The following is a 57,152-nucleotide window of genomic DNA, read 5'->3' on the forward strand; positions in this document are numbered from 1 at the left end:
GGACTTCATGCTCGTGGCGATCGACCAGTAGGCAGCGTTGTCGGAAGCCTTGGAGATGCGCAGGCCGGAAGAAACGGCGTTCTGCGTGTCCTGCAGGTTGCTGCTGATGTTCTGCAGCGTCTGGAGGGCGGCCATTGCGGAATTGTTGGTGATAATGCTGGTCATAGGAGTGTCCCCTGGAAACTGGATACAAAAGGAGGACATACCGGACTGGAAATACCGGCGATGACGGAGCAGCTTCATGCCCCTCGATCCATTTTCCTAGAGGACCAAACCCGTCATGTCGCGAGAAAGTTCGCATCCATTGCTTGCCAATTTCTTAAATCTGGGACCGATGGGCACCGCCTCTCTGGAACGTGGCTAAGAATCCGTAAAGGCAATTTCGACCGGTGCTTCGGTTTCAGGCAAGCTCCGTGAGGGATCATGAAGCGAATCCATGATGCCGGCCCTCGCCCTTCGGCGGAAGCCAGTCAACATATCGCTCGGAGTTCTCGCTCGTGAATACGAAAAATGCCTTTGTGACAGCGTCCGGCTTCTACCAGAAGGGCCAATATACACGCGCACTCGAAACGCTGAACGAGCTGCTGAACGTCGACAGATCGCCCAAGACCTATGCGCTGCTCGCAAAGACGCTGCTGAAACTCGGCTTCCGATCGGATGCGGCGAGCGCCTACGAGCTGGCGGGCCGGCAAAAGCCGCAGCGCGACGACTATCTTCGGGAAGCTCTGCTGCTGCACGGCGATTGCGGCAACGACGATCAGGCTCTCGCGATCGGAAGCCTGATCCTGCCGCTGGCATTCAAGGATCCGGACCTTGCCTTCGTCCTCAGCCGCATCTTTCTCGCCCGTCAGCAAAAGGATTTGCTGACGGGTTTCAAGACGGTGCTCGTCGAAGGACCGGAACTCAAGCATCGCCAGATGGCCGCAAGGCTGCTAACCGACGATCTCTATGACGAAAGCAACCGGCACATCGTCACCACCCTGTTCAAGAAGCATCCCGACCATGTCATTTTCCGCGCGCTCTACCTGATCTTCGCGCGCGAGGTGTCCGATCTGGCCGCCGTCGAAAAACATATGGCCCCGGTCCTGGCATCGCTTGCACAGGGCAAGCTCGAGCATGTCATTCCGGACAATCCCTTCTTTCATCTCCATTGGTGCGGCGACGAGGCGCTTAACAAGCTTGCGGTCCACGACACCGATCCATTGCCGGCGGGCCATGCGGAAGCCCGCCGCAAGCTGCCGCACATATGGGGCGGCAAGATCCGCATCGGCTACCTCTCCTCCGATTTTTGGCCGGGACACGCGACGATGAAGCTGATGCAGCGCGTCCTCGAGCTGCACGACAAGGATCGGTTCGAAATCACCCTTTTCGACCACTCGGAGGCGGCTCACCAGAAAGAGGAGGCTTTCGACTATTCGGCACTGGGGACGACGGTCGACATTCGCGGCCTTTCCAACCAGGCTGCGGCAGAAGCGATCCGCGCCCGCGGAATCGACATTCTCGTCGATCTCAAGGGGCATACAAAGGGAAGCCGCGCTTTCATCCTCAACTACATGCCCGCTCCGATCCATGTCGCCTGGCTGGGCTTTCCCGGCACAACCGTCAACATCGACCTCGACTACATCATCGGCGACCATTACGTCCTGCCGGATCAGTCGAAGGCGCATTTTTACGAAAAGTATTGCCGCCTGCCCGAATGCTACCAGCCGAACGATCCGCTCAACCGCCCGAAGCCGCGGCCGACGACACGTGCGGAGCACGGGCTGCCCGAGGACGCTTTCGTCTACGCTTCCTTCAACGGCAACCGCAAGATCACGCCGCAGATGGTCGACGTATGGTGCAATATTCTCAAGCGCAGCAAGAACAGCGTGCTTTGGCTGCTGTGCAACGGCCCTCGGGCGGAGGCCAATATCTGGTCGCGCCTGGAAGCCCGCGGCGTCAACCGCAAGCGGGTCGTCTTTACCAGCCGCATTCGCTACGAGGACCATATCGACCGCCAGCAGCTTGCTGACCTCGGCCTCGATACCTTCCCCGTCAACGGCCATACGACGACCTCGGAACAGCTCTGGGGCGGCCTGCCGGTTCTCACCATCAAGGGCACCAATTTCGCTTCGCGCGTCAGCGAAAGCCTGCTGAATGCCATCGGCCTGTCGGAACTGGTGGCCGACGACGTCAAGGCCTATGAAGACATGGCGGTGCAGCTCGCCTGCCAGCCGGAGCAGATTGCCCAGTTCAAGGAAACGCTGACGGCCAATCGTTACATCAAGCCGCTCTTCGATGCTGAACGCTTCACGCGTCATCTGGAGACGGCCTTCGAGATGATGGCGGCGCGGGCCAAGCAGGGGCTTGCACCCGATCACATGGACATACCGGCACTGCCGGCGCGCATCGAACCCTTCATGGAAGACGACCGGAATTCGGCGGCAATCGCGGCCGAGTAAGTTTCAGTGATCATCGGGGCAAGAGCCCGGTGATCACCTTCCGCTCACAATATCAGTGGAAAGAGCGGACCAGGCTGCCGACCAGAAGGTTCCAGCCGTCGATCAGCACGAAAAAGAGAATCTTGAACGGCAGAGAGATCGAGGTCGGCGGCAGCATCATCATGCCCATCGCCATAACGATGGTCGAAACGATCAGGTCGATGACCAGAAACGGCAGGACCACAAGGAAACCGATTTCGAAGCCGCGGCGAATTTCGGAGATCATGAAGGCCGGGATCAGCACGCGATAATCGATCTTGTTGTCGACCACTGTCGTCTGGCCGCGTTCCTGTGCGAGGTCAACGAAAAGCTTCAGGTCCTTGTCGCGCGTGTTGTTGGACATGAAGGTGCGGAAGGGCTCGGCGATGCGCTGCACTGCGTCCGCTTCCGAAATCTGATTGGCCAGCAGCGGCTGCACGCCATCCTTCCAGGCCTGATCGAAGGTCGGCGACATGACGTAGAAGGTCATGAAAAGGGCGAGGCTCAGCAGGATCATGTTCGACGGCGTCGTCGCAAGGCCCATACCGGTGCGCAGGATCGAAAACGCGATGATGAAGCGCGGAAAGCTCGTCACCATGATCAGGATACCCGGCGCGATCGACAGGATCGTCAGAAGCCCGAAGGTACGGATGATCCAGGCGGCAACCGAGCCGTTGACCGGCGCGTTCAGCAGATCGGTGGGAAGCTGCTGCGACAATTGCTGCGCCGCCGCCAGCTCAGGCGACAATGCAGCAATGACGAATATGAACAGGGCAAGTGCTAATCGACTCATTCGATCACGAAAGTTCTGAAGATAACTTTCGATACCCGTCCTTCGGAGCGCAGGTCAACACGCTCCTGAATGTCATCCCGAAGATATTGCAGGCCACGGGCGCCTTCGATCTGCTGCAGGGAAACCGTGCGGATATAAGCCAAGATATCCTGATGGATCGCCTGGGCGAGCTGTGCGTCCGGTGGCCCCTTGAAAACCAGCGCAAGTTCCAGCCTGATCCAGCTCTGCGAGGGATAAGCGAGATTAGTGGTGATCGGATCGAGCGCAACGATGCCGCTTGCCTGGGCGGCTGCCGCAGCCTGCTTGCTGTCGCCGCCGGCCTTTGCAATCGCCTGCACGGCCGCGGTGGCCTCCTTGATCCGCGGCGCAACCATGGTTCCCAGCACCCAGCCGCCGCCGCCGCCGAGCACGGTCAGCACCAGTAGCCCGACGATCATCATGATCATCGGCGATCCCTTGCCCTTTGCCGTTTCGTCTGCGGCTGCTGCCATATTCCCTATCCGTCCACTGTCAAATCAGAGCGGCGAGAGCAGGTCGACGGCCTGCTGCCCCCTCGGCGGCTGCTGTATTTCCGTCAGGCGGCCACGGCCGCCATAGGAGATGCGCGCCTCGGCGATCTTGTCGTAGGAAATGGTATTCTCGGAGGTGACGTCCTGCGGCCGGACGATGCCGGCGACGTTGAGAATACGGATTTCCTGGTTCATGCGCACTTCCTGCGAACCGCTGATCATCAGGTTGCCGTTTTCGAGAATACCCGTTACGACAGCTGCGACCAGAAGGTTGATCTGCTCGGAGCGCTGCATCTTGCCCTTGCTGTCGGTGCTGGTGTCGGAGCCCGAGGTCGCGTCGGCATTGGTGCTTGGCTGCCAGCCGAAGATCTTGGCGGTGATATTCCAGTTCATATCGCTCTTGTTCGTGCGATTGCGATTGGTCTCGTTATCCCAATTCGCCTTGTCATTGATCTGGATCGTAACAGTCAGGATGTCGCCGACATTGAGTGCACGCGCATCCTTGAAGAGGGCGGCCTGCGAATCATTCCAGAGCGAATAGCCCTGCGCGACCTGATGGGGCCGCTTCGGATACTGCGACATCTGCGGCGTCTGCGCATATTGCAGGCCGCTGCCGATCGGACTCATGGCAGGCGCCCTGCCGATTTCCTTGAGGGCCTGCGACTGGCAACCGGCGAGGAAGACGACGATTGCACAGGCGGCCGTAAGACGCGTGTTCATGAGGGGTCCTTCGACTTCGATGTATTCGGGTCGGATGCGCTAGCGATGATATTGGTGATCATGGCCGCCTTCTTCGCATCCATTTCCGCCAGGATCAGGCTCGACTGGCGCGCAGAAAGCTTCATGATGATGGCTGCGGCGGTTACGGTCCTGACATCGTTGAGGCTTGCCGCTGCGGCATCCGGCTTCATGTTCTTGTAGATATCGACCAGGCCGAGATCGGCCGTCTTGAGGAAATCGTCGCGCTTTTTCAGCCAATCCTCATATTCGGCCTTGCGCTTGTCCATGGTGGCAATGCGCTGATCGACATCCGCCTGCAGCTTTTCCAGTTCCTGCTTTTGCAGCAGATAGCGCTGGTCTCGGGCGGGATCGGCGATATTGGTGCAGAACTGGCGGATCTCGTCCTGGCTCGAAGCTGGATCGGCGACCGGCTTCGGGGCCTCTTGCGCCGCGGCCGTCGTCAACGACAACAGCGCGGCGAGGCTGCCGGTGATCAGCATTTTTCTGGTAATGGCGGTCAATATCATTGCAATACGAGCTCCGCTTGCAGGGCGCCGGCCGACTTGATGCCTTGCAGGATGGCGATGATGCCGTCCGGCTTGACGCCGATATTGTTGAGGCCGGAGACCAGCGTCTTCAGGTCAGGCCCTTCCAGAACGGCCACGCGGCCGCCGCTCTTGGTGGCAGTGATATCGGTCTGATCCTGGATCGCCGTCTGGCCGTCCGAGAAAGGTTCCGGCTGAATCACCTGCGGGTTCTCGCTGACCTGCACGGTCAGCGTTCCATAGCTGACGGCGACCGGCGAGACGCGAACATCGGCACCGATGACGATCGTTCCGGTGCGCTCGTTGATGACGACCTTGGCCGGCGTATCCGTCTGGACGTTGAGATTTTCGATGTCGGCCATCAGCCGCGTCAGATCCGCCATCTTCGGCTTGGCGATCGTCACCTCCTGCGAATCCTTGGCTTCCGCGATCGGCGCACCGAAACGCGAGGTCGCCCAGGTATTGACCGTATCGGCGATGCGGATCGAGGTGGAGAAGTCCGGATTGCGCAGTTGCAGGACCAGGTTAACGGAATCCTTGAAGCGCGACGGCAGTTCGCGCTCAATGATGGCGCCGCCGGGCACGCGGCCAGCCGTCGTGACACCTTCGGTCACTGTGGCGGCGGCGCCCTGCGCCTGGAAACCGGATACGATGACCGAACCCTGTGCCACGGCATAGATCTGCCCGTCGGCGCCGCTCAGAGAAGTCATGATCAGCGTGCCGCCGCGCAGCGACGTCGCATCGCCGAGCGAGCTGACGGTCACGTCGATGCGACTGCCCGGGCTTGCAAAGGGCGGCAGGTTCGCCGTCACCATGACGGCGGCGGTATTCTTGGCGGCGGACTGCCCACCTTGCGTCGAGATGCCGAGGTTCTGCAGCATCGCGCGCATGGACTGTTCAGTGAACGGCGACGAACGCAGACCGTCGCCGGTCCCCTGGAGACCGACGATCAGGCCGTAGCCGATCAGCTGGTTGTCGCGGCCGGATTGCAGCGACGCAATATCCTTGATGCGCGATTGCATCGCGAGAGCCGGATCGGCCGCGATCAGGCTCGGCAATGCGAACAGGATTGCGAGTAGTTGACGAAGCCGTTTCATTTCGCGACCACGCGGATCGTACCGTTTTGAAGGACCGTGCCGTTGACGATGATGCCGGAGTCCATGTTGCGGGCGCGGACGTTATCGCCGACGGCGCCATCATCCAGCGGCGTGCCGGCCGCCGTGATCGTCATGGTGCCCATGCTCATCACCAAACGGACATTGGAGCCGCGCGTTACCGCATAGGGCTGGCGCAGCGCGGAGATGGAGATCGTGCGGCCGGGAAGAAGCGTGCGCTTCGACACCAGACCGGTGACCTCGCGGAGCCGCTTGGCATAGTCGCCGCTGAGGTTTGGATTGGTGACCTCGACCTCTTCGAGCTGGCCGCTGCTGATGATATCGCCCGGATAGATCGTCTCGGTCGGCACCACGGCGGTTCCGAGGCTGGAGCCGTCGGCACTCATTGCGCCGGCCGGCGCAGCCGACGCGAATACGACGGAGAGGCTCGCTGCGGCGAACCATGCCATTGCCAAGCTTTTCATCCGGCGAAACCTCATGTTCGGCCCGTCCCTCTTGCTACTTCAGGTTCTTGCTGACGATCTGCGCCATTTCGTCGGCCGTCGTGATGACCTTCGAATTCATCTCGTAGGCACGTTGCGCAGTGATCAGATCGGTGATTTCCTTGACCGGATCGACATTCGACGATTCCAGATAGTTTTGTTTCAGATAGGCAAAGCCGTTCTGGTTCGGATCGGAGACGACGGGATCGCCGGAGGCAGGCGTCTGCGTGAAGAGATTGCTGCCCATCGGCTGCAGGCCGGCTTCATTGACGAAATTGGCGATCTGCAGCTGGCCGAGTACAGTCGGCGTGGTCGCCGTGCCGATGATCGCCGACACCTGGCCGGATTGGCTGATGGTGAGGCTGCTGGCATTGTTCGGGATCGTGATGCCCGGCTCCAATACGTTGCCATCGGGGGTGACGATCTGGCCGGTGTCGCTCTTGTTGAAAGAGCCCGCGCGAGTATATGCGGTCGTGCCGTCGGGCATCTGGATCTGGAACCAGCCACGACCGACGAGGGCTACGTCGAGCTCGTTCTGGGTTTGCGACAGCTCGCCCTGGACCTGGATGTTGCGCACGGCTACGGTCTGAACGCCGAGGCCGATGTTGGCGCCTTCCGGCACAACTGCCTGGTTCGGCCTGTTGGCGATACCCTTGGCGCGCTCGGTCTGGTAGAGAAGGTCGGAAAACTCGGCGCGCGAGCGCTTGTAACCCGTCGTATTGATGTTCGCGATGTTGTTCGCGATCACTTCGAGATTGGTCTGCTGGGCGTCCATGCCCGTCGCGGCAATTGCGAGCGCTCTCATGCTTTCGTCCTTCGAGCCAGGGCGGGACCTTCGAAACCGCGAAGCGGCCTGCGAACAACTCACGCCAAATCAATTAATTAGAGCGGGAAATCCCGCGCTAGATCTGCATCTTCGTAATATCGAGGAACGCCGAGACCACCTTGTCGCGCAGTGCGATCGCGGTCTGCAGGGTCTGATCGGCCTGCATGACCTTATCGACGACTTCGCGGGTACTCATCGTGCCCTTGATGCCGGCGAAGGAGGCGTTTTCGGCGTCCTTCAGCGAGTTGATGGAATCCTTCGCGACATTCGACATGACCGACGCGAAGCTCATTCCGGCATCCACGCCTGCTGCAACGGCCGGCGAGGCATTCAGGGCGCTGGAAGCGGTGGAGGTCAGATCCGTGGCGATGCTGCCGAGGCCGCGGGTCGCCGAAAGAGAGGCTACATTCTTAACCGAGTCGATCATTGGTTCTTCAGCAGATCAATAGTGGAGGAAATGAGATCACGGGCCTGTCTGACCGTCTGCAGATTGGCCTCGTAGGAACGATTGGCCTCCCGCATATCGGCCATCTCGACGAGAATGTTGACGTTGGGCATCTTGACGTAGCCCTTCTGGTCGGCCGCCGGATTACTGGGATCGTATTCTTCGACGAATTTGCCGGTGTCCTCGCCGAGCTTCTTGACGCCGACCGTGGTGACGCCGTTGGCGCGATCCATCTCGGCGCCGAACGTCACGGTCTTGCGCCGATAGGGATCGGCACCCGGCGTGTCGCCCGTCGAACGGGCGTTGGCGATATTTTCGGAGACAATGCGCAGACGAGTCGATTGAGCCTCCAGGCCGGAGCCCGCAATCTTCAATGCGGCTGATAAAGGGTCCATGACATCTTCACTTCATCTATTGTTTTACGGTCATCAACATCATGCGATGAAAGGAGCCGACGAGAGCGGTGTTCAAGCTATACTGGCGCTTGATTTCACCGGCCTTGGCGAGCTCGTCTTCCAGGCCAACGGTGTTACCCGACTCCTGGACACCAATTTCCTGATTGAGCGGCGCCTCCTCCACGTTGACGTTGCCGCTCGTGCTGAATTCGCTGCCCGAAAGATGCGCGGGATTGGTCCGGACCATACCGACGTTCTGGTTGTCCAGAACGGCCTGGAATGGCGTGACATCCTTGGCATGAAACTTCGGCGTATTGGCATTGGCGATATTGCCGGCAACAACCTGCTGACGTACCTGGAGCCACTCGGCTTGCCGCGAGGCCAGGTCAAAGAGCTGAATGGGTTGCATGGGCTTCTCTCCGTTCTTACACTGTGAATCTAGCGGGATAATCTTGCGTGGGACTTGCGAGAAATGCGTTCCTGTAAAGTCTTCGAAGTGCCTGAAATCCAGGCGATTCCGGTTTTCCTCAATTGTTGCGGTAGACATCGCCCGCCGAGGTGACGATGACCCATTTTCCCTCTCGCTGTTCGATCGAGGCCAACCGGCTGTTGTCGGGCAAAACCGATCCGACGCGCACGACATACATGCCGGTGTCGTCCTCAATCAGCGCGCGGCCATTGGCGACGTGCAGCAGCTGGAAGGCGGACTTGCCGGGGAACGGCTGCTGATCGGCCGGCGGCCCCTTGTCGTCCTCACGGCCGGCATTGCTGACCGTCGCCGTCGTCAGCGGATCGGGAATCAAATCCTTCGGCTCGGAGGGGTTCTTGTTGACCATGGCGAGCGGCGACACGCTGACGATGGTGCGGCCAGGCCAGTTCGGAAGATCGCGGGTGCGATCGCCTTCGGCCACCTGAATGCCGAACTTGTCCGGGTTCAGGAAGACGTACCAGGGGAAGAAGGCAGAGGCACCGGCAAGCGCCAGTCCCGTAAAGGCCAGAGCCTTGTCCGTAACGGTTCGCCGTCTCGCCGATTTCGGCGGGGCGACCGGTTCGTCAGCGTCGGATTCTTTCACTTCTGGTCCCTTTTTAGGCATGACATTCGGCGATATCCGGCAGACTGCGGACAAGGAAAAATCGAGGTAGTGCTGTGCCCAACCATCACTTGGCTCTGGCGGGGACACCGCTCGAAGCGTTTCTGAGAGCCGTCGCAAGATCGGTGAAGGCATCAGCCGACGGCTCTTCACCGGGCGTCTGCTTCAGTATGTCGTAGATAATCGGCACCTGACGCACGGCGATGTCGAGATCGGCGTCGCTGCCCTGGCGATAGCCGCCGATCAGGCGCAGATCGCGCGTTTCCTCGTAGCGGTGCACCAGCGCCTTCAGGCGCGACACCAGCTTTTCCTGGTCGGAAGTCCAGGCCTTGCGGGCAAGACGCGATACGGATGCCAATGGATCGATCGGCGGATAGCGCCCTTCTTCGGCAAGGCTGCGCTGCAGGACGATGTGACCGTCCAGAATGCCACGGGTGGAATCTGCGATCGGATCGTTGTGGTTGTCGCCATCGACGAGGATGGAGATGATCGCGGTGATGGTGCCGGTACCTTCCGGTCCGGGGCCTGCCCGCTCGAGAAGGCGCGGCAATTCGGTGAAGACGGAAGCCGGATATCCGCGTGCGATCGGCGGCTCGCCGGAAGCAGTCGCCACTTCGCGGATGGCATGGGCGAAACGGGTGACGCTATCGACGATCAGGAGAACGTTGTCGCCCTTGTCGCGGAAATGTTCGGCGATTGTGATGGCCGAAAGCGGCGCCATCTTGCGCAGCATCGGGCTCTCGTCGCTGGTCGCAACGACAGCGACAGACTTCTGCATGTGGGAACCGAGCGTGTCCTCGATGAATTCACGCACTTCGCGTCCGCGTTCGCCGACGAGCGCAATCACCACCTTGTCAAAGGCTTCGGCCCTCGCCAACATCGACAGCAGCGTCGACTTGCCGACGCCGGAGCCGGCAAAGATGCCGAGGCGCTGTCCCAGGCAGAGCGGCGAGAAGATATCGATGGCACGCACGCCGGTCTTGAAGCCGGTTTCGACGCGCTTTCGCGTCATCGACGGCGGGGCCGTGTTGGAGATGGAGCGTGCTTCGAGACCCGCGGTCAGCGGCCCCAGCCCATCGATCGGCTCGCCGAGCGAGTTGATCGTGCGGCCGCACCAGCTGTCATCGGGCGCGATACGAAATGCGCCCTTGCGAATGATGGTATCCTGGATGCCGATCGGCTCGCCGGGCTCGATCGGACAGACATAGGTGAGATCCGGTTCGACACGAACGACCTCGCCGAGGTGGATGCCCGTCTGCGACCGATGCGCAACGAAATCACCGAGACGCACCTGCCTGGAAAGGCCGGCAACCGTATAGTGTCCGGCAGCGATGGTGCGCACATGGCCTCCATGGGCCACGGCATTCTCCGCCATCGCATATTGACCCGTCAGAAGGGCCATATGCGAAAGCTTCGGCGACATTGCGCCCTCCGGCAACCGATCCTCGACCATGACAAGCCCTCTTTACTGGCTGCCGCCGAGGGTCTTGATGGCGTCGGTGAGCGTGCCTTCACTGCTGCTGGTGAGCGTGCTGATATTGTCGAAGGCGCGGCTGACCTCGATCAGATTGGTCATTTCCCGCATGCCGTTGACGTTGGAATTTTCGAGATAGCCCTGGGCGATGCCGATGTTCGAGCGGTCGATGACAGCCTGTGGCGTATCGGTCGGCAGGATACCGCTGTTTTCATAGCGCAGGAAGCCCTTGCTGACATCGGCGCTATAGAGACCGATCTGGCCCATGCTGCGGCCATTCTGCATGATGGTCCCGTTCGACGCGACGCTCGGCGGACCGCCGGCGGGGTCGAGCTGGATCGGCGCACCGCCAGGATCGAGGACCGGGAAGCCGCGCGTGGAAACCAGCGCGCCGCTTTCGGTCATGGTGAAGCGGCCGTCGCGCGTCAGCACCAGGCCGGCCGGCGTGTTCATGCCGAAATAGGCATCGCCCTTGACGGCGAAATCAAAGAGATTGCCGGTGTTCTGAAGTTCGCCATTGTCGGTGGAGAGATAGTCGTTGCCTTGCGAAACGAAGGCGACCTTGGCGTTGAGCTTGTTTTGCGTATTGCTGAGGACCTGATCGAACTTGACCTCGGTACCACGGAAGCCCGTCGTATTCACGTTGGCCAAATTGTCGGCGATCGTCGTCAGACGCCGCTCGAGCGCCATCTGGGACGACAGCGCGACATAAATACCAGACTGCATTTTCAACGCCCTCCGGACATTGGAGAATAACGGGAAAGGAAACGCCGCCGGCGCTCCTACATTTCGTTAGCGGGGCATGGATGCCCTTACCCGCCATCCTGAAGGGCTTGGCTTGTGCGAAGCTGACAAGGCAAAAAGGACGTTCAGAGGCCCATCGAACAGCCTCACGCAAGGCAGGTCCCCTAGTTCATCGTATGAAGCAACGTTCAGGTGTGGACCGACGATGAATATTATTATCGGATTTGTAGTGACCTGCGGCTGCATCATAGGCAGCTTCATGGCTATGGGCGGAGACGTAGGCGCGCTGTTCCAGCCCTTCGAATTTGTCATTATCGCAGGCGCCGGTCTCGGCGGCTTCATCATGGCCAATCCGATGAAGGTGGTGAAGGATTCGGGCAAGGCGCTCGGAGAAGCCTTCAGCCACAAGGTGCCGAAGGAGCGCGACTATCTCGACACGCTCGGTGTACTTTATGCCCTGATGCGCGACCTGCGCACCAAGTCGCGCAACGAGATCGAAGCCCATATCGACAACCCGGATGAATCGACGATCTTCAAGGCCGCTCCGACGGTTCTGAAGAACAAGGATCTGACGGCCTTCATCTGCGACTATGTCCGCCTCATCATCATCGGCAACGCCCGCTCGCACGAGATCGAGGCGCTGATGGACGAAGAGCTCGAGACGATGCAGCACGATAAGATGAAGCCTTATCACGCGATCACGATCATGGGCGATTCCTTCCCTGCGATCGGTATCGTCGCCGCCGTTCTCGGCGTCATCAAGGCCATGAGCCACATCAACGAATCACCCGAAGTGCTCGGTCATCTCATCGGTTCGGCGCTGGTCGGCACCTTCCTCGGCATCATCCTGTCCTATTCGGTCTGCGCGCCGCTGGTCTCCCAGATCAAGGTGGTACGCAACAAGCAGCATCGCCTCTACGTCATCGTGAAGCAGACGCTGCTCGCCTACATGAACGGATCGGTGCCGCAGGTGGCACTCGAATACGGCCGCAAGACCATCTCCTCCTACGAGCGTCCTTCAATCGACGCCGTCGAGCAGGAAATGATGAACCCCGGCGGTGAAAGCAAGGCAGCCTAACGATCATGAGCCAGCAATCCGCGCACAGGGCACAGACGATGGACCGCACCCTTTTTGCCAAGCTCACAGGCAATCTCGGCGATCAGGCGACGCTTGCGAAACTCGGCACCGCCTTCGCCCAGGTTTATGCCGAATTCCTGCCCGACATCATCAAGAGCGAGACGGGCCTGGATATCAACATCGCCTATGCCGGCTGTCAGTCCGGCTCGATGAACGAGCTGATCGCCGGGCTTGGAGGCAGCCACGCCCTGGTCAACGGTTCGCTGCGCAACTGGGCGCCGAATTTCATCCTCGGCTGCGGCGCCGGCTTCATCATGACGCTGATGGAGCATATGCTGGGCGCGCGCGCCGAAGATATGGAAGCGCCGGTCGCACGACCGCTTTCAGTGATCGAACTCGATCTTTCCGTCATGGTCTTCGAAAAGATCGCCAAAGTGCTTCGCTCGGCAGTGAATGCAGCCGGCGGCTTCGAGCCCTACCTCGACCCGCCCTACAATATCGAGGACCGGCCGGCGGCCATCGGCGATGGAGGCAATGACTTCGCCGCCGCAATCGCGATGACGATCTCGCTCGGCAAATCGCTGTCCCAGATCATCATCATCGTGCCGCAGCGCGATCTGCTGCGCACTGTCGTCAGTGCCCCGCGCGCCAAGAATCCGACCGCCGCTTCCCAGGCATGGTCGGAGCAGCTCAGCGAGCAGGTCCGCCGCTCGCAGGTGACGCTTGAGGCGCGAATTCGGCTCGAATCGCTGACGCTCGACACCATTTCCAAGCTTGCGGTCGGCGATATCATTCCCTTCATGGATACGGGCGATGTCCGCGTCGAAGTCAGCGCCAACAGCAAAGACCTTTACATCTGCGAATTCGGCCGCTCTGGCGAAAATTATACGGTGCGCGTCAAGGACAACGTCAATTCCGACGACGAGCTTCTCAGACACTTGATGAATTGATCGGCTGGCGCGTGATCCCGCACACGGCAGCTTGAGGCAAGTTTCAACTGGAATAGTGATTTCATGGCTACGAAGACGACACAGCAAAGCAGCGAGGAATCGCTGGACATTTCAAACAGCGACGCCGCCCTGGACGAGGCCATCGATGGCCTGCGCGGCGTCCTGAAAAAAGATAATGAAGGTGGTCTGCCTGATTTCGAGGCCGACGCATTCGGCGCGCAAACAGGCACGGATCTCTCCACCTTCGGCGATTTCGGCGACGACAATTCCGCTCCAGCCTTCGATGACGGCGAGTTCGGCGGCGTTTCCGCGGCACCGGCTGCTCCCGGCAGCGCGCTCACCGCCAATATGGACCTGATCATGGATATCCCGATCGATGTCCAGATCGTGCTCGGCAGCAGCCGCATGCCGGTGTCCGGCCTGATGAACCTGGCCGAGGGCGCAATCATCGCACTTGACAAGAAGATCGGCGAACCCGTCGAAATTACCGTGAACGGCCGCAAGATCGGCCGGGGCGAGATTACCGTTCTGGAACATGACGACACCAGATTCGGCATCAAGCTCACTGAAATTTATAACGCGAAGAAAAGCTGAACCCGGCTCAGGATGAGCCCACTCCCCCTTGCGGGACGGAGACGAAGACCATGATGGACTTTGACGATTTCAGCGGCGCAATCGCCGAGAAACCGTTGACTCAGACTGAAAAGGCAGCCGCCGTTCTTCTCGCCATGGGAAAACAGGTGGCAGGACGGCTGCTGAAATACTTCACGCAGAACGAGTTGCAGATGATTATCGCCTCGGCGCAATCATTGCGGCTCATTCCGCCGGACGAACTGGCGCAGCTCGTGGCGGAATTCGAAGACCTCTTCACCGAAGGCGCCGGCCTCATGGATAACGCCAAGGCCATCGAGAGTATTCTCGAAGAGGGCCTGACACCGGATGAGGTCGACAGCCTGCTTGGCCGCCGCACGGCCTTCCAAGCCTATGAGACGTCCATTTGGGATCGCCTGGGCGAGGCCGATCCGGTCTTCGTCGCCAAGTTCTTCCTGCGCGAGCATCCGCAGACGATCGCCTATGTGCTCTCCATGATGCCTTCGGCCTTCGGCGCGAAGATCCTGCTGCAGCTCCCCGAAGCCCAGCGCGCCGATATCATGAACCGTACGGTCAATATCAAGGACGTCAGCCCCAAAGCTGCCCAGATCATCGAGAACCGCGTTCTCGGGCTGATGGCCGAGATCGACGCCGAACGCAACGCGTCCGGCTCCACGAAGGTTGCCGATCTGATGAACGAACTCGACAAGCCCGTGGTCGATACGCTGCTGAGCTCGCTGGAATCGATCAACAAGGAATCGGTCGAGAAGGTTCGCCCGAAGATCTTCCTCTTCGACGATCTCACCCGTATGCCGCAGCCGAGCCGCGTCCTGCTGCTCAACGACATCGCCGCCGACATCCTGACGATGGCGCTGCGGGGATCGGGCAACGAGATTCGCGAGATCGTGCTGTCCTCGATCAGCCCACGTCAGCGCCGCATGATCGAATCCGACCTGCAGATGGGTAATGCCGGCATCAATCCGCGCGAAATCGCGATCGCCCGGCGTGCCATCGCCCAGGAAGCCATTCGTCTGGCCAATTCTGGCCAGATCGAACTCAAGGCCAAGGAAAATACGCCTGTGGAAGAAGCCGCATAAGCGCGGCGCGACTCAGCCAAAACATCGTAAACAGATGATCTGAGGGCCGCGCATGATGCGCGGCCTCTTTCCGTTTCGCAAAGGGCGGCTGCTTTGGCTGACGAAGACAAGGACAGTAAAACAGAAAAACCGACGGAGAAAAAACTCCGCGATACGATCGAGAAGGGCAATGTCCCTCACTCCAGGGAGGCGACGCTCTTTGCTTCCATGCTCGCGACCGTCATCTACGTCACCTTCTTTCTGCCCGAGCGCATGGGCCGCATGGGCGAGGTTCTACGCGATCTCTTCGAAAAGCCGGATCAATGGCAGCTGGAGACAGGCCCAGACGCCATCTCGCTGTTTACGCGCATAGGCTGGGAAGTCGGCAACATGGTGCTGCCGGCGGTCGTGCTCTTCTTCGTCTTCGGGATCGGCGCCTCGATCTTCCAGAACCTGCCCACCCCCATTCTCGAACGAATCAGGCCACAGTTTTCGCGCATATCGCCGGCGAAAGGTTTCACGCGCATCTTCAGCGCGACCGGCATGGTGGAATTCGGCAAATCCCTCGCAAAAATCGTGCTGGTCAGCATCGTCATGTTTTTCGTGCTGCGCAGCCAGTACTTCCATGCGATGGATTCGCTGGTGTCCGACCCGCAGACCATCTTCGTGCGTCTGTCGACGATCGTTCAGCGCATCCTGATCATCGTGCTGATGGCGACCGTCGTCGTCGGCGTTGCCGACCTGTTGTGGAGCCGGCACCACTGGTTTGACCAATTGAAGATGACGAAGCAGGAGGTCAAGGACGAGCACAAGCAGTCGCAGGGCGACCCGATCGTCAAGTCTCGCCAGCGCTCGATCGCGCGCGACCGCGCCCGCCGCCGCATGATGAAACAGGTGCCGCGCGCCACTCTCGTCATCGCCAACCCGACTCACTTCGCCGTTGCGCTGCGCTATGTGCGCGAGGAAAACGACGCCCCTGTCGTCGTCGCCAAAGGCCAGGACCTGATTGCTCTGAAAATCAGGGAGATAGCCGAGGCCAACAATATTCCCGTTTTCGAAGACCCGCCGCTCGCGCGCTCCATGTTTGCGCAAGTCTCGGTTGATAGCGTCATACCGTCAGTATTTTACAAGGCTGTCGCAGAACTCATCCATCGGATCTATGCCGCGCAGTCGAATAGAAAACGGGTACGATAAACCAAATGAAAAAATGCCCCTACTCTGCCCAGCGTGAACAAATACTAGCCGAAGCCATCAGCCCGGTCGCAAGCGAGCTGCGCCTCCTCGATGCCGCCGATCTGATCTCGCTGCTGCGCTTCGAACGATATGGCAACCTCGCTGACCTCGTCGCCTCGGCCGCCGAGCTCTATTTTCTTCCCGGCACGGTCAATTTCGGGCTCGGCGGCGACTACAAGCTCGATTGGGGCGGGCCGGCGGAAGTCACGCTCGATCTGGAGATCAAGCCGCGGGGCGTCACCATCTATGCCAAGCTTTCGCTGGCGGAGCACCATGCGGGCATCGAGATCAACCACATTGCCTTCGACAAGGCCTCCGTCGATCCCGACGAGAACACGGCGCTCCTCGCCCGCAGCCTAAGGGACGCGCGTTACGTCGTCCGCGGCGAGGCCGCACACGCATTCTGAGGAAGTCCTTTTTCAAAAATCGGCAAAGTGACTCGCGAGAGCGGCGTGCATCCGGCAAAAACCGGACCGCCGCTCTATTCATTTGTTCGGTAACGTGTCGCAGGTGATTTCGTCTTGCGGCAGTGCCCCAAGGCGCCGCTATCTCAGCTTATGTAGCCGAAGCGGATCGCCTTCGCGATGGCCTGGATGCGGTTGACGCTGTCGAGCTTGATCGTCGCCGATCCGAGATAAGCGTTGACGGTATGCACCGACAATCCCAGCTTCTCGGCAATCTCCTCGCTGATGCGCCCGTCGCCGGCGAGCTGCAGGCAGGCGATTTCGCGCTCGCTCAGCGCTTCAGCCGCCTGTGAGCGGCGCTCATCCAGCGACAGGAGCTGCATCATGATCTGACAGCTGCGGCCGTGCAGCTCGACGATCATATCGCTCGAGAGATCCATGAACTTGGCCGTGAAGACGGTGTAGCCGTTGCCGACGGCACCGAGCCGCACAGGAAAGGCGGCGCCGGCAAAAGGCAGGAGATGCGGCTTCAGGCGCTGCGTGAAGACGGCAAAATCCGGCGTCTCTGCGGTGCTGTCGCTGTCGCGCCCGTTCCACATCAGCGGCAGCAGCGATTTGTCGATATGCTCGATCAGCGCTTCGCCATAGGCCTCCACAAAGGATTTGCCGACGACGGAGTTGGCCGAGCCCCAATTATCGAGTTCGCATACCAGGCGCTGCTTATGCGGCAGGCCGGAGCCGTGCAGGCGATAAACGGCAAAATGCTGTGCGTCGATCAGCTTTTGCATCGACACCAGCTTCGGGAACAGATCGGAGCGGCCGGAGATCCGCCCGGAACGGGTAAGCCGTGATTCGCCCGGCATATCCGTGGTCCTGTCTGGCTGATAGCGCATCCGGTCGGCCCTTAAACGAGATTATTGCGCACTGCAAAGGCGATAGCCTCCGAGCGGGTCTTAGTGGCGGTCTTGCGCATGACGCTGGTGATATAGTTGTTGATGGTATTGCGCGAGATCCCGAGGATCATCGCGATCTCATCGCTCGTCTTGCCTTCGGCGATCCAGAACAGGCATTCCAGCTCGCGCTCGGTCAGATCGAAATCGCGCTCCAGCTTGCCCTCGAAGCAACGTGTGGAACTGGCGAGATAGCCGGCCAGGAGGCCGACATCCCTCAACCGCTCGGGCAGAAGCACCGCCGCTTCGCTCGCCAGCAACAGCAGGGAGAAGCGGGTGCGACCGACATTGAACGTCAAGGCATGATATTGCCGGCCCACACCGTCAGGCAGCGAGACATCATCGGGGAGCAGCGCCAGGCTTGGCTGAAACAGCGCCATGCACTTTTCCAGCTCGCCGATGCGGCCATAACCACTTGTCAGCTCCGTCGCCAGGCGCCGGACGAGATCGAAGGGCCAATCGGAGGAAATCACGAAGTCGAGGCCGCTTTCCTGGATAAGATCGGACCTGACAAGAAGATAATGGGAGGCGCCGGCGTAGCTCGCCAAGGCGTGAAGGCCGGCTTGAAGATAGGCAGGGCCTGAAACGGCATTCAGCTGCAGAATGAGCTGCTCGCGCGACATGGCTCCGGCGGACGCGATCGATCGCGCATCCCTATCGCCTTTGCTCATCTGCGATATCTGCATGTCCATACTTGCATTTCCTGCCGCTGTTGGACGATCGGCCGTCAACGAGAGCATTGTTCCGTCAGAACCCAATCCCTTCACCTCAGAGAACCGACAGCGAATCTCGACGAGGCATCGAAGCCGGATCTTTCTCTACCGCGACCAAAACACTTCCGGCGGATACGGATGGATGGGCACATGTCTCATCCCTGAATTCGACACCCGCAATCGCACCCGCGCGCATTGCCGCAAGCACGATCTACGAATCATGAGCTAATTTCCCGCTCCGGAATCTACAAACTTAAAACATGCGAAACGCGGAATACGATGGTCGATTCGCTCGGAATACACAGTTGTTACGCAATAGATACAGTATTTGTAAGTCGATTCTTTATACCCAGCAACCGTATATCCATTGAAATTCCATCTTACGAACACGTCAATTCGTCTAGCCGCGACTAATTGATCACAGGTGGTATCGACAATGATGCAAGTTCAAATGTCATCCGCTGGATAGAAAAAGGACCGGGAATTTCCCGGTCCTTTTGTCAGGCAGCCTGGTCCACGGCCCATTTCCTGAGGATCTTTGCAGCGCGTTCTTCGCTGATTTCCACCATACGGGACAGGCGGCGCTCCGGCCCTTCCTTGACGCGGCGGTTGAACGTGCCGCCATCGTCGCCCATCGTCAGCAGGTCGTCGGTGCTGTCGAAGCCGAAGTCCGAGCCGAAGCCGTCCATCAGGGCGGCGCCGGGACCGCCAACCGCCGGCGCGAAATCCGGCAGTTCCAGGCCCGCTGCTTCCGGAAGCGCCGTGCTGTTGGACGAGCCGCCGAGCGAGCGGATCAGCGGACGGAAGCCCATCCAGACGATCAGGAAGGCGACCGCGACGAAGGCCAGCGAGTTGATGATGCCGGCCATGTTGCGGCTCAACATATCGGTAATGCTGAAGCTGGAGGATGTGTCTTCAAGCAGCTGGTTGTCGAGGAAGTCCATGGCATTGACGGTGACGATGTCGCCGCGGGCCGGATCGACACCCGCTGCCGTTGCGACGATCTTCTGCATTTCCGCAATATAGGCGTCGATCTTGGCCTGATCGGCACCCTGGCCGACCATTTGCGCGATGCGGCCCTTGTTGACCACCACGGCGACGGACAGCTTTTCGATCTTGTAGCTGGTACGGGTCGTGGCCGTCGTCTTGCTGTTGATTTCGTAGTTGGTCTGCTCCTCGCGCTTGTCAGACTGATCGTTCGACGTCGGCGTGTTGCCGCCGGACTGCGGAGCCGCCTGCGGAATATTCTGCTCCACGGTCGCGGCGCTGTCGGGCTGGCTCTGCTGCGACTTCTGCGCTTCCTTCACCGTGCGGACGGAGCGTTCGACCTTCGAGTCCGGATCGTAGGTGGTTTCCTGCACCTGCTGGCTGTCGGTATTCAGCTGTGCCGTCACGCTGGAGCGGAAATTATCCATGCCGAGGAAGGGCGCCAAGGCCTTGTCGATATTGGATTCGACTTCGCTCTGCACGTTCTGCACGATGCCGAGATTGCGGCTGAGAGCGCCGTTGCCGGGATCGTCGCCCGATGCGAGCAACTGGCCTGTGGAGTCGAGGATCGTCACATCATCGACCTCCAGACCGGGAACGGCCGACGCGACGAGGTGGCGGATAGCCGAAGCCGATTTGCGGGCAGCTTCCGCACTCGCGCGGATCATGACGGATGCCGTCGGCTTCTGATCCGCCTTTCGGAAATTGCCGACATCCTGCATGACGATGTGGACGCGGGCAGCGCTTATGCCGGCGATCGAGGTGATGGTGCGGCTGATTTCGCCCTCGAGAGCACGGACGCGGGTGACTTCCTGCATGAAGGAGGTCAGACCGAGCGAACCGACATTGTCGAAGAGCTCATAGCCGGCCTTGCCGCTGGTGGGCAGGCCGCGTTCAGCAAGAAGCGCGCGGGCCTTGCCGGTCATGCCCGCCGGAACAGTCAGGCTGGAGCCATCCGTACCGACCTGGAAATTGATCTTGGCTTCCGCGAGCGCGATGCTGATCTGGTTGAGATCCGTCGCATCCAGGCCGACATACAGTGTCTCCTGTGCGGGCTTATTGACATAGAGGGCTGCAAAAAGGATCAGCAGCATGGACACCGCGCCCACGCCCCCCAGGATCATCAGCCGCGTTCTCCCGAGATTCTGAAGATTCCGAAGCAAGGGAACTAATTGATTTAACAGATTCATTCTGTTCTCGCATGATTCGTCAAAGACCTGATGGCTTTGTGCTATGCGGCGAAAATAGAAATTGAAACTTGTGCGAACGTTTCGTCCGGCCAGAAGAGCCCAGGAAAAAGCCGGGAAGAAATGCAGGAGATTACATAAGAAAAACAGTATCTATTGCTGACGACGCAGTCAGAAGAAATCGAAATCGCCGGCAGCCTTCGCCATGGGTTGGGCCACGGGTTGGGTCATGGTCTGCGAATGCGTGTGAAAACCGCCGCCGCCGAGCGCCTTTTGCATCTCCGTCAGCTTGACCAGGCTCAGCGCCGTCGCGAGATCCACCGTCCAGCCCTCGGGCATGGTGCCGGCAATGGTATCGATGAATTCGGCGATGCCGCGTGTCTTCTGCACGGCAAGATCGATACCCTGCACCACCTTCATGGCCTCCGGCGAGGCCAGTATGTTGGCGTCGCTGATATCGAGCAGCTGAGGCTCGATGCGTTCGATCAGATAGGCGACGTCGTGCAATTCGGAAACGATGCGCAAGAGGATAGCCGGAAGCGTCTCCTCGATGGCGGCCGTCTCAACGCGCTGGAAGGGGGTCATGCGCTTGCCTCGTTGATCAGAAAAATTCGATCGTGTTGTCGACCGGCTTCGGAGCAATGACCGGGCGCTGCTCCAGCGCCACGGTCTTCTGCGTCTCGGCGCCGGTCAGCGGATATTGCCTGGCCCTTCCGGAGATTGGCCAATATTCGATCTTGCGCCCGTGTTCGCCGCCCGTGCTGGAGCTGACGACCGGGATGCCTTCGTCTTTCAGAAATTGCATGGCAAAGACCGCGTTCTGCTCGCCGACATTGGAGAAGGTCGCGATCGTTTTGGCGCCGCCGAAAACTTTCGCCTCCAGCCGGTCACGCCTCGCGCCCTTCTTCAGGAGGCCGTTGATCAGGAGTTCCATCAGGTGCACGCCGTAACGCGTCGCATCGCCACCGCTCATCGGCGAGTTCGCCATTCCCGGAAGGAGGAAATGGTTCATCCCGCCAACGCCGGCGATGGGATCGCGCAGGCAAGCCGCCACGCAAGAGCCGAGAATGGTCGTCAGTACCACTTCGGGATCGCTGATGACCTTGTACTCGCCCTGAATAATATGCACGCGGCGGGCAGCACCCTCGACGATCATTTTAGAGCTCCGAAGACGGCCTCGATGGCAGCTTTCATCTTTTCGATGGTGAAGGGCTTGGCGAGCACGTTGTTGGCACCGAGCTGCGCCGCCTTCTGAACCAGCGCGCGATCGCCCTGCGCCGTCAGGATGATGAAGGCCGCCTTCTTGGTCGTCGGGTTGGTGCGCACCGCCTGCAGGAGGCCGAGCCCGTCCATCTTCGGCATGTTGAAATCGGAGATGACGAGATGATGCGGCTGCTGCTGCATGATCTTCATCCCCTGCTCGCCGTCGCCGGCAGCCGTGATCTGCTTGAATCCGAGCTGCGTCAGCGCATCGCTCAGCAGCAGGCGGCTGGTGACCTGATCGTCAACGATCAGAACTTTGATTTTCTCCGCTAGAGACATTATTCGCTCCCTTCCTTTCGGGCGGCTGTGGCTTTCAAAATTTCCTCGCCAATGGCGTTCAGCGGAAACTGCTGTTCGACTGCGCCAAGCTCGTGGGCGACCCTCGGCATCCCATAGACCACGCAGGTCTTCTCGTTCTGGCCGATGGTACGCGCGCCGGCGTGGCGCATCTTGAGGAGACCGGCGGCGCCGTCGCGCCCCATACCGGTCAGGATCACGCCGACGGCATTGCGGCCGGCCAGTTCGGCAACCGAATCAAAGAGCACGTCGACGGAAGGGCGATGGCCGTTCACCGGCCCGCCGTCCACCAGACGGCAATGGGGTGCCGCGGCATTGGCGACCCTAAGGTGCCTTTCGCCGCCCGGCGCCAGATAGATCTTGCCGATTTCCAGCCGCGCACCATCGGTCGCCTCCTGAACGACCGGGGCGCAAAGGCGGTTCAGGCGCTCGGCGAAGCTGCGCGTAAAGGTCGGCGGCATATGCTGCGTGATAACGGTCGGCGGGCAATTGGCCGGGAACTTCTGCAAGACATTGATCAGCGCCTCGACGCCGCCGGTGGAGGAACCGATCGCGACGATCTTGCGGCCCACACGGAAATCCGCGACGGCCGGCGGCGGCACGCGCTGAGCGGCTGGCTTCACATATTGCCGTTGAGAGCGGGCAGCCGCCTTTACCTTATCCGCCAGATCGCCGAAGGGATGTGGCTCGCCAGGCGAAGGCTTTCCGACACAGTCGAACGCACCGATCTCGAGGGCGGCAAGCGTCGCGTCGGCGCCGCGATGCGTCATCGTGGAAACCATGATGACGGGCATGGGCCTGAGCGTCATGATCTTTTCCAGGAATTCGAGGCCGTTCATGTTCGGCATCTCGATATCGAGGGTGACGACATCCGGATTGAGCGCCTTGATGGCGGCGCGCGCTTCCATCGCATCGCCGGCTTGGCCGATGACATCGACCTCTGGATCGGCACGCAGGACGGCGGTGATCAGGCCGCGCATCGTCGGGGAGTCATCGACCACGAGAACACGAGCAGGAGAATTCATGGCTTCCTCCCCGCGGTCTTGCCGAGATAGCGATAGGTGGTGATGCCAATATTGTCGAAGACGTGCTTGGCCTCACCGGCGACCCGCTCGGAATGGCCAATATAGAGATGGCCGGCATCCTGCAGCTGGCCGGCAAAGCGCGTCCAGATCTTCGTCTGCGTCGGCTCGTCGAAATAGATGACGACGTTGCGGCAGAAGATGACGTCGAACAGGCCCTTGAAGGGCCATTGCCCGAGCAGGTTCAGCTCGTTGAAGGTGATCAGCCGCTTGACGCGATCGTCGATCTGGAATTTGCGGCGGCCCTGGACATTGACTTCCTGGAACCACTGCTTGCGCATGGCCGGAGAAACCGTTTCGAGCGAAGATTCGTCATAGGCGCCAGCGCGGGCAAGCCCGAGGATCTTAGGGTCGATATCCGTTGCCAGGATCTTGAAATCGAAGTCAGCGACATTCGGCATCAAGGCAAGCACCGTCAGCGCGATCGAGTAAGGCTCCTGCCCGTCGGAACAGGCGGCCGACCAGATGCGGACCCGGCCGCCAGCCTTGGCACGCGCTAGGAGACCCGGCAGAACCTCGTCGCGCAGATGATCGAAGTGATGGTTTTCGCGGAAGAAGCGGGTGAAATTGGTCGTCAGATGCGACAGCATCTCGCGACGCGCCGCACTTCCCGCCGGCGAAGACACCAGCTGACAGTAATCGCGGAAGCCGGACAAGCCCAGCGCGCGGATATGCTTCGACAGCCTGGAATAGACGAGTGACGCCTTGCTCTCATTGAGAGAAATGCCGGCATCCGCATAAATCATGGCGGCGATTTCCGAGAGATCGCGGCGCGTCAGCGGATATTCGCCGCTCGCCAGCACCTCGTCCGGAGACGCCTTGAAATCCATTGCTCCCATCACGCTCATGCAGCCTCGCTTTCGCTTTCGGGGAACAGGGCTTCCAGTTCGATCAGGCAGATCATGCGGCGGTCGATCGCCACGATGCCGCGGGCAAACTGCCGCTCGTGATCAGAGGAGACTTCCGGCGTCGGCTGGATGCTGTCGTCGGTGATCGTCAGAATGTCCGATACGGCGTCAACAAGAAGACCGACCACCTTGCGCTTCACTTGCGCAACGATGATCACATGCCGCGCCGTCGGCTCCGCCTGCTTCATGCCGAGCCGCGCGGAGAGATCGATGATCGGCAGCACGGCCCCGCGCAGGTTGATGACGCCGAGCATGTAACCGGGCGCATGCGGCATGGCCGTTGCCGGGGTCCAGCCGCGGATTTCACGAACCGACATGATGTCGACGCAGAATTCCTGGTCGCCGATCCGGAAGGCGATCAGCTCGCGATTGCCCTGGCTCAGGTTCTTGACGGCATAGGACATCAACTCACCCCACCGCCGCATAAGACATTTCAGGCTTCAGCGACTGGCCGCGCGAAGCACCGACCACTGCATCGACATCGAGGATCAGCGCCACGCGGCCATCGCCGAGGATGGTTGCCGCCGCAATGCCCGGGACATGCGTGTAATTGGCCTCAAGGCTCTTGATGACGACTTGGCGCTGGCCCTGAATGGCATCGACCATGAGGGCGCGCTGACCGCCGCCTTCCGATTCCACCAGCAGCGCGACGCCTTCGACCGGATTGGCCTGCGTGGCACGGAAATTCAGGATACGGCCGACATCGACCAGCGGGCAGAAGCTATTGCGGATCGAGATCAGGCGGTGGTTGGCGCCGAAGGAATGGATGGCGGAAGCCTCCGGCTGCAGCGTTTCGACGATCGCCGTCAGCGGCACGACGAGCGTCTGGCCGGCAACCGTCACCACCATGCCGTCGAGGACGGCGAGCGTCAGCGGCAGGCTCATGGTGAAGACGGAACCCTGCCCCGGCTTGGAGCTGATGTTGATGCGGCCGCCGAGCGCCTGGATCGAGCGCTTGACCACGTCCATGCCGACACCACGGCCGGAGATGTCGGAAATCTTGTCGGCGGTCGAGAAGCCCGGCAGGAAGATCAGGTTGTCGACTTCCTCATCCGAAAGATTGGCATCGGCCGCGATCAGGTCGTTATCGATCGCCTTCTGGCGGACTTTCTCGCGGTTGATGCCGGCGCCATCATCGGCAAGCTCGATGAGGATGCGGCCGGAGCGATGCTTTGCCGTCAGGCGAACGGTGCCTTCCGGGTTCTTGCCGAGTGCCGCGCGTTTTTCCGGCGTTTCGACGCCGTGGTCGACGGCATTGCGGATCATGTGGGTGAGCGGCTCAGCAAGCTTGTCGATGACGGTCTTGTCGACTTCGGTGTTCTCGCCCTCGGTGATCAGGCGGATCGACTTGCCGGTCATGTCGGCGATTTCGCGGACGATACGCGACATACGCTGGAAGACCGGCTTCACCGGCTGGGCGCGGATCGCCATGACGCTGTCCTGGATCTCGCGGGTGAGCTGCTGCAGCTCTTCGAGACCCATGTTGATGGAGGATGCGCCGTTGTTGTCGTTCTCGATGACGCTCTGGGAGAGCATCGCCTGATTGATGACAAGCTCGCCGACAAGGTTGATCAGGCGGTCGACACGATCGAGATCGACACGGATGGTCTGGCCGGCGGCGGCAGCCGCGGCACTGTTCTGCGCCGCGGCTGCATTGGAAGCGGCAGCAGCGGCAAGGGCGGCTTCCTTCTTCTCGACGCGTGCGGCAGCCGAGGCCAGCTGCGTGACGTTGCTTGCGGTTTCCGCAGCAGCCACGGCAGCAGCGACATCGTTTTTCGGCGCGGATGTCTCCTCTACGGTTTCGGCAGCCGGTGCGGCCCCGTCGTCGAGGATCGAAAGATCGAAGGGCACTGGTATCATCGGCAATTCTTCGCCGCTCGAAGACCCACCGCTTCCCGCCAGCTGCACATCGAGATCGCAGTCCCATTCAGCGAATTCGAAGACGGTGCGAATGGCGTCTTCGCCCTTGTCCGTCTTGATCGAGATCGCCCATCTGAAATAGGCGCCTTCTGGATCGAGGTCGACGAGACCCGGTAGCGCATCCATATCGCAGAAGATATTCATCTCGCCGAGCCGCGAGAGATCGCGCAGCAGCAGCGTCGCATCATTGCCCTTGGCATAGAGATCGGAGCGTGGCTTGAAGTTGACTTCGTATTCCGGGGTGGCATCGACCGCCGGCTCGTCACTGCCGAAATCATCGTCGAAGCTGAAGGGGATCGGCTGGAAACCACTTTCATCCGTTGGCGCAGGCGCGGCCACAACGGGCTTCGGAGCAACATCGGCAAGCACCGCGGCCGACGGCGCGGGAATATCGCCATTTGCCAAGGCTTCCAGTTCCTTGACCAGGCCGCGGCTGCGGGCCTGATCGACGCTGCCGCCATCACGGGCGGCATTGGTGAGATCCGCCAGGACGTCGGCGGCCTTGAGCATGACCTTCAGGACTTCCTGGGTCGGCTCCAGCTTGTTGGATCGAACGCAATCGAGTGTGGTCTCGAAGACGTGGGCGAATGCGACCAGGTCGTCCAGACCGAAGGCACCTGCCCCACCCTTGATGGAATGAACGGCGCGGAACACGGCATTGACGGTTTCCGGGTCGCGGTCGCCGTCATTCATTTTTAGGAGACCGGATTCCAGTTCGGCGAGCTGCTCTTCGCACTCCTGGAAGAAAATCTCTTTGATTTCGTTCATATCCATAAGGGGCGGATCCTGTTTAGGCGGTTACGCGCTCGATGGCATCGATCAGCTTGGCGGGATCAAACGGCTTGACGATCCAGCCGGTCGCACCGGCCTGGCGGGCACGGTTCTTCTTTTCCGCGTCGCTTTCGGTCGTCAGAACGAGGATCGGAACGGCGCGGTATCTGTCGTTGCGGCGAACGCCCTCGATGAAGCCGAAGCCGTCAAGACGCGGCATGTTGATATCCGTGACGATGACGTCGGGATTGGCTTCTTCCAGGATTTCCAGGCCCTCGACACCGTCTTCAGCCTGAATGGTCTCGAAACCCGCATTGTTGAGAGTGACGAGAAGCATGTTTCGAATGGTCCGTGAATCATCCACGGTCAGCACTTTTTTCTTCATTGCCGGATCTCCTTGGCAAGCAGATGGGAGATATCCACCCCGATCACCTGCATCGTTTTTTGAAATGCATCCGACACCTTGGAGAAGGTGAAGGAGAGCTTGTCCTCATCCCAGGTCTTGGCGGCGGCCATGATAACCTGCACGCACAAGGTCCCGATCCTTTCGACGCCGGACGCATCGATCGCGACATTGCTGCCGCGCAACCCCATCAACGTGCCGCGAAGGGCGGAGGCCTCGTTGAGGTCCAGCACCGCGGCCAGACTGACTGTCTTTTCGCCTTTCCTGCTCGGCATCGCTTCATTCCTTGTTGTCTGAAATCGGGCCGATCGGCCCGCATGTGCATGAAACTGAAAAATCAAAAGGCATTGCGTTCGCCTCCCGTCGCGGTCCTGCGAAGCGGGAAGCCGAAATCGGCCATCTCATCTTCATCCCGCATCGTGCTGTATTCGTCGCGAGCCGGAAGCTGACGTTGCGGCGCGGCCTTGACCGAGCCCGCATGACGCCGCTCACGCTCGATGCGGAATTCGCGGATGGTCCGGCCAAGTTCGACGACGACCGTATGCAGATGATCGGCACCTTCCTCGGAGCGGCTTGCCTCATTCCCGGCGGCTGCCGCACGCTCGCTGTAGCCGCCAATATCTGAAGTCAACGCCTTGAGGCCGGCGAGCTGTTCGTCGCTTGCCGCAGCAATGCCTGATATGGCCTCGTTGATATCGGTCACCTGGCGGACGATGCTGCCGATCGCATCCTGGGTGCGGCCAACCATCTGGACGCCCGCATCCACCTGCGCCTTTGTTCCCGTCACCAGAACCTTGATCTCGCGGGCCGCATCGGCGGAACGCTGGGCAAGCGCGCGAACTTCCTGCGCGACGACGGCAAAGCCGCGGCCGCTGTCGCCCGCGCGGGCTGCCTCGATGCCGGCATTCAGTGCGAGAAGATTGGTCTGGAAGGCAATCTCATCGATGACGCCGATGATCTGGCCGATCTTTTCGGCCGAGGTCTCGATATCGGCCATGGCCGAGATAGCCTGACCGACGATCCGGCCGCTGTCTTCCGCCGCAGTGCGCGTCGATACCGCGACACGCTCAGCCGAACGGGTATTGGCAGCATTGCCGCGGACCTGTTCGGCGAGCTCCGCAAGCTGCCGGGCGGATGCCGCAAGGCCCTGCGACTGTTCGGACGATTTTTCAGCCAAGGATTTCGCGGAGCGGGAAATGGCGTCGCTCGTCGCTTCGGCCGCCTGCACACCACCGGACAGGGCTGAAAACTGCTGCTGGATGTCCTCCAGCGCCGCATTAAAGGCTTCCGCGACCTCGGCATAGGCCTCGGGACAATCCGCAGGCACGCGCGTCGTCAGATCGCGATCGGCAAGACCGTTGGCAAGCTCAGCGAGGAAGGCTGCAGCCTCGGCGCGATCAGCCGTCCGCTGTTCCGCGAGCGCACGCTGGTGGCCGACCCGCAATTCGTTGAACCGCAGCGATACAGCGATCTCGACATCGACCATGACGAGCCGCACGATCGCTGTGACGAGTTCGATCAGTTCACGGGCACGACGCCTGGCTCCCGGAAGAATGGTACGGCCGCCCATGTCTTCGAGAAGGCCGGACAGAAGATGCTCCAGCATGACGCCATGGCCCGCGACATGCCAGCGCGGATCGAGCCCCATCTTGCTTTCGCTATCGGACAGAACCTTGACGCGCTCGGCATAGAGGCTGTCGAAACGCGCGTCCGTCAGCACGTCCCAGTGCGAGGACTGCAAATCCTGGAGCCGTTCGAGCTGGCTTTCACTGGTGAAATTGCGGGCGGCATCCGGGAACGTCTGGAAGCGGTGGAAAAGATCGCGCAGGCCTGCTTTCAGATGCGTCTCGAGCATCGGCCGGTGGCGGCGCAAGGTTTCGCATTGCTCGGCATCGAGACCAGCAAAACGCAAGCGGTCGCGAAGGCTGCCAGCCTGCGCCTTGCCTGCCTGATCTGACGGCGAATCCTGCGCCAAAATCGTCCCTGCCGAACTGCCGCGCATTCAAGCGCCGGCGAAACCGCTGATGATCCGCGCCAGGCGCAATGAGGAGGCGAGGAAAGGCAGCCGTAGCCGTCGATCATTTGATCGAGGCACCGAAGCTCGCTCGTTCATCAAAGTCTATTGCGGACCTGTTTGATGACATGGATACCGGATCGGACCCGGTACGACGGGGCGGCTTCATGCCTGCTGAGAACGAGTCACAATTTTCCCATTCCGACGTTCAGGCTCAATATTTATGGTTAATTCCTTGCCCGAAGGTTAATGACGTAAGAAGGCATGTCTCCTACTGATCTATACTAAATTAGCGATTACTTTCCGATATAGTTTGTCGCCGTCGAAGAACATCGATCGCAAGTCACGAGCAAGCTTCATCCCTTACTACCCAAGGGATAGACAGTTTCGATGTCGCTACGGAGAGAGCAATGATTGTTCTTGGTTTGACCGCCTCGCTGATGGCCAGCTTGACGCTTGCGGCCTTCATGCTTCTGTCCCGCATCGAAGAGGCGCGCGGCAAAGCTACCCCTCGCATTCTCTAGGCAAGCTTTAACGGACGTCTGATATCCAAAATCGGACATATGGCACTTCGCGGCCACAATGCGAGCGCTGCTGTTCCCACGGACGGCAGGGAGCTAGCTTTGGCCTCAATAGTTCCGTATTAAGCCTCACGATCAGGCACCGAGACCCATCCTTTAATGCTCAACACGACCCATTCCCGAACAAATGCCCAGAAACTTTCGCTAGGCCTCGCCCTTGCGGTCATCTTCGGAGTAACGCTCTGGCGCGTGCTCATGTTGCTCCTCAACAGGACGGACCTCTTCGTCGATGAGGCGCAATATTGGTTCTGGGGCCAGAATCTGGATTTCGGCTATTATTCCAAGCCGCCGATGATTGCCTGGGTCATCCGCTTCTTCAATGCGATCTCCGGCTCGGATTCGACCTTCTGGATCCGCATATCGGCGCCGCTCTTCCATCTCGCCACCGCCCTCATGCTGATGTGCACGACGCGGCGGCTGATCAACGACGAGACAGGACGAGAGATCGCGCCATGGGTCGGCGTCATCTTCATCACGCTGCCGGCCGCCTCGCTTTCCGCCGTGCTGGTATCGACGGACACGATCCAGATCCTGTTCGTGACCATCGCCATCTGGGCTTTTATCGGCCTGACCAGGCGTTCCTCAGTGCTGGAAGCTGTCATCCTCGGTGCCAGCCTCGGCATCGCCTTCCTGACGAAATATTCGGTGCTCTTCCTTCTGCCCGGTGTCGGCCTTGCCATGCTGACGATGCGTTCGGCGCGGATTGCGTGGCGGGACGTTGCCATTGCCGCCATTGTCGGGGCCATCGTCGTTTCCCCCAATCTCTGGTGGAATCTCACCCATGACGCAACGACCATAAAGCACACCGAAAACATCGCCCAATGGAGCAAGAGCGGCGGCGGCAATACCCTGCTGAAGCACATACTCAACGGGCTCAGCTTCTTCGGTGCCCAGTTCGGCGTGGTCGGCCCGGTCGTATTCTACGCGCTTTTGTGGGCGACGTGGCGATGGATCCGCGGGCAGAGCGACGACCGGGAAAAGCTGCTTTTCTGGCTTTCGGTGCCTGTCGTTGCGCTGATCACGCTGCAGGCCCTTCTCGCCAAGGCCTATGCCAACTGGGCCGTCTCGGCCTATGCCGCAGGCACCATTCTTGCCGTCTGGCTGCTCTATCGGCTGACGAAAAAAGGGCTGAGGACCTCGCTGATCATCGGCGCTGTCGTCGCCTTCGTGATCCCGGTGCTGACCGTCTTTGCCTATGACATCAAGCTGCCGAACGGCGATCTCGTCATGAAGCGCTATGTCGGCCGCAGCATCATCAGTGAAGAAATCGCCGACATCGCCACGCAGGCGAAACTGCCTGAAATCGTTGCACAGGACCGCGATATCCTCGCCGATCTCTACTACACGCTGAAAGGCAAGCCGTTCCACATCTATGCCCGTCCCTTCGGCGGTTTCCCCGCGAATTATTACGAGCAGGACTTCTCCCTGCCGGCCAGCGTGACCGGTCCGGTCTTGTTCGTCGACAACGATCCGATCGAGTGCCCGGAAGGCCAGGCCGAACTCTTGAAGAGCTGGTCGCCGCCCTATGGCGAGATGAAGGGCAAGACGCTCTATGCCTATCGCGTGCCGGCATCCTGCCTAGCGCCTAAATCGTCGGTAACAGGTGCGACGGAAAATTAAGAAATCGAGCCGGGACTGTTGACCGGCTCGTGCAACTGCATCATGACAGGCCGCACTAGGAAGACGCTAGGCGTCCTGTTATCATGACCGAACCGCTGGAGTTCGCTCCGGCAAAGGAATGAAGGCATTTTGGAACGTTGAACCCGCTCGAATTCGGCGCCGCCGACAGCGAAGATAGAGACGACAGGACGCACCGCGCCGGAGCGCGCGTGATCGCCTCCCTGTTCGTCGCATTCTTCGCCTATATCGGATTGGCGCTTGGCGGGGGCATCAACCTTGCCGCCCGCGCCGATGCGGACGCGCTCTCCTCGGGCAAGGATAGCCAACCACTCTACCTTTCCCTGCGTGATCCGATCCGCGGCATCGTCGTTGCCGATCGGCTGGTGACGCCGAAGGCCACATGGCACGATATAGGGCCTGCAACTCTTGCTGCCCTCCCTACCCTCGGATATCCGGCAACCTCGTGGCAATCGTACCGCCCGTACCGCCCGAATGATGCCACACGGCTCGAATCCCTGGCGTTTCGCGCCTATCTCGCGCGTGCGCCTCCAAGCACGCTTGCCTAAGCGTTTGGCGCAGACGCGCTGCATTTCCGACACGACCTCAAGTCCGCCTGCGGCCAGACCGTCGGCATAAGCCTATTTTCAAGGATAATACCCATGCGTACCTCACCATGGCTCGTGGCACTCTATACGGTGATCATCGTCATTGGCTTTCTGATCGCACTGCCGAACGCGCTGCCGCCGTCGGTTCTCAGCAAGATCCCATCCTGGCTGCCGCATAGCCAGGTTTCGCTCGGCCTCGACCTCCGCGGCGGCTCCTATCTCGTTCTCGAAGTCGACGAGAAGGACCTGACGAACGGCCGGCTGCAATCGCTGCAGCAGGACGCGCGCCGCGTGCTGCGCGACAAGAACATCCAGACCCGCTCGGTCGTCCGCAACGGCGACCAGATCGTCGTGACGCTCAGCGATGCCTCACAGAGCAGCGATGCCGTGACACAACTGCAGACGCTGGCCAATACGATCACGTCGGGCCTCTCGGCCGGCCAGTCCGATCTCAACATCAAACCGAATGGCGCGACGATCGCGATGTCCTTCTCGCCGGCCGGCATTTCGGCCAACGTCGATTCCGCCGTTCAGCAGAGCCTTGAAGTCATCCGCAAGCGCGTCGACCAGGTGGGCGTTGCCGAGCCGACCATTCAGCGCGTCGGGCCGAACCGCGTTCTCGTCCAGCTTCCGGGCGCACAGGATCCGTCGCACCTGCGCGAGCTTCTCGGCTCGACCGCGAAGATGTCCTTCCATCTGCTGGCCGATAACGTCGATCCGAACAATCCCGGCCCTGGCGTCACCATCATGAAGGACGAGCAGGGCAACAGCTATCCGGTTCTCGACCGCATCGAACTGTCCGGCGACCGCCTGACGGATGCCCGCGTCAGCTTCGATCCGAACACGCATGAGCCGCTCGTCACCTTCCGCTTCGACAGCGCCGGTGCCAACCGCTTTGCGGAAATCACCCGCGAAAATGTCGGCAAGCCCTTTGCTATCGTCCTCGACAACAAGGTTCTGAGCGCGCCGAACATCCGCGAACCGATCACCGGCGGTTCGGGCCAGATTTCCGGCAACTTCACCGCAGACAGTGCCACCACGCTTGCAGCCTTGCTGCGCGCCGGTGCCCTGCCGGCCAAGCTCACCGTTATCGAAGAGCGTACCGTCGGCGCCGACCTTGGTAGCGACGCGATCCAGAAGGGCATCTATAGCGGCTTAGTCGGCTTCGTCCTGGTTGCCGCCTTCATCTTCGTGCTCTATGGCGCCTGGGGGATTCTGGCGAATGTCGCCCTGCTCATCCACACGGTCCTGACCTTCTCGGCCCTGACGCTTGTCGGCGCCACGCTGACGCTGCCCGGCATCGCCGGCGTCGTCCTTGGTATCGGTCTCGCGGTTGATGCCAACGTTCTCATCAACGAGCGCATCCGCGAAGAAACCCGCAAGGGCCGCGGCGCCTTCGCCGCCATCGATAACGGCTTCAAGAAGGCTTATTCGACGATCATCGACGGCAACATGACGGCGCTGATCGCCGCCGCCATCCTGTTCTACTTCGGCTCCGGCCCGGTTCGCGGCTTTGCCGTGACCATGGGTCTCGGCCTCATCATCTCAATGTTCACCTCCGTCGCCTTCGTGCGTGTCGTAATGATCGCCATCACCCGTCGCCGCAAGCTGAAGGTGATCAACATCAGGCCGCTGATCCCCTTCAGCCCCTATGACAAGCACATCCAGTTCATGAAGGCCCGCTTCTTCGGCGTCACGGTCTCGGCGATCCTGTCGCTCGCCTCGGTGGTCCTGTTCATCCATCCGGGCCTTAACTACGGCGTCGATTTCCGCGGCGGCATCCAGATGTCGGTCAAGACCAAGGACGCGGCCGATCTGGCGACGTTCCGCGAGGGCCTGAATACGCTCGGCCTTGGCGAAATCGCACTGCAGTCCTTCGGCGACAACAACAGCCTCCTTGTCCGCGCCCAGCGCCAGGACGGCGGCGAAGAGGCGCAGACGGCGGCAGTGACCAAGCTCAAGGCCGAAATCGTCAAGATCGACCCGAGTGCGACCATCGAAGGCACCGATGTCATCGGTCCGAAGGTTTCAGGCGAGCTTGCCTGGGCCGGCATCCTATCGGTCGTGATCGCCAGCCTGGCGATGCTGTTCTACATCTGGTATCGCTTCGAATGGCCGTTCGCGGTTGGCGCCATCGTGACGCTGGTGCTCGACGTCACCAAGGCGATCGGCTTCTTCGCGATCACCGGCCTCGATTTCAACCTGACGGCCATCGCCGCGATCCTGACGCTTGTGGGATATTCGGTGAACGACAAAGTCGTGGTCTATGACCGCATGCGTGAAAACATGCGGCTCTACAAATCGATGCCGCTGCGCGACATCATCGACAAGTCGATCAATGAGACCCTGGCGCGAAGCCTATACACCAATGCCACCGCCTTCCTGGCGCTGGTGCCGATGGCAATCTGGGGCGGCAGCGCCGTCTCCAGCTTCGCGATCCCGATGGTGTTCGGCATTCTCGTTGCCGGCGCCTCGTCGGTCTTCATCGCGGCGCCGATCCTGCTGTTCCTCGGCGACTGGCGCCGCCGTCATGCCAAGCCGGTTGCCAATGATACGGCATCGACAGACGGCAAGTCAGGTAAGGACAACAAGCAGATTCCTGCCGCATAATAAATGAAAAGAGGACATGCCCGGCTTCCGGGGCATGTCCTCCGCCCGCCCTACGAAATCGGCGGCATATGCAAAGGCAAGCCCGGACGCGGCGCGGTAATCTTTTCCACGACACCGTTTTCCTGCTCGCTGACGAGCAGATGTTTGCCGTCGACGGTAAAGGCGATATTGGCTGGCCGTCCGCCATCCGTACGGATATGGCCGGCCATTTTTCCCTCGGCGTCCACCATGGAAATCTCACCCAGGCCGTACATGGCGCAATACAGCATGCCACTGCGATCAAAAGCGAGGCCGACCGGCCCGCGCAGCGCGTTCACGGCGGGCGATGTCATCGACTGGACAAACATTTCCTGCCTACCGCCAACGACCTGCCGATAGATTTTTCCGGTCAGTGTTTCACTATAATAGAGCAATCCATCGGCATCGAAGGCAATGCCGCTCGCAAAGAGCAGACCGGCAGCCAGGACCCGGATGACTCGTCCCTCGGCCGGATCGATCTGATAGACGCAGCCATTGTAAGCCGCCTTGAAGAAATCAGGATGGATATGGCCGCCTTCGAGAAGATTGGCAAGACGGATGCCAGAATCAGTCATGTAAAGCAGACCGTCGGGTCCGAAAGCGAGTGCATTCGGATGCAGAAAGGGACCATCCGCGCTACCCTCGATGACTTGCAGCACGCGGCCTTGCGCCGATAATCTGACAAGGGAATTCTCCGGGCCATTGGCTACCCAGAAACATCCGTCACCATCGACCGCAATCCCCATCGGCCGGCCGCCGACCCGGCAAAGTTCCTGCGGTACGCCGCTTGCGTTGAAAAGTTTCAGACAGCGACGACTGGCATCCATTTCCACCACCGCCAGGCGGCCGTCCGGCAAAGCCACGAGGCCGCTAGGCAGACGCAGCCCGGTGGCAATCGTTTCGTTCATGTTTTGAAACCTTCATTCTACGCATTACGAAGCCCCAAAAACTCAAAATGCTGCGCCGAAATGATACATAAGCACGAAGAAGGCCCTTTTCGAGCCGGGCGAGTGCAAATCCCTATAAGATTCTTGCGCCGGAGGTCACATCCCCGTGCGGGCCTGTTCATCTTGACAGGCTTTGGCGATTCGGAACATCCATAGAACGTCCTTATATTTTGCGCTTGCGATTCGCCGCATGTCGCGCTCCGCCTGCCGTCGGAGGTACTCAGGAGAGTTGATGACCGCCGCCTATCTGGAAAAGCTGAACCCGGAGCAACGGCTGGCGGTGGAACATGGCACGAGCGGTGACGGCCATATTGCCGGCCCGTTGCTCGTCATTGCCGGGGCCGGCTCCGGCAAGACGAATACACTCGCCCATCGCGTCGCGCATCTGATCGTTAGAGGTGCGGACCCGCGCCGCATCCTGTTGATGACCTTCTCGCGCCGCGCTGCCGCCGAGATGGGCCGTCGCGTCGAGCGGATCTGCCGCGAGGTGCTGGGCGCGAATGCCGGCATTAACGCCGACGCACTCGCATGGAGCGGCACGTTCCACGGCATCGGCGCACGTCTGCTCAGGGACTATGCCGAGCAGATCGGCATCGATCCGGCCTTCACGATCCACGATCGGGAAGACAGCGCCGACCTGATGAATCTTGCGCGCCATGATCTCGGCTTCTCGAAGACGGAGAACCGCTTCCCGACCAAGGCGACATGCCTCGCCATCTATTCACGCTCGGTCAATGCGGAAGCGCCGCTCGACGGCGTGCTGCGGGATTACTTCCCGTGGTGCGCCACGTGGGAGCAGCAGCTACGCGATCTTTTCGCCTCTTACGTCGAGGCGAAACAGGCGCAGAACGTGCTCGATTACGATGACCTGCTGCTCTATTGGGCGCATATGCTGCAGGAGCCGCTGATCGCTGAGGATATCGGCAGTCGCTTCGACCATGTGCTCGTCGACGAATATCAGGACACAAACCGGCTGCAGTCCTCCATTCTGCTGGCTCTCAAGCCCGATGGTCGCGGGCTGACCGTCGTCGGTGACGATGCGCAGTCGATCTATTCCTTCCGCGCCGCGACCGTGCGCAACATTCTCGATTTCCCCAAGGCTTTCACGCCCTCGGCCGATATCGTGACGCTCGACCGCAATTACCGCTCGACGCAGCCGATCCTTGCTGCCGCCAACGCCGTGATCGATCTCGCCTCGGAGCGCTTCACCAAGAACCTGCGCACCGAGCGGCAAAGCACGGAACGGCCGCGGCTGGTGACGGTGCGCGACGAGGCCGATCAGGCGCGCTACATCGCCGACCAGATACTGGAAAATCGCGAGGGCGGCGTAAGGCTGAAGCAACAGGCAGTGCTATTCCGCACCTCCAGCCATAGCGGGCCGCTGGAAGTGGAACTCACCCGGCGCAACATTCCCTTCGTCAAGTTCGGTGGGCTGAAATTCCTCGACAGCGCCCATGTCAAAGACATGCTGGCGGCGCTGCGCTTCGCCCAGAACCCGCGCGATCGCGTGGCGGGCTTCCGCCTGATGCAGCTCCTGCCCGGCGTCGGGCCTTCCACCGCGCAGCGCATACTCGACCAGATCGGCGAAGAGGCAAGCCCGATCACGGCGCTCACCGAACTCCCGCCGCCACCGCGCACGGGGGACGACTGGACCGCCTTTGTCGAGACGATGCGGGAGATCAAAAGCGGTAAGGCCGGATGGCCGGCGGAAATCGGCCTGGTTCGCCAATGGTATGAGCCTCATCTGGAGCGCGCGCATGAAGATGCCGCAACCCGCCAGGCCGATCTCGTCCAGCTCGAACAGATCGCCGCCGGTTACGGCTCGCGCGAGCGTTTCCTTACGGAGCTGACGCTCGATCCACCGGACGCCACCAGCGACCAGGCCGGTGTGCCGCTGCTCGACGAAGACTATCTGATCCTATCAACCATCCATTCCGCCAAGGGCCAGGAATGGACGAAGGTCTTCATCCTCAACGCCGTCGACGGCTGCATTCCCGCCGATCTCGCAGTCGGATCATCGGCTGAGATCGAGGAGGAACGGCGGCTGCTCTATGTCGCGATGACGCGGGCGAAGGACAATCTCGATCTCGTCATTCCGCAGCGCTTCTTCGTGCACGGCCAACATGCGCAGGGCGACAAGCATGTCTTCGCCTCGCGCACCCGCTTCATTCCCGCCACGTTGCTGCAGTTTTTTGAGGTCTGCGGCTGGCCGCAGGCGCGTGCCGAAAGCGCCGCCGCCGTCCGGGCGCGGGAGGTACGCGTCGATGTGGGCGCGCGGATGCGGGGCATGTGGCGATGAGTTGCAGCAATTGAGGTCGGCAGGTCAGGCATGTTCTTTGATGCTGCCTCCGCAAGTTCCTTCTCCCCTCGGGGAGAAGGGGTGCGCTGCAACGACCTCATTTCATATGCGATTCCCCTGCCGCGAGCGGGGAGAGGGCCGGGGGTGAGGGGCAACCCTGCGCCCGGCCAACTATCCAGCCCTTCTCACTTCGCCTCGCGAAACATCTCGATGATTGCCGAAAAATCGCGGCCGCCATTGCCGAGCTTTTCGAAGAGCGCGTAGAGCTGCGCCGCCTCCGCACCCAGGGGCGTCGATGCACCGCTCGACAGCGCCGCTTCCTGCGACAGGCGCAGGTCCTTCAGCATCAGCGCTGCCGCGAAACCGGGCTTGTAGTCGTTGTTGGCCGGTGAGGTCGGCACAGGGCCGGGCACCGGGCAATAAGTATTGATCGACCAGCATTGGCCGGAGGAAGTCGAGGCGACATCGAAGAGAGCCTGATGCGAGAGGCCGAGCTTTTCGCCAAGCACGAAGGCCTCGCAGACGCCGATCATCGAGATACCGAGGATCATGTTGTTGCAGATCTTCGCGGCTTGGCCGGCGCCGGCATCGCCGCAATGGACGATCTTCTTGCCCATCACCTCGAGCAGCGGCTTTGCAGCCGCGAAGCTTTCCGTCGAGCCGCCGGCCATGAAAGTCAGCGTTCCCGCTGCAGCGCCGCCCGTGCCCCCCGAAACCGGGGCATCAAGCGAAAGGCAACCGGCATCGCCTGCCATGGCATGCGCCTTGCGGGCGCTATCGACATCGATGGTAGAGCTGTCGATCAGCAGCGTTCCCTTTGGCACGGACCGCAGCACGTCGGTCCAGATGGTGAGGACATGCTGGCCCTTCGGCAGCATGGTCACGATCACTTCGGCATCCGTCAGGGCCTCGGTCAGCACGCTGGCAGGCTTTACACCCGATGCTTCGGCTGCCTTCAGCACGTCATGCGAAAGATCGAACCCAGTGACGGCGTGGCCAGCCTTGACGAGGTTGGCGGCCATCGGACCTCCCATATTGCCGAGGCCGATGAATGCGATCCGTGTCATGATGTTTTCCTCCCATGATCGGTTATCTTGCGAAAAGTGGTGGCTGCGCCGGTATGAAGAAACGGTCGATGGCATCCGCCGTCACTTCGGCGAGGCTCGCCGGAGACCATTTCGGATTGCGGTCCTTGTCGATGACGGCGGCGCGCACGCCCTCGTAGAAATCGTGATTATACAATATGCCCTTGCAAGCGCCGAGTTCACGATCGAGGCATTCGGCCAAATCGGCGCTCGTTCGCCCTGCCCTGAGAAGCCGCAAGGTCAGCTTCAGGCTGGTCGGCGAACGGGTGGCGATGACGCCGGCAGCGTCAGCGGCAAACTCTCCGGGCTCAGCGGCCAAAGCCTTCAGAATTTCCTCCACCGTGTCTGCCGAAAACGCTCGATCGATCACCTCTCCGTTTGCCGCAAGCCGGCTTTCGCCTGTATCAGCCGCCATCGTTCGGATGAGAGCGTGCACGTCTGCTGCAGTGGCGGCAGCGGGCAGCGCTGTGATCGCATCTATGAGAGCCGGCAACGCGGAGGATGCGACACAATGATCGGCAAAACCGGCATGAATCGCATCGGCGGCGGCGATCGTAAGGCCGGTCAGCCCCATCCAGGTTCCAGCTTCGCCCGGCGCACGCGGCAGCAGCCAGGTGGCGCCGACATCCGGGAAATAGCCGATGCCGGTCTCGGGCATCGCGAGGCGCGTGCGTTCGGTGACGACGCGATGGCTGCCGTGAGCCGAAAGGCCTACGCCGCCGCCCATGGTGATGCCGTCCATCAGCACCACATAAGGTTTGGGATAGCGCGAGATGGCATGATTGAGCAGGAATTCTTCGCGCCAGAAGGTTTCCGCGTCATCGGTGCCGTCCTTGCCGCTCTGATGCAGCAGGCGGATATCGCCGCCGGCGCAGAAGCCGCGCTCCCCCTCGCCCAGAACGATGACGCTCGCAATCGCCGGATCGGCGGCAAAATCCTCCAGTGCCGGAGTGATGACGCGCACCATCGGCAATGTCAGGCTGTTCAGCGCCTTCGGCCGATTGAGCCTGATGATGCCGGCCGATCCGCGCCGCTCGATGATGACTTCGTCCATGCTATCCATGCAAATCTCCTGTCCCTGCTGCTATAAATCCCCAGGGATTCATCTGTTGTCGGCAAGGATCATCTCGGCTGCCTTCTCGGCGATCATGATGGTTGGTGAATTGGTGTTGCCCGACGTGATCGACGGCATGACAGAGGCGTCGGCGATGCGCAGCCTTGCCAATGCCCTGAGCCGCAGGCGCGGATCGACGACACTTTGGGCGTCACCGCCCATACGGCATGTGCCGACCGGATGGAAAATCGTCGTGCCGATATCGCCGGCGGCGCGTTCCAGATCGGCATCCGTCTCGTAGTCCGGTCCGGGCTTGAACTCCTCCGGTCTGAACCGGGCGAAGGAAGGCTGCGCCACGATCCGCCGCGTCAGGCGAATCGAACGAACGGCGATCTCCCGGTCGCGTGCCGCCGATAGATAATTCGGGCTAATGGCCGGCTGCATGGCGAAATCGGGGCTGCGCACATGCACCGAGCCGCGGCTTTCGGGTCGCAGATTGCAGACGCTGGCGGTGATGGCCGGAAAGGGATGGACGGGATCGCCGAACTTGTCTAGCGAAACCGGCTGCACGTGGTATTGCAGATCCGGCGTTTCCTTGTCCGGTCCGGAGCGAGTGAAGATGCCGAGCTGGCTCGGCGCCATTGCCATAGGGCCTGAACGGCGCACCAGATATTCGAGCCCGATCGCCGCTTTGCCGATCAGCTTTGTCGCCTTCTCGTTCAAGGTGGGTACGCCGGTCACCTTGTAGGCAAGGCGAAGCTGCAGATGATCCTGCAGGTTCTCGCCGACGGACCGAACCTCGCGCACGAGGTCGATGCCGGCCTTGCTCAACACCTCGCCATGGCCGACGCCTGACAGTTCCAGAATGTGCGGCGAGCCGATGGAGCCGGCCGATAGCACCGTCTCCCTGTTCGCATAGGCGCGCTTTGCCACACCATCATGCTGGAACTCGACACCGCTCACGGCATCACCCTCGACGATCAGCCGGCGGACCTGTGCCTTGGTATAGACGGTGAGATTGCCGCGCTTCATGGCCGGGCGCAGGAAGGCTTTCGTCGTGTTCCAGCGGATGCCGGCGCGCTGGTTGACGTCGAAATAGCCGGAGCCTTCATTGTTGCCGCGATTGAAATCCGCCGTCTCGGGGATACCGGCCTCCTTGGCCGCAGCCTGGAAGGCATCGAGCACGGCCCAGCGCACACGCGCTTTCTCGACCCGCCACTCGCCACCCGCGCCGTGCATCTCATCCTTACCGCGATAATGATCCTCGGACCTGATGAAATAGGGCAGCACGTCGTCCCAACCCCAGCCCGCACAGCCGAGCTGGCGCCAGAGATCGTAGTCGCGGGCCTGGCCGCGCATATAGATCATGCCGTTGATGGAGGAGCAGCCGCCCAGCACCTTGCCGCGCGGGTAGTTCAGCGACCGGCCATTCAGTCCGGCTTCGGGCGACGTGGTGAAACACCAGTCGGTGCGGGGATTGTTGATGCAATAGAGATAGCCGACCGGGATATGGATCCAGTGGTAGTTGTCATTGCCGCCGGCTTCCAGCAGCAGCACGCGGTTGTTGCGATCGGCCGAAAGCCGGTTGGCCAGCACGCATCCGGCACTGCCGGCACCGATGATGATGTAGTCGAAGCGGTCCATTGGCATGCCCCCTCACCCTAACCCTCTCCCCGAGGGGAGAGGGGACTATTTCCGCATTTGCCTAGGCCCCGTATCCGGTGATCGTCAGAGACAGTTCCCCCTCTCCCCTTGGGGAGAGGGCTGGGGTGAGGGGGTGCACAACAAGAACGCATAGGTTTGATCATTACCGCCGATATTCAAACCCCAGCTTCCGTCCCAGCCACGAGGCATAGAATTCGCCGACGACACCGCGGCGGAAGAGCAAAACGCAGACCATGAAGACGATGCCGGTGATGATGGTGACCGGAAATTCCGACGTGGCGAGATAGTTTTCCAGCGTCGCCACGAATCCCGCGCCAAAAATCGGGCCGATCAGCGTGCCGATACCGCCAAGGAGCGTCATGAGAATGACCTCGCCGGACATCTGCCAGGCAACATCCGTCAGCGTCGCAAACTGGAAGACCAATGCCTTGACCGCACCGGCAAGCCCCGCAAGTGCGGCCGACATGACGAAGGCGCCAAGCTTGTAACGCGCAACGGAATAGCCGAGCGAGATCGCCCGCTGCTCGTTTTCGCGGATCGATTTCAGGATCATGCCGAAGGGTGAGTTGATGAAACGCCAGATGATCAGCACGCCGATCAGGAAGATCGCGAGGACGAAGTAATACATGTTGAAGGAGTTGTTGAGATCGAGGACGCCGAAGAGATAGCCGCGCGGCACCGACTGAATGCCATCCTCGCCATGAGTAAATGCCGCCTGCAGGCAGAAGAAATAGAACATGTAGGAGAGCGCCAGCGTGATCATGGCGAAATAGATGCCCTGTCTACGGATGGCGACGAAACCCATGACGAGGCCGAGCAGCGCGGCGCCGGCGACGCCGATCAGGATGCCGAGTTCGGGCGGAAGCCCCCATTCCTTCACCGCATGGGCGGTGAAATAGGCCGCACCGCCGAAGAAGGTGGCATGGCCGAAGGAGAGCAGGCCGGCATAGCCGAGCAATAGATTGAAGGCGCAGGCAAACAGCGCGAAGCACAGCACCTTCATGACGAAGATCGGGTAGATGAAGAACGGCGCCCAGATCAGGCCGACAAGGCCGAGGATCAGCAACAGCTTCTGCACGGAAAGTTTTGGACGCTCCTTGGAGCCCAAGCTGATCAATCCAGCCATATCACGCCTCCCGACCGAAGAGGCCCGCGGGCCTCAGAAGCAGCACGATTGCCATGATGACGAAGATGACGATGTTGGAGGCTTCCGGATAGAAGACCTTGGTCAGGCCCTCGGCGATCCCGAGCATATAGCCTGTGACGATCGCCCCCATGATCGAGCCCATGCCGCCGACGACCACGACGGCGAAGACGATGATGATCATGTTCGAGCCCATCAGCGGCGAAACCTGATAGATCGGTGCGGCCAACACGCCGGCAAAGGCGGCAAGCGCGACGCCGAAACCATAGGTCAGTGTCAGGAGCACCGGCACATTGACGCCGAAAACCTGGACAAGCGTGGAATTCTCGGTCGCGGCGCGCAGATAAGCGCCAAGCTTGGTCTTTTCGATGAGCAGCCAGGTGCCGATGCAGACGACCAGCGAGGCAATGACCACCCAGCCGCGATAGACGGGCAGGAACATGAAGCCGATATTTTTCGCCCCCGCCAATTCCGTCGGCACGGCATAGGGCTGGCCCGAGGAGCCGTAGAGATAGCGGAAGGTTCCTTCTATGGTCAGCGCCATGCCGAAGGTGAAGAGCAAGCCATAGAGCGGATCGACCCTGTAGAGCCGGCGCAGGCAGAACCGCTCGACCAGCGCGCCGAACAGCCCGACGATCAACGGTGCCAGAACGAGGGCCAGCCAATAGCCGATGCCGGCATAGGCAAACAAGAGATAGGCGGTGAAGGCGCCTAGCATATAGAGCGCGCCATGGGCGAAGTTGATGACCCGCAACATGCCGAAGATGATCGCCAAGCCGAGGCTCAGCAGCGCATAGAAGGAACCGTTGATGAGGCCGATCAGCAATTGACCGAGAAGCGCCTGGGCGGGGATGCCGAATATCGTCGTCATGGCTCAGACCCCCAGAACCTTGTGCAGCATATCCATGCGCTCTGTGAGTTCGCCGACCGGAAATTCCGAGACCATCTGGCCGTGATCCATCACATAGAAGCGATCGGCAATGCGGCTGGCGAAGCGGAAATTCTGCTCGACAAGCAAGATGGTCATGCCGCGGCTTTTCAACTTCTGCAGGACTTCACCGATGCGCTGGACGATGACGGGCGCAAGACCTTCCGTCGGCTCGTCGAGCAGTAGCATGCGGACGCCGGTGCGCAGGATGCGGGCCATGGCAAGCATCTGCTGCTCGCCGCCGGAAAGCCTTGTGCCGACGCTATTGCGCCGCTCATGCAGGTTAGGAAACAGCTCGAAGATCTCGTCGAGTGTCATGCCTCCTGCTGCCACGACCGGCGGCAACATCAGGTTTTCATAGACGCTGAGTGTCGAGAAGATGCCGCGCTCTTCCGGCACGAAACCAATGCCCTGATGTGCCGTCTTGTGCAGCGGCACCTGCATCATGTCGTTGCCGGCAAGTGTGATCCTGCCCTTGCGGGCACGAACGATGCCAACGATGGTGCGCAGCGTCGTCGTCTTGCCGACGCCGTTGCGGCCGAGGATGGTGACGGTTTCCCCCTCGCCCACACGCATGTCGACGCCATGCAGGATATGGCTTTCGCCATACCAGGCATTGAGGCCCTGAACGTCAAGAAGCGGCGCCATCGTCAAGCCTCCTCCGTGCCCATATAGGCTTCGCGGACACGCGGGTCCCGGCTGACCGTCGCATAATCGCCCTGGGCCAGGATCTCGCCGCGCTGCAGCACCGTGACATGATGGCAGATATCGGCAACGACCGAGAGATTGTGCTCGACCATGAGCACAGCCCTGTCGCGCGCAACATCGCGGATGATGGCGGAGACGGTGTTCACGTCCTCCAGCCCCATGCCTGCCATCGGTTCGTCGAGCAGCAGCACCTTCGGATCGAGCGCGAGCGTCGTTGCGATCTCCAGCACGCGCTTGCGGCCGTAGGAAAGATCGGCAGCGATGGCATTGCACTCCTTCGAGAGACCGACTGAGGCGATGAGCTGTTCGGCGCGGGCATTGAGACTGTCGAGAGCGGATAGCGGCCGCCAGAACTGGTGGGCGAGATTGTTTGGCCGCTGCAAGGCGACCCGCACATTGTCCAGCACCGTCAGATGCGGGAAAACAGCGGAAATCTGGAAGGAGCGCACGAGACCCATGCGCGCGACCTTGTCGGGCCTCGTCTTGGTAATATCGGTGCCGAGCAGCGTGATCGTGCCGTGCGTTGGCTGCAGGAATTTGGTCAGGAGATTAAAAACCGTCGTCTTGCCGGCGCCGTTCGGGCCGATCAGAGCGTGAACCTGCGCGTGATGTACGTCGAGATCGACATTCTTGACGGCGGTGAAGCCACCGAAATCGCGGCGCAGTCCCCGAGCGGACAAAACCACCCGGGGCTCTTCATGCGCATGTGTCGCGGACATCGCCATGGGCTGTTCCAAGCCCTATTGCTTGACGAGGTCGCAGCCGCTCTTGGCCGGATCGATATAGGCTTCCTTGCCGGGGATCGTCGCCAGCACGTTGAAGTAATCCCACGGCTCCTTGCTTTCTTCCGGCTTTTTGACCTGAAGCAGATACATGTCATGGATCATGCGGCCGTTGGCGCCGACCGTACCGCCGCGGCCGAAGAAATCATCAACAGGCATATCATGCAGCTGCTTGGCAACAGCGTCGGTGTCATCCGTGCCGGCCTTCTGCACGGCTTTCAGATACTGCATCACGGCGGAATAGGTGCCGGCATGGATCATGTTCGGCATTTTGCCGGTGCGGGCAAAGAAGCGCTTGCCGAATTCGCGGCTCTTGTCGTCGAGGTTCCAGTAATAGCCTTCCGTCAGCGTCAGGCCCTGCGCCGCCTGCAGGCCAAGGCCGTGGACTTCGGCGAGCGTAAAGAGCAGTGCCGCCAGATGCTGGCCACCCTGGGTGATGCCGAATTCCGAGGCTTGCTTGATGGCATTCGAGGTGTCGAGGCCGGCATTGGCAAGGCCGATAACCTTGGCGCCAGACGACTGTGCCTGCAGCAGGAAGGACGAGAAGTCATTAGTCGACAGCGGATGGCGGACGGAGCCGAGCACCTTACCGCCGCTTGCCTTGACGAAATCGCTGGTCTGCTGCTCGAGCGAGTAGCCGAAAGCATAGTCCGCGGTTAGGAAGAACCAGGTGTCGCCACCCTGCTTGACGAGCGCGCCGCCGGTACCGACGGCCAGGGCATGCGTATCATAGGCCCAATGGAAGCCATAGGGCGAGCATTGCTTGCCGGTGAGATCGGTGGTCGCGGCGCCCGTGACGATATCGATTTTCTTCTTTTCCTTGGCGACCGCCTGCACGGCGAGCGCGACCGAAGAGGTCGTCAGCTCCATGATGGCGTCGACCTTGTCCTGATCATACCACTGACGGGCGATGTTGGAGGCGATATCGGGCTTGTTCTGGTGATCGGCGTCGACGATCTCGATCGGCACGCCCAGCACTTTGCCGCCGAAATCCTCGGCAGCCATCTTGGCGGCCGCTACCGACGACTTGCCGCCGAAATCCGCATAGACGCCGGACTGGTCGTTGAGAATGCCGATCTTGACGACACCATCGGACGGGCCAGCGGCGAAAGCCGCGGTGCTGGCTGCAAGCAGAAACGTAAGGGACGCAATAAGACTCTTTCGCATATCCTCTCCTCCCAGAGATTTGGCAAAAACGAATCTGTTCAAAATTGGCCAGCCGCTTTCCTCAAAACGGCTTTTCCCGACCGCCAAGATCACGGAATTCGCGCGTTGACGCAAGTCGCGATTGCAATTAATTCCAAACAAGGTCTGTTCATTTTTGAACAGAGGAGGATGCATGAAGCGCACGCCGCACTTTACCTGGGACGATCTGCAGTTCTTCCTCGCCGTTGCGCGAACGGGGCAGCTTTCCACCGCGGCGCGACAATTGCGCAGCAGCCATGCCACGGTTTCGCGCCGTATCGACCGGCTGGAATTCGCCTTGAAGGTCAAGCTCTTCGAGCGCAATCCGCGCGGCTACATGCTGACCAGCATGGGACAGCGCTTCGTCGATACCGCCGAACATATGGAGCAGGAGACGGAACGTCTGCGCGCTGATCTTTCCGCGGGATCGGCAGCGCAACGGGGTGTCGTGCGCATCAGCGCGCCGGAGGGTTTTTCAAACTTCTTCTTCACCGGCGTGCTGCCGGAATTCACCGCGAAACACCCGAATATTTCGTTGGAGCTGATCACCATCCAGCAGATCATGTCGCTCTCGCGCAAGGAAGCCGATATCGTCGTGGTGCTCGACCCGCCAAAGGCTGGTCCCTACTTCACCGAGAAACTGACGGACTACCATCTGCAGGTCTATGGATCGCGCGACTACCTTGCCCGCCATCCACCGATCGAAAGCCGCAACGATCTGCCTGACTTCGCCTTCATCGGCTATATCGAGGATATGATTTTTGCGCCGGGACTGGATTATCTCGATGACGTCCATCCGCGCATCAGGCCGCAGTTCCAGAGCTCAAGCATCTTCGCGCAGCTGACGGCGACCAAGAATGGCCAGGGGCTCTGCGTGCTGCCATTCTTCATTGCCGGCAAGCACCCTGATCTGCAGGTGGTCCTGCCGCATGAGGTGGATCTCAGGCGCCACTACTGGATCACCTGCCACCGCGATCTGCGCCAATCGCCACGCGTGCGCACTGTCATCGACTTTCTCGCGGAAGCCGTGCGCAAGAATGCGCCGGCCTTTCTAGGCCCATGGAGACGCCCGGAAAGCTGAGATCGCCAGTCGCGTTATAGCATACTTGGAGCGGCGTAGACCCTGTTGACGCCGGCGGCATCGAAGCCCGCACGTTCTGCAAGGCGAAGCTCCCAGTCCAGCGAGGAGCGCACGATCATTTCCAGACTATTGTATTTCGGCGTCCATCCCAATTCGCGACGAGCAAGCGTCGCATCGGCGACGATACTGGCCATATCGCCGGCGCGCCGCGGAGCCATGTGGATGCGGAAGGCGCGGCCATGGACGCGCATGACCATGTTGAGCACGTCCAGAACCGAATAGCCCTGGCCATAGCCGCAATTGGCAACCAGCGAGCGGCCGCCATCGCGCAGATGGTGCAAAGCCACGAGATGCGCCTCGACGAGGTCGCTGACGTGGATGTAATCACGAACGCCGGTACCGTCATGCGTCGGATAATCCGTGCCGTAGATATCTACCTGGCGGCGGCGGCCAAGAGCCGCCTCGCAGGCGACCTTGATGAGATGACTGGCACCGTCGGTCGATTGCCCAACCCTTCCCTCTGGATCGGCGCCGGCGACATTGAAGTAACGCAGCGCCACATAGCGGAAATCATAGGCCGCGGCGGCATCGCGCAGCATCAGCTCGGACATCAGCTTGGATTGGCCATAGGGGGATTCAGGCCGCAACGGCACATCTTCGCTAACCGGTCTGTCCGCGGGCTGCTGACCATAGACGGCAGCGGTGGACGAGAAGACGAAATGGCGGATGCCGGTCCTGACGGCGGCGCTCATCAGGGCGCGGGTCTTGCCGGTGTTGTTTTCGTAATAGGCAAGAGGGTCCTCGATCGACATCGGCACGACGGCAGAGCCAGCGAAATGGATGATGGCTTCTATATCGTTCTCGGCGAAAATCGTCTTGAGCAGCGCCTCGTCAGCGACATCGCCGAGATAGAAGCGGGCCGCGGGTGGCACCGCCCAGCGAAAGCCTGTGGAAAGGCAATCGAGGACGACAACGTCCTCGCCCGCGTCAAGCAATCTCCAGACCATGTGGCTGCCGATATATCCGGCTCCGCCCGTCACCAAGACAGTCATTCTTCGCGTCCCCGCCAAGTCTTATCGGCGATATATGAGGCCGCTTCCCCTGCGAAATTGATTAAAAGCGGGTGGTGCGGCGGGAAAGATTGCGGGGATGGTTAGGGTGGGCTTTCGCGGTTTGATTGGATTTTATGGATTGGGGCGCGCGACGGCAATCTTGGTGGGCGTGGAGAGTGTTCACCCCCTCTGTCGCTGTCGCGACAGAGGGGTATCAGGCCCAGCCAGGTCAAACGCTACCAACCACAGCGCACATGCCGGCCCTCACAAACTCAAAATATACCGGCTCAACCTTTCCGCGGCATCCGCGACCTGCACCGGATCGCGCAGGAAGCAGGCGCGCATGAACAGCTCGCCGCCCAAACCGAAGGCCGTTCCGGGTGCCAGGCCGACGCCGGTCTTGTCGACGATGTCGATGGCGGCCTTGCGGCTGTCGGTGACGCCGTCGATCCTGAGGAAGGAATAGAGCGCGCCATCCGGCTTCAGCGTCTGCACGCGATTGGTGGCGATTAGCGCGTCGCAGAGGATGTCGCGCGAGCGAGTGGCCTTTTCGATATTGGAGCGAACGAAATCATCGCCCTCGTTCAGCGCTGCAACCGCGCCTCTCTGCATGAACTGCGCGACGCCGGAAGTCGAATATTGCACGAGGTTTTCGATCACCTGCCCGAGCTCAGCGGGTGCAACGATCCAGCCGACACGCCAGCCGGTCATCGACCAGTTCTTCGAGAAAGAATTGACGAAGAGAATCTTGTCGTCGGTTTCCTTGACATCCAGGAAGCTCGGCGCGCGGCCGCCCGTATAGTAATAGAGCGCGTAGATTTCATCAGCCATGATCCAGAGATCGTGCTTGCGCGCCAAGGCGAGGATATCGCGAAGATCCTGGTGGGTCGCCGTCCAGCCTGTCGGGTTGGACGGAGTATTGATGAACAGGCCCTTGGTCTTCGGCGTAATCGCCGCTTCCAGCCGGTCGAGATCGAGCGACCATTTGCCGTGTTCAAACTGTAAGGGTACGGCGACGGAACGGGCGCCTGCGATCTCGAGCGCGGCAGCAATGTTCGGCCAGGCGGGAGAGAGATAGACCATCTCGTCGCCGGGAGCGGTGATCGCCTGCACGGACAGCTGGATCGCCTGCATGCCGGAGCCGACGACATAGAAATTCTCCATCGGCAGCGAGGTACCGAAATGCCGGCCATAATAATCGGCGAGCGCCTGACGCAGCTCCGGAATACCGCGCTGCCAGGTGTAAAAGGTTTCGCCGGCATTGAGCGAAGCCATGGCGGCGCGGTTGATGAAATCCGGCGTCGGCAGATCGCCTTCACCAACCCAGAGCGGCAACAGGCCCTCGCGGCCGCGGGCATAGTTGACAACTTCGACGATCCCGCTTTCGGGTGCTGCGAGCGCGCGTGGGCTGAGGCTATCTAGTATCGACATGCAAAGTCTCCGGTTTCTGCCTTCATAAAGCAGAGCGGCGGACAAATCCCATGACTTTGCCTTAGTGATCGATCGATTTTGGTGATGAATAAAGCCCCGGTCCTTGAGGGGGACCGGGGCTTTGACAGAGGTTGAAGCAAGCTATCAGCGCTTGGCGAGAAGATCACGGATTTCGGTGAGCAACTGAACATCGGCCGGCGGCGGTGCGGCCTCGGCAACCTTCTCTTCCTTGCGCTCAAGCTGGGCACGTAGCGTGTTCACGCCCTTGACCATGAGGAAGATGATCCAGGCGAGGATCAGGAAGTTGATGAGGACGGTGATGAAGTTGCCGTAGGCGAAAACCGCCCCCTGGGCACGTGCAGCTGCCAGCGTCGGCGCGTTGACCGCCGAGGAAAGGCCGATGAAGTAGTTCGAAAAATCGAAGCCGCCGAAAATCGCGCCGACGATCGGCATGATAATATCGTCAACCAGCGATTTCACGATGCCGCCGAAAGCGCCGCCGATGATCACGCCGACCGCGAGATCCATGACATTGCCGCGGGCGATAAATGCCTTGAATTCATTTAGCATTGAGCAGTCCCCTTCGCGTTGCCGTTGAATTCACTGTTGATAATTAGCACCATCTTTTTCCTTATTTTTCAACAGCAAATTGACCGTAAGCCTTGTCCAGGCATGCATATCCCATGATAATTTCGTCACATCAGCAACTTTAGGGTGCGTATATTCGGCAGCTTGTTCGTCAGTTGCGAGCAACCAAGCCGAGGCCGCTGGATGTACATCAGGGATCTCGGGTGAGTCGTTCGGCATAGTCGGCCGCGCTTCAGGCGCCGACCGCACTCTCCCGCATCACCTTCGCGACGAGCTTGCGAACGTAGTCAGGATCGGGCGCCTGGTCGAAGAGAATGCGATAGATGATCGGCGAGATGACGTGATCCATCAGTTCCACCAAAGTCGGAAAGGGCTCGCCACATGCCTCTGCCCGCGCGACGAAGACGCTCAGTTGATAGCGCGTATAGGTGCCGCATTTCTCGGCGTTTGCGCTGTCGGGCACCGCGAGAACATCGCGCAGCATTTGCCGTCCGACTCCCGAGGCCATTTCATCGGCATATTGCTCGACCCAGGCCTCCAGATCCTCGCGGGCACTGCCGATCCTGGCGGGCTCGCCTTCCGGCCGCAGGCGCGATGCGGCAACGTCGGCCAAAAGCGCCTGAAGATCGCCCCAGCGGCGGTAGATCGTCGACGGCGTGACATTGGCGCGTTGCGCGATCAGGGGGATCGTCACTTCGGCGCGATCCATCGTCGCCAGCATGTCGCGGACGGATTGATGCACGGCCGCTTGTACTCTGGCACTGCGCCCGCCGGGGCGGGGATTTTCTCGATAGCCCATAAGCCCTTGCCAATTTTCCCTTTTTGCGGATCGTGAGTGACGAAAGGTATCCACTAACGCAAATTATTTGCTTTTATACGATGGGCACCCTATATGCGCCTAACGCAATCTTTTAGCTTTAGGTAGGATATAGTCGATGACCCCGCTCGATTCCACCGCCAGCGCTCCGATTTCACCAGCCAGGCGACTGGCGCCGTTCTATTATGCCGCAACCAGCGCTCTCTTTTTGGCCGCCTCATCCGTACCGACGCCTCTCTACCGCCTTTATCAGCAGGCCTTTGCCTTCTCACCGGTGCTGCTTACGGTGATCTTCGCCGTCTACGCCTTCTCCCTTCTCGCCGCGCTGCTCATCGTCGGCTCGATTTCCGACCATCTCGGCCGTCGGCCGGTGATCTTCGCGTCGATCCTCCTCAATATGGTGGCGATAGCCCTGTTTTTAATGGCCAGCGGTTCGGATTGGCTGATTGCCGCCCGCATCGTGCAGGGCTTCGCGACGGGCACTGCCGTCAGTTCCGTCGGTGCCGCCCTTGTGGATCTCGATCCGATCAGGGGATCGATCACCAACAGCCTGGCCCCGCTTGTGGGCATGGCGATCGGCGCGATCGGCACAAGTCTGCTGATCCAGTTCGCGCCGGCCCCGACCGCGCTCGTCTATATCATCATGCTTGCCCTGCTGACGCTGCAAGCCGCGCTGCTATGGCTGATTCCGGAGACAACAAGCCGACGGGCCGGCGTGCTCGCCTCGCTGAAGCCGTAAGTCGCCGTTCCCCAGCAGGCACGGCGGACGCTGCTGGCGCTGACGCCGATCAATATCGCCGTCTGGGCGCTCGCCGGCTTCTATCTGTCGCTGGTACCCTCGCTGGTCACTGCGACCACCGGCAGCACGGCGCCGCTGATCGGCGGCTCCGTGGTCGCAGCGTTGACGATCAGCGGCGCGGCAGCCGTCTTCCTGCTACGCAAGAAATCCGCCGTCGTAATCATTAAGTTCGGCATACCAGCCATGAGCCTCGGCATACTGACCATCATCGCCGGCATGCATGTGGCTGAAGTGTCGATCCTCGCTCTGGGAACTGTGATTGCCGGTTCGGGCTTCGGGGCAGCTTTCCTCGGCACGGTCAGGAGCATCATGCCGCTGGCAAAGCCCGACGAGCGCGCCGGGCTACTCTCTGCCTTCTACATCCAGAGCTACCTCGCCTTCAGCATCCCCGCCATCCTCGCCGGCTTCCTGTCAAAAGCGCTCGGCTTTGCCGAGGCCGCCGACATCTACGCGGCGGCGATCCTTCTACTCATCGGCTGGGGTGTCATTGCACTGAGGGCAGCGCAGGAGAAGCCATTAAGCCATGCGTAAACGTAATCTTACGCACCTCCTTAATCTGACGCTGAACCAATCAAGAAAAAAGGCCGCTCTTGACAGAAGCGGCCCATGATTTGCCGTCAGCAGTAGCTCGCCAGCTCAGGCCGCCTTCTTAGCACCATAAGGATCGAAGCGGCCGTAGAAGGTTTCGCCCTTCGCGGCCATGTCCTTCAGCAGCACTGTCGGCTGGAAATGCGGGCCGTAGGTAGCGGCCAGCTTTTCGCAGAGGTCCACGAAGGTCTTCACGCCCATGCCGTCGATGTAGGACAGCGCACCGCCGGTATAAGGCGCGAAGCCGAAGCCGAGGATGGAGCCGACATCGGCCTCGCGTGGATCGGTGACGATGCCTTCTTCGATGGTGCGTGCAGCTTCCAGCGCAATCGTGACGAGGAAGCGCTGCTTCAGCACGTTGACATCGATCTCATCGGCCTTCTTCTGCGGATAGAGATCCTTCAGGCCCGGCCACAGCGACTTCTTTGCCGGCTTCGGCGGGTAATCGTAGAAACCCTTGGAGTTCTTCCGGCCCAAACGACCTTCGCCTTCGACCAGACCGCTGATCAGCTGCATGTGACGCGGGTCGACCGCCTTCTCGCCGAGATCGGCGACCGTCGCCTTCAGGATCTTGTAGGAGAGGTCGATGGCGACCTCGTCGTTGAGCGCCAGCGGCCCGACCGGCATGCCGGCCATCTTGGCGGCGTTTTCGATCATGGCAGCAGGCACGCCTTCAATCAGCATGTCATAGGCTTCGTGGATATAGCGGAAGACGCAGCGATTGACGAAGAAGCCGCGCGTGTCGTTAACGACGATCGGCGTCTTCTTGATGGCGGCGACGTAGTCCAGCGCGACGGCCAGCGCATGATCGCCGGTTTCCTTGCCGAGAATGACTTCAGTCAGCATCATCTTCTCGACCGGCGAGAAGAAGTGGACGCCGATGAAATCGGCTGGCCGCTTGGAATTCTTCGCAAGGCCCGTGATCGGCAGCGTCGAGGTGTTGGATGCAAAGACGGCGCCGGCCGGCAGCACGGCTTCGACAGCCTCGATGACGGCCTTCTTGACTTCGCGATCCTCGAACACGGCTTCGATGACGAGATCCACATCCTTGAGATCCGAATAATCGGCCGACGGCGTGATACGCGAGAGGAGAGCAGCACCTTCGTCCTGCGTCAGCCTTCCCTTACCGATCGAATCCTTGACCAGCCCCTCGCCGACGCCCTTGCCCTTGGTTGCGGCTTCGATATCGCGGTCGATGAGCGTGACCGGAATGCCGGCTGCTGCGGTGACATAGGCGATGGACGCACCCATGAAGCCGGCACCGACGACGCCGACCTTCTTGAGTTCGGTCTTCGGCTGGCCGGCCGGGCGGCGGGCGCCCTTGCCGAGTTCCTGCATGGAGATGAACAGCGAGCGGATCATCGAATAGGCTTCGGTGGTCTGCAGCACATGCGTGAAATAGCGCTGCTCGATCTTCAGGCCGGTATCGAAGGGAACCTGCAGGCCTTCATAGACGCATTTGAGAATGGCGAGGGCCGCCGGATAATTGCCCGATGTTTCGCGGCGCAGGATGGCCGGTGCCGCCGGCCAGAGTTGGGCTGCGGCAGGCGTCCAGATGCCGCCGCCCGGCGCCTTGAAGCCCTTTTCATCCCACGGGGCGATAGGCTTCAAACCGTCCTTGATCATCTGCTTGGCGGCCGGGATCAGCTGATCCGGCTCGACCACCTGATGCACGAGGTTCATTGCCTTGGCGCGCGCCGCCGTCAGCGACTGGCCCGTCGTCATCATCTGCAGGGCGGATTGCGCATCCGTCAGGCGCGCGATGCGCTGCGTGCCGCCGGCGCCGGGGAAAATGCCGACCTTGACCTCGGGCAGCGCGATCTTGACGCTCTTGGCGTTGGAGGCGACGCGACCGTGGCAGGCGAGCGACAGCTCGAAAGCGCCGCCCATGCACGTGCCGTTGATCGCCGAGACCCAGGGCTTGCCGCAGGTTTCGAGCTTGCGGAAGAGGCCGGTCATGCGCCCGACGAGATCGAAGAGCTTCTTCGCGGCCGCGGCCGGGTCCTTCGCCTTCTCCTCCTGATAGAAGGAAAACATCGACTTGATCATCGAAAGATCGGCGCCGCCGGAAAAGGAAGACTTGCCAGAGGTGAAGACCACACCCTTGACGGCCGCATCGGCGACGGTGGCATCGATGATGGCGTTCAGCTCTTCCAGGATCTCGGCGGTGAAGACGTTCATGGACTTGCCGGGCATGTCCCAGGTGACGAGCGCGATGCCGTCTGCGTCGGTTTCGACGGTGAAATTCGTGTAAGCCATTGTTTTCCCCCCTCAGACGCGTTCGATGATCGTGGCCGTGCCCATACCGGCACCGATGCAAAGCGTGACCAGCGCGGTGTTGAGGTCGCGGCGTTCGAGCTCGTCGAGCACGGTGCCGAGGATCATCGCGCCGGTCGCGCCGAGCGGGTGGCCCATGGCAATCGCGCCGCCATTGACGTTGATCTTGTCATGCGGAATGTCGAAAGCCTGCATGTAGCGCAGCACGACGGCGGCAAAAGCTTCGTTCAGTTCGACGAGGTCGATGTCGGCGAGCGTCAGGCCGCTGCGCTTCAGGAGCTTTTCGGTGACATCGACCGGGCCGGTCAGCATCAGCGCCGGATCGGAGCCGATATTGGCGAAGGCCTTGATGCGGCCACGCGGCTTCAGCCCCATGCTTTCACCGCCCGCCTTGGAGCCGAGCAGCACGGCAGCGGCGCCATCGACGATGCCGGAGGAATTGCCGGCGTGATGGACGTAATTGATGCGCTCGACTTCCGGATGTGCCTGAATGCCGACGGCCTCGAAGCCGCCCATTTCGCCCGGGAGCTGGAAGGACGGATTGAGCGAAGCGAGCGCCTGCATATCGGTGCCGGGACGCATATGCTCGTCGCGGTCGAGAATGGTCAGGCCGTTGATATCCTTCACCGGAATGACCGAATTCTTGAAATAGCCCTTTTCCCAGGCATTGGCGGCGCGCTTCTGGCTCTCGACGGCATAAGCGTCGACGTCATCGCGCGAGAAGCCGTATTTGGTGGCGATGAGATCGGCCGATACGCCCTGCGGCATGAAATAGGCCGGGAAATTGACCGAGGGGTCCATGAACCACGCGCCGCCTGACATGCCCAAGCCGACTCGCGACATGCTTTCAACGCCGCCGGCGATGACGATGTCATCAGCCCCTTGCGCGATCTTGGCCGCGCCGAAATTCACGGCATCGAGACCGGAGGCGCAGAAACGGGAGATCTGCATGCCGGGCGCCTTCGTGGAATAGCCGGCCTCGAAGGCGGCGCCCCTCGGGATGACGGCGCCGGCTTCCATGACCGGATCGACGCAGCCCATAATGATGTCGTCAACCGTTGCGGTATCGAGACCGTTGCGATCGCGGATCGCCTCGAGCGTCTTGGCGGCGAGGCGCACGGACGGCACTTCATGCAGCGCCCCATCCTTCTTGCCGCGCCCGCGCGGCGTGCGCACGTGGTCGTAAATAAAAACCTCGGTCATGTCTCATCTCCCTGCAGCGGCAAGCCGCCCTTCAATTCAGTATATAGCGATCAACGTCGCGAATTCCCCCTTCTCCCCTCGGGGAGAAGGTGCCCGAAAGGACGGATGAGGGGGATCAAGGGCAGCCTCACGGTGCAACGCCCCTTCATCCTGCGCTTCGCGCGTCCTTCTCCCCTCGGGGAGAAGGAAAAACTCAAAAGGCTTCCGCCGCCAGTTCCATCATCGTATCGGCGCCGGTTTCGATGCGGGCCTTGCGCAGCGCCGTTTCCGGCATGATGCGCTCCATATAGAACCGCGCCGTGACAAGCTTGTTCTTCAGATAATCCTCGCGCGCGCTGTCGCCAGCCGCAAGACCTGCCTGCGCCGCCTTGGCCATCTTCGCCCACATATAGCCGAGGACGACAAGGCCGAAGAGGTGCATGTAGTCGGTCGAGCCGGCGCCGGCATTGTCGGGCTTCGCCATGGCGTTCTGCATGAACCACATGGTCGCGGTCTGCACGTCGTTCAAGCCCTTCTTCAGATGCTTGGTGAAGAAGGCCATCTGTTCGTCGTTGCGGTTTTCCTCGCAAAAATCGCCGATTTCCTTAAAGAGTGACATAACGGCGCGGCCGCCGTTCAGCGCCAGCTTGCGGCCGACGAGATCGAGCGCCTGGATGCCGT

The 57,152-nt window shown here is 60.8% G+C and carries 56 protein-coding genes and 1 pseudogene (1 of these 57 running past the window's edge); 13 read left to right on the forward strand and 44 right to left on the reverse strand.

Going from position 1 to position 57,152, the window contains the following annotated elements; all coding sequences use genetic code 11:
* On the reverse strand, positions 1-165 hold a 165-nt coding region (locus PH558_RS09310), incomplete at its 3' end, for a flagellin N-terminal helical domain-containing protein (RefSeq protein WP_483314140.1).
* 332 nt (positions 166-497) lie between these two features.
* On the opposite strand from PH558_RS09310, the gene PH558_RS09315 reads away from it, so the two are divergent.
* On the forward strand, positions 498-2,441 hold the full coding sequence (locus PH558_RS09315) for an O-linked N-acetylglucosamine transferase, SPINDLY family protein (RefSeq protein WP_285203821.1): 1,944 nt from the start codon (positions 498-500) through the stop codon (positions 2,439-2,441).
* A 52-nt stretch (positions 2,442-2,493) separates the two neighbouring features.
* On the opposite strand, the gene fliP is transcribed toward PH558_RS09315, so the two are convergent.
* From fliP to flgF, 13 genes are all read right to left on the reverse strand, one after another.
* Positions 2,494-3,252, reverse strand: a complete 759-nt coding sequence (gene fliP, locus PH558_RS09320; protein ID WP_162738091.1) for a flagellar type III secretion system pore protein FliP — start codon at positions 3,250-3,252, stop codon at positions 2,494-2,496.
* Entirely contained in the window at positions 3,249-3,743 is a 495-nt protein-coding gene (locus PH558_RS09325) for a flagellar basal body-associated FliL family protein (protein ID WP_095433948.1), read from the reverse strand. The genes fliP and PH558_RS09325 overlap by 4 nt, the downstream gene beginning before the upstream one ends.
* Before the next feature lie 24 nt (positions 3,744-3,767).
* Positions 3,768-4,481 carry a flagellar basal body L-ring protein FlgH gene (gene flgH, locus PH558_RS09330; RefSeq protein ID WP_092709116.1) on the reverse strand — a complete coding sequence of 238 codons (714 nt, stop codon included), beginning with the start codon at positions 4,479-4,481 and terminating at the stop codon, positions 3,768-3,770.
* Positions 4,478-5,008: a MotE family protein gene (locus PH558_RS09335; protein ID WP_095433947.1), complete on the reverse strand. Its 531-nt coding sequence runs from the start codon at positions 5,006-5,008 to the stop codon at positions 4,478-4,480. The genes flgH and PH558_RS09335 overlap by 4 nt, the downstream gene beginning before the upstream one ends.
* The gene (locus PH558_RS09340) at positions 5,005-6,123 is read right to left on the reverse strand and encodes a flagellar basal body P-ring protein FlgI (protein ID WP_069611314.1); all 1,119 of its coding nucleotides are present in this window, start codon (positions 6,121-6,123) and stop codon (positions 5,005-5,007) included. The genes PH558_RS09335 and PH558_RS09340 overlap by 4 nt, the downstream gene beginning before the upstream one ends.
* A complete protein-coding gene (gene flgA / locus PH558_RS09345; RefSeq protein WP_371865506.1) occupies positions 6,120-6,605 on the reverse strand; it encodes a flagellar basal body P-ring formation chaperone FlgA in 486 nt (161 codons plus the stop codon). The genes PH558_RS09340 and flgA overlap by 4 nt, the downstream gene beginning before the upstream one ends.
* A gap of 34 nt (positions 6,606-6,639) precedes the next feature.
* Complete coding sequence (gene flgG, locus PH558_RS09350; RefSeq protein ID WP_092709105.1) at positions 6,640-7,428, reverse strand: flagellar basal-body rod protein FlgG; 789 nt, start codon at positions 7,426-7,428, stop codon at positions 6,640-6,642.
* Between the two features lie 97 nt (positions 7,429-7,525).
* Positions 7,526-7,876 carry a flagellar hook-basal body complex protein FliE gene (gene fliE / locus PH558_RS09355; protein ID WP_095433946.1) on the reverse strand — a complete coding sequence of 117 codons (351 nt, stop codon included), beginning with the start codon at positions 7,874-7,876 and terminating at the stop codon, positions 7,526-7,528.
* Positions 7,873-8,289 (reverse strand): flagellar basal body rod protein FlgC, encoded by a 417-nt coding sequence (flgC, locus tag PH558_RS09360; protein WP_069611310.1) that lies wholly within the window; start codon positions 8,287-8,289, stop codon positions 7,873-7,875. The genes fliE and flgC overlap by 4 nt, the downstream gene beginning before the upstream one ends.
* Positions 8,290-8,305: 16 nt before the next feature.
* A complete protein-coding gene (flgB, locus tag PH558_RS09365) occupies positions 8,306-8,698 on the reverse strand; it encodes a flagellar basal body rod protein FlgB (RefSeq protein ID WP_069611309.1) in 393 nt (130 codons plus the stop codon).
* Between the two features lie 118 nt (positions 8,699-8,816).
* Positions 8,817-9,362 (reverse strand): flagellar protein, encoded by a 546-nt coding sequence (locus tag PH558_RS09370; RefSeq protein WP_285203824.1) that lies wholly within the window; start codon positions 9,360-9,362, stop codon positions 8,817-8,819.
* Positions 9,363-9,447: 85 nt separating this feature from the next.
* Positions 9,448-10,833, reverse strand: coding sequence for a flagellar protein export ATPase FliI (gene fliI / locus PH558_RS09375; RefSeq protein WP_095433944.1), 1,386 nt, complete (start codon positions 10,831-10,833; stop codon positions 9,448-9,450).
* 12 nt (positions 10,834-10,845) lie between these two features.
* Positions 10,846-11,580: a flagellar basal-body rod protein FlgF gene (flgF, locus tag PH558_RS09380; RefSeq protein ID WP_069611306.1), complete on the reverse strand. Its 735-nt coding sequence runs from the start codon at positions 11,578-11,580 to the stop codon at positions 10,846-10,848.
* 223 nt (positions 11,581-11,803) lie between these two features.
* Here flgF and motA point away from each other — a divergent pair, with 223 nt between their 5' ends.
* The 6 genes from motA (at position 11,804) to PH558_RS09410 (ending at position 16,933) form a co-directional block, all read left to right on the forward strand.
* Entirely contained in the window at positions 11,804-12,676 is an 873-nt protein-coding gene (gene motA / locus PH558_RS09385) for a flagellar motor stator protein MotA (RefSeq protein ID WP_095433943.1), read from the forward strand.
* A gap of 2 nt (positions 12,677-12,678) precedes the next feature.
* On the forward strand, positions 12,679-13,626 hold the full coding sequence (locus tag PH558_RS09390) for a FliM/FliN family flagellar motor switch protein (RefSeq protein WP_446740078.1): 948 nt from the start codon (positions 12,679-12,681) through the stop codon (positions 13,624-13,626).
* A gap of 63 nt (positions 13,627-13,689) precedes the next feature.
* Positions 13,690-14,220 (forward strand): flagellar motor switch protein FliN, encoded by a 531-nt coding sequence (gene fliN / locus PH558_RS09395; protein WP_095433941.1) that lies wholly within the window; start codon positions 13,690-13,692, stop codon positions 14,218-14,220.
* Between the two features lie 50 nt (positions 14,221-14,270).
* Positions 14,271-15,314: a flagellar motor switch protein FliG gene (gene fliG / locus PH558_RS09400; RefSeq protein WP_095433940.1), complete on the forward strand. Its 1,044-nt coding sequence runs from the start codon at positions 14,271-14,273 to the stop codon at positions 15,312-15,314.
* Positions 15,315-15,407: 93 nt separating this feature from the next.
* The gene (gene flhB / locus PH558_RS09405) at positions 15,408-16,487 is read left to right on the forward strand and encodes a flagellar biosynthesis protein FlhB (RefSeq protein WP_285203830.1); all 1,080 of its coding nucleotides are present in this window, start codon (positions 15,408-15,410) and stop codon (positions 16,485-16,487) included.
* Positions 16,488-16,492: 5 nt separating this feature from the next.
* Complete coding sequence (locus PH558_RS09410) at positions 16,493-16,933, forward strand: hypothetical protein (protein WP_092709076.1); 441 nt, start codon at positions 16,493-16,495, stop codon at positions 16,931-16,933.
* Between the two features lie 143 nt (positions 16,934-17,076).
* Here PH558_RS09410 and visR read toward each other — a convergent pair whose 3' ends face one another.
* From visR to PH558_RS09475, 13 genes are all read right to left on the reverse strand, one after another.
* The gene (gene visR, locus PH558_RS09415) at positions 17,077-17,823 is read right to left on the reverse strand and encodes a transcriptional regulator VisR (protein WP_168192542.1); all 747 of its coding nucleotides are present in this window, start codon (positions 17,821-17,823) and stop codon (positions 17,077-17,079) included.
* 11 nt (positions 17,824-17,834) lie between these two features.
* Positions 17,835-18,572 carry a transcriptional regulator VisN gene (visN, locus tag PH558_RS09420; protein WP_113332073.1) on the reverse strand — a complete coding sequence of 246 codons (738 nt, stop codon included), beginning with the start codon at positions 18,570-18,572 and terminating at the stop codon, positions 17,835-17,837.
* A gap of 521 nt (positions 18,573-19,093) precedes the next feature.
* Positions 19,094-20,770: a flagellar basal-body MS-ring/collar protein FliF gene (fliF, locus tag PH558_RS09425; protein ID WP_095433936.1), complete on the reverse strand. Its 1,677-nt coding sequence runs from the start codon at positions 20,768-20,770 to the stop codon at positions 19,094-19,096.
* Between the two features lie 168 nt (positions 20,771-20,938).
* Positions 20,939-21,352, reverse strand: coding sequence for a hypothetical protein (locus PH558_RS09430; RefSeq protein WP_095433935.1), 414 nt, complete (start codon positions 21,350-21,352; stop codon positions 20,939-20,941).
* 16 nt (positions 21,353-21,368) lie between these two features.
* Entirely contained in the window at positions 21,369-21,923 is a 555-nt protein-coding gene (cheD, locus tag PH558_RS09435) for a chemoreceptor glutamine deamidase CheD (protein ID WP_095433934.1), read from the reverse strand.
* Positions 21,920-22,309, reverse strand: a complete 390-nt coding sequence (locus PH558_RS09440) for a response regulator (protein ID WP_095433933.1) — start codon at positions 22,307-22,309, stop codon at positions 21,920-21,922. Before PH558_RS09440 ends, cheD begins: the two co-directional genes overlap by 4 nt.
* Positions 22,309-23,352 (reverse strand): protein-glutamate O-methylesterase CheB, encoded by a 1,044-nt coding sequence (gene cheB / locus PH558_RS09445; RefSeq protein ID WP_095433932.1) that lies wholly within the window; start codon positions 23,350-23,352, stop codon positions 22,309-22,311. Before cheB ends, PH558_RS09440 begins: the two co-directional genes overlap by 1 nt.
* Positions 23,349-24,257 (reverse strand): protein-glutamate O-methyltransferase CheR, encoded by a 909-nt coding sequence (cheR, locus tag PH558_RS09450; RefSeq protein ID WP_069611293.1) that lies wholly within the window; start codon positions 24,255-24,257, stop codon positions 23,349-23,351. Before cheR ends, cheB begins: the two co-directional genes overlap by 4 nt.
* A complete protein-coding gene (locus PH558_RS09455; RefSeq protein WP_095433931.1) occupies positions 24,254-24,721 on the reverse strand; it encodes a chemotaxis protein CheW in 468 nt (155 codons plus the stop codon). The genes cheR and PH558_RS09455 overlap by 4 nt, the downstream gene beginning before the upstream one ends.
* 4 nt (positions 24,722-24,725) lie before the next feature.
* Complete coding sequence (locus PH558_RS09460; RefSeq protein WP_285203841.1) at positions 24,726-27,011, reverse strand: chemotaxis protein CheA; 2,286 nt, start codon at positions 27,009-27,011, stop codon at positions 24,726-24,728.
* Between the two features lie 16 nt (positions 27,012-27,027).
* Positions 27,028-27,393, reverse strand: a complete 366-nt coding sequence (gene cheY1, locus PH558_RS09465; protein WP_004128526.1) for a chemotaxis response regulator CheY1 — start codon at positions 27,391-27,393, stop codon at positions 27,028-27,030.
* A complete protein-coding gene (locus tag PH558_RS09470) occupies positions 27,390-27,686 on the reverse strand; it encodes an STAS domain-containing protein (protein ID WP_095433929.1) in 297 nt (98 codons plus the stop codon). The genes cheY1 and PH558_RS09470 overlap by 4 nt, the downstream gene beginning before the upstream one ends.
* Positions 27,687-27,748: 62 nt before the next feature.
* A complete protein-coding gene (locus tag PH558_RS09475) occupies positions 27,749-29,386 on the reverse strand; it encodes a globin-coupled sensor protein (RefSeq protein WP_285204412.1) in 1,638 nt (545 codons plus the stop codon).
* 719 nt (positions 29,387-30,105) lie between these two features.
* On the opposite strand from PH558_RS09475, the gene PH558_RS09480 reads away from it, so the two are divergent.
* From PH558_RS09480 to secD, 3 genes are all read left to right on the forward strand, one after another.
* Entirely contained in the window at positions 30,106-31,626 is a 1,521-nt protein-coding gene (locus PH558_RS09480) for an ArnT family glycosyltransferase (protein WP_285203842.1), read from the forward strand.
* Between the two features lie 137 nt (positions 31,627-31,763).
* Positions 31,764-32,192, forward strand: a complete 429-nt coding sequence (locus PH558_RS09485) for a hypothetical protein (RefSeq protein WP_285203843.1) — start codon at positions 31,764-31,766, stop codon at positions 32,190-32,192.
* 93 nt (positions 32,193-32,285) lie between these two features.
* Positions 32,286-34,841 carry a protein translocase subunit SecD gene (gene secD, locus PH558_RS09490; protein ID WP_095433926.1) on the forward strand — a complete coding sequence of 852 codons (2,556 nt, stop codon included), beginning with the start codon at positions 32,286-32,288 and terminating at the stop codon, positions 34,839-34,841.
* Between the two features lie 50 nt (positions 34,842-34,891).
* On the opposite strand, the gene PH558_RS09495 is transcribed toward secD, so the two are convergent.
* Positions 34,892-35,767, reverse strand: a complete 876-nt coding sequence (locus tag PH558_RS09495) for an SMP-30/gluconolactonase/LRE family protein (RefSeq protein ID WP_285203845.1) — start codon at positions 35,765-35,767, stop codon at positions 34,892-34,894.
* A 271-nt stretch (positions 35,768-36,038) separates the two neighbouring features.
* On the opposite strand from PH558_RS09495, the gene PH558_RS09500 reads away from it, so the two are divergent.
* Entirely contained in the window at positions 36,039-38,105 is a 2,067-nt protein-coding gene (locus PH558_RS09500; protein WP_285203846.1) for an ATP-dependent helicase, read from the forward strand.
* A gap of 185 nt (positions 38,106-38,290) precedes the next feature.
* Here the strand turns inward: PH558_RS09500 and mmsB are convergent, their stop codons facing one another.
* From mmsB to PH558_RS09540, 8 genes are all read right to left on the reverse strand, one after another.
* Positions 38,291-39,172, reverse strand: a complete 882-nt coding sequence (gene mmsB, locus PH558_RS09505; protein ID WP_285203847.1) for a 3-hydroxyisobutyrate dehydrogenase — start codon at positions 39,170-39,172, stop codon at positions 38,291-38,293.
* A gap of 22 nt (positions 39,173-39,194) precedes the next feature.
* A complete protein-coding gene (locus PH558_RS09510) occupies positions 39,195-40,253 on the reverse strand; it encodes an enoyl-CoA hydratase/isomerase family protein (RefSeq protein WP_285203848.1) in 1,059 nt (352 codons plus the stop codon).
* Between the two features lie 39 nt (positions 40,254-40,292).
* Positions 40,293-41,888: a GMC family oxidoreductase gene (locus PH558_RS09515; RefSeq protein WP_285203850.1), complete on the reverse strand. Its 1,596-nt coding sequence runs from the start codon at positions 41,886-41,888 to the stop codon at positions 40,293-40,295.
* 163 nt (positions 41,889-42,051) lie between these two features.
* The gene (locus PH558_RS09520) at positions 42,052-43,035 is read right to left on the reverse strand and encodes a branched-chain amino acid ABC transporter permease (RefSeq protein WP_285203854.1); all 984 of its coding nucleotides are present in this window, start codon (positions 43,033-43,035) and stop codon (positions 42,052-42,054) included.
* A 1-nt stretch (position 43,036) separates the two neighbouring features.
* Positions 43,037-43,924 (reverse strand): branched-chain amino acid ABC transporter permease, encoded by an 888-nt coding sequence (locus PH558_RS09525; RefSeq protein WP_285203855.1) that lies wholly within the window; start codon positions 43,922-43,924, stop codon positions 43,037-43,039.
* Between the two features lie 3 nt (positions 43,925-43,927).
* The gene (locus PH558_RS09530; RefSeq protein WP_095433918.1) at positions 43,928-44,629 is read right to left on the reverse strand and encodes an ABC transporter ATP-binding protein; all 702 of its coding nucleotides are present in this window, start codon (positions 44,627-44,629) and stop codon (positions 43,928-43,930) included.
* 2 nt (positions 44,630-44,631) lie between these two features.
* Positions 44,632-45,414 (reverse strand): ABC transporter ATP-binding protein, encoded by a 783-nt coding sequence (locus PH558_RS09535; protein ID WP_285203864.1) that lies wholly within the window; start codon positions 45,412-45,414, stop codon positions 44,632-44,634.
* A 15-nt stretch (positions 45,415-45,429) separates the two neighbouring features.
* The gene (locus tag PH558_RS09540; protein WP_095436168.1) at positions 45,430-46,638 is read right to left on the reverse strand and encodes an ABC transporter substrate-binding protein; all 1,209 of its coding nucleotides are present in this window, start codon (positions 46,636-46,638) and stop codon (positions 45,430-45,432) included.
* 172 nt (positions 46,639-46,810) lie between these two features.
* Between PH558_RS09540 and PH558_RS09545 the strand changes: the two genes are divergently transcribed.
* On the forward strand, positions 46,811-47,737 hold the full coding sequence (locus PH558_RS09545; protein WP_095433916.1) for a LysR family transcriptional regulator: 927 nt from the start codon (positions 46,811-46,813) through the stop codon (positions 47,735-47,737).
* A gap of 14 nt (positions 47,738-47,751) precedes the next feature.
* Here PH558_RS09545 and galE read toward each other — a convergent pair whose 3' ends face one another.
* The 5 genes from galE to PH558_RS09570 all read right to left on the reverse strand — a co-directional run bounded on the left by galE (position 47,752) and on the right by PH558_RS09570 (position 51,607).
* Entirely contained in the window at positions 47,752-48,789 is a 1,038-nt protein-coding gene (gene galE / locus PH558_RS09550) for a UDP-glucose 4-epimerase GalE (protein WP_095433915.1), read from the reverse strand.
* 264 nt (positions 48,790-49,053) lie between these two features.
* A complete protein-coding gene (locus tag PH558_RS09555) occupies positions 49,054-50,220 on the reverse strand; it encodes a pyridoxal phosphate-dependent aminotransferase (protein ID WP_285203865.1) in 1,167 nt (388 codons plus the stop codon).
* 144 nt (positions 50,221-50,364) lie between these two features.
* Positions 50,365-50,790 carry a large conductance mechanosensitive channel protein MscL gene (mscL, locus tag PH558_RS09560; RefSeq protein ID WP_069611273.1) on the reverse strand — a complete coding sequence of 142 codons (426 nt, stop codon included), beginning with the start codon at positions 50,788-50,790 and terminating at the stop codon, positions 50,365-50,367.
* A 30-nt stretch (positions 50,791-50,820) separates the two neighbouring features.
* Positions 50,821-51,027, reverse strand: coding sequence for a hypothetical protein (locus PH558_RS09565; protein ID WP_162751368.1), 207 nt, complete (start codon positions 51,025-51,027; stop codon positions 50,821-50,823).
* A gap of 13 nt (positions 51,028-51,040) precedes the next feature.
* Positions 51,041-51,607, reverse strand: coding sequence for a TetR/AcrR family transcriptional regulator (locus PH558_RS09570; protein WP_113406714.1), 567 nt, complete (start codon positions 51,605-51,607; stop codon positions 51,041-51,043).
* A gap of 136 nt (positions 51,608-51,743) precedes the next feature.
* On the opposite strand from PH558_RS09570, the pseudogene PH558_RS09575 reads away from it, so the two are divergent.
* Positions 51,744-52,955: pseudogene (locus PH558_RS09575) on the forward strand (MFS transporter).
* A gap of 105 nt (positions 52,956-53,060) precedes the next feature.
* Here the strand turns inward: PH558_RS09575 and PH558_RS09580 are convergent.
* The 3 genes from PH558_RS09580 to PH558_RS09590 form a co-directional block, all read right to left on the reverse strand.
* Positions 53,061-55,271 (reverse strand): 3-hydroxyacyl-CoA dehydrogenase NAD-binding domain-containing protein, encoded by a 2,211-nt coding sequence (locus PH558_RS09580; protein ID WP_285203868.1) that lies wholly within the window; start codon positions 55,269-55,271, stop codon positions 53,061-53,063.
* A gap of 12 nt (positions 55,272-55,283) precedes the next feature.
* Positions 55,284-56,492, reverse strand: a complete 1,209-nt coding sequence (locus tag PH558_RS09585) for an acetyl-CoA C-acetyltransferase (RefSeq protein WP_285203870.1) — start codon at positions 56,490-56,492, stop codon at positions 55,284-55,286.
* A gap of 193 nt (positions 56,493-56,685) precedes the next feature.
* Positions 56,686-57,152 carry the final stretch of an acyl-CoA dehydrogenase C-terminal domain-containing protein gene (locus tag PH558_RS09590; protein WP_285203871.1) on the reverse strand. Its footprint extends 1,330 nt past the window's final position, so only the last 467 of its 1,797 coding nucleotides appear in the window; the start codon falls outside the window, past its right edge; it ends in the stop codon at positions 56,686-56,688.

The organism is Rhizobium pantanalense (assembly GCF_030182525.1).
Classification (GTDB): domain Bacteria; phylum Pseudomonadota; class Alphaproteobacteria; order Rhizobiales; family Rhizobiaceae; genus Rhizobium.

Coding starts and splice junctions, on each gene's coding strand:
- PH558_RS09535 (WP_285203864.1), bottom strand. CDS start 45,414: ATGGCGATGTCCGCGACACATGCGCATGAAGAGCCCCGGGTGGTTTTG.
- galE (WP_095433915.1), bottom strand. CDS start 48,789: ATGACTGTCTTGGTGACGGGCGGAGCCGGATATATCGGCAGCCACATG.
- fliI (WP_095433944.1), bottom strand. CDS start 10,833: ATGGTCGAGGATCGGTTGCCGGAGGGCGCAATGTCGCCGAAGCTTTCG.
- motA (WP_095433943.1), top strand. CDS start 11,804: ATGAATATTATTATCGGATTTGTAGTGACCTGCGGCTGCATCATAGGC.
- PH558_RS09510 (WP_285203848.1), bottom strand. CDS start 40,253: ATGGATAGCATGGACGAAGTCATCATCGAGCGGCGCGGATCGGCCGGC.
- cheR (WP_069611293.1), bottom strand. CDS start 24,257: ATGAGCGTGATGGGAGCAATGGATTTCAAGGCGTCTCCGGACGAGGTG.
- PH558_RS09570 (WP_113406714.1), bottom strand. CDS start 51,607: ATGGGCTATCGAGAAAATCCCCGCCCCGGCGGGCGCAGTGCCAGAGTA.
- flgC (WP_069611310.1), bottom strand. CDS start 8,289: ATGGACCCTTTATCAGCCGCATTGAAGATTGCGGGCTCCGGCCTGGAG.
- PH558_RS09480 (WP_285203842.1), top strand. CDS start 30,106: ATGCTCAACACGACCCATTCCCGAACAAATGCCCAGAAACTTTCGCTA.
- PH558_RS09440 (WP_095433933.1), bottom strand. CDS start 22,309: ATGTCTCTAGCGGAGAAAATCAAAGTTCTGATCGTTGACGATCAGGTC.
- PH558_RS09325 (WP_095433948.1), bottom strand. CDS start 3,743: ATGGCAGCAGCCGCAGACGAAACGGCAAAGGGCAAGGGATCGCCGATG.
- PH558_RS09540 (WP_095436168.1), bottom strand. CDS start 46,638: ATGCGAAAGAGTCTTATTGCGTCCCTTACGTTTCTGCTTGCAGCCAGC.
- fliF (WP_095433936.1), bottom strand. CDS start 20,770: ATGAATCTGTTAAATCAATTAGTTCCCTTGCTTCGGAATCTTCAGAAT.
- PH558_RS09585 (WP_285203870.1), bottom strand. CDS start 56,492: ATGACCGAGGTTTTTATTTACGACCACGTGCGCACGCCGCGCGGGCGC.
- PH558_RS09495 (WP_285203845.1), bottom strand. CDS start 35,767: ATGAACGAAACGATTGCCACCGGGCTGCGTCTGCCTAGCGGCCTCGTG.
- cheD (WP_095433934.1), bottom strand. CDS start 21,923: ATGATCGTCGAGGGTGCTGCCCGCCGCGTGCATATTATTCAGGGCGAG.
- flgH (WP_092709116.1), bottom strand. CDS start 4,481: ATGAACACGCGTCTTACGGCCGCCTGTGCAATCGTCGTCTTCCTCGCC.
- PH558_RS09455 (WP_095433931.1), bottom strand. CDS start 24,721: ATGTCCTATGCCGTCAAGAACCTGAGCCAGGGCAATCGCGAGCTGATC.
- fliP (WP_162738091.1), bottom strand. CDS start 3,252: ATGAGTCGATTAGCACTTGCCCTGTTCATATTCGTCATTGCTGCATTG.
- PH558_RS09515 (WP_285203850.1), bottom strand. CDS start 41,888: ATGGACCGCTTCGACTACATCATCATCGGTGCCGGCAGTGCCGGATGC.
- PH558_RS09500 (WP_285203846.1), top strand. CDS start 36,039: ATGACCGCCGCCTATCTGGAAAAGCTGAACCCGGAGCAACGGCTGGCG.
- flgF (WP_069611306.1), bottom strand. CDS start 11,580: ATGCAGTCTGGTATTTATGTCGCGCTGTCGTCCCAGATGGCGCTCGAG.
- cheY1 (WP_004128526.1), bottom strand. CDS start 27,393: ATGAAGAAAAAAGTGCTGACCGTGGATGATTCACGGACCATTCGAAAC.
- cheB (WP_095433932.1), bottom strand. CDS start 23,352: ATGAATTCTCCTGCTCGTGTTCTCGTGGTCGATGACTCCCCGACGATG.
- flgB (WP_069611309.1), bottom strand. CDS start 8,698: ATGCAACCCATTCAGCTCTTTGACCTGGCCTCGCGGCAAGCCGAGTGG.
- fliE (WP_095433946.1), bottom strand. CDS start 7,876: ATGATCGACTCGGTTAAGAATGTAGCCTCTCTTTCGGCGACCCGCGGC.
- PH558_RS09335 (WP_095433947.1), bottom strand. CDS start 5,008: ATGATATTGACCGCCATTACCAGAAAAATGCTGATCACCGGCAGCCTC.
- flgA (WP_371865506.1), bottom strand. CDS start 6,605: ATGAAAAGCTTGGCAATGGCATGGTTCGCCGCAGCGAGCCTCTCCGTC.
- PH558_RS09430 (WP_095433935.1), bottom strand. CDS start 21,352: ATGACCCCCTTCCAGCGCGTTGAGACGGCCGCCATCGAGGAGACGCTT.
- mscL (WP_069611273.1), bottom strand. CDS start 50,790: ATGCTAAATGAATTCAAGGCATTTATCGCCCGCGGCAATGTCATGGAT.
- PH558_RS09565 (WP_162751368.1), bottom strand. CDS start 51,027: ATGCCGAACGACTCACCCGAGATCCCTGATGTACATCCAGCGGCCTCG.
- PH558_RS09460 (WP_285203841.1), bottom strand. CDS start 27,011: ATGGATATGAACGAAATCAAAGAGATTTTCTTCCAGGAGTGCGAAGAG.
- PH558_RS09580 (WP_285203868.1), bottom strand. CDS start 55,271: ATGGCTTACACGAATTTCACCGTCGAAACCGACGCAGACGGCATCGCG.
- PH558_RS09525 (WP_285203855.1), bottom strand. CDS start 43,924: ATGACGACGATATTCGGCATCCCCGCCCAGGCGCTTCTCGGTCAATTG.
- visR (WP_168192542.1), bottom strand. CDS start 17,823: ATGCGCTATCAGCCAGACAGGACCACGGATATGCCGGGCGAATCACGG.
- fliN (WP_095433941.1), top strand. CDS start 13,690: ATGGCTACGAAGACGACACAGCAAAGCAGCGAGGAATCGCTGGACATT.
- flgG (WP_092709105.1), bottom strand. CDS start 7,428: ATGAGAGCGCTCGCAATTGCCGCGACGGGCATGGACGCCCAGCAGACC.
- PH558_RS09470 (WP_095433929.1), bottom strand. CDS start 27,686: ATGCCGAGCAGGAAAGGCGAAAAGACAGTCAGTCTGGCCGCGGTGCTG.
- fliG (WP_095433940.1), top strand. CDS start 14,271: ATGATGGACTTTGACGATTTCAGCGGCGCAATCGCCGAGAAACCGTTG.
- PH558_RS09340 (WP_069611314.1), bottom strand. CDS start 6,123: ATGAAACGGCTTCGTCAACTACTCGCAATCCTGTTCGCATTGCCGAGC.
- secD (WP_095433926.1), top strand. CDS start 32,286: ATGCGTACCTCACCATGGCTCGTGGCACTCTATACGGTGATCATCGTC.
- PH558_RS09410 (WP_092709076.1), top strand. CDS start 16,493: ATGAAAAAATGCCCCTACTCTGCCCAGCGTGAACAAATACTAGCCGAA.
- PH558_RS09530 (WP_095433918.1), bottom strand. CDS start 44,629: ATGGCGCCGCTTCTTGACGTTCAGGGCCTCAATGCCTGGTATGGCGAA.
- PH558_RS09520 (WP_285203854.1), bottom strand. CDS start 43,035: ATGGCTGGATTGATCAGCTTGGGCTCCAAGGAGCGTCCAAAACTTTCC.
- visN (WP_113332073.1), bottom strand. CDS start 18,572: ATGGACATGCAGATATCGCAGATGAGCAAAGGCGATAGGGATGCGCGA.
- PH558_RS09555 (WP_285203865.1), bottom strand. CDS start 50,220: ATGTCGATACTAGATAGCCTCAGCCCACGCGCGCTCGCAGCACCCGAA.
- PH558_RS09545 (WP_095433916.1), top strand. CDS start 46,811: ATGAAGCGCACGCCGCACTTTACCTGGGACGATCTGCAGTTCTTCCTC.
- mmsB (WP_285203847.1), bottom strand. CDS start 39,172: ATGACACGGATCGCATTCATCGGCCTCGGCAATATGGGAGGTCCGATG.